Source organism: Mesorhizobium sp. NZP2077, from assembly GCF_013170805.1.
GTDB lineage: Bacteria > Pseudomonadota > Alphaproteobacteria > Rhizobiales > Rhizobiaceae > Mesorhizobium.
In genome coordinates this window covers 6,759,417-6,817,087 of the sequence record NZ_CP051293.1, presented here as the reverse complement: position 1 = coordinate 6,817,087, position 57,671 = coordinate 6,759,417, and the positions used below count along the sequence as shown (strand labels likewise).

At 61.0% G+C, this 57,671-nt stretch carries 40 protein-coding genes and 8 pseudogenes (1 of these 48 only partly in view); 38 read left to right on the top strand and 10 right to left on the bottom strand.

Going from position 1 to position 57,671, the window contains the following annotated elements:
- From HGP13_RS33515 to HGP13_RS33500, 4 genes are all read left to right on the top strand, one after another.
- Positions 1 to 623 carry the end of a DNA repair exonuclease gene (locus HGP13_RS33515; RefSeq protein WP_172234076.1) on the top strand. It extends 631 nt beyond the left edge of the window, so only the last 623 of its 1,254 coding nucleotides appear in the window; its start codon lies beyond the left edge, outside the window; it ends in the stop codon at positions 621 to 623.
- A complete protein-coding gene (locus tag HGP13_RS33510) occupies positions 620 to 4,090 on the top strand; it encodes a YhaN family protein (protein WP_172234074.1) in 3,471 nt (1,156 codons plus the stop codon). The genes HGP13_RS33515 and HGP13_RS33510 overlap by 4 nt, the downstream gene beginning before the upstream one ends.
- 426 nt (positions 4,091 to 4,516) lie before the next feature.
- Positions 4,517 to 5,350, top strand: a complete 834-nt coding sequence (locus HGP13_RS33505; RefSeq protein WP_246707214.1) for a hypothetical protein — start codon at positions 4,517 to 4,519, stop codon at positions 5,348 to 5,350.
- Positions 5,343 to 8,654 (top strand): DEAD/DEAH box helicase, encoded by a 3,312-nt coding sequence (locus HGP13_RS33500; RefSeq protein ID WP_172234072.1) that lies wholly within the window; start codon positions 5,343 to 5,345, stop codon positions 8,652 to 8,654. The genes HGP13_RS33505 and HGP13_RS33500 overlap by 8 nt, the downstream gene beginning before the upstream one ends.
- 29 nt (positions 8,655 to 8,683) lie before the next feature.
- Here HGP13_RS33500 and HGP13_RS33495 read toward each other — a convergent pair whose 3' ends face one another.
- Positions 8,684 to 9,103 (bottom strand): hypothetical protein, encoded by a 420-nt coding sequence (locus HGP13_RS33495; RefSeq protein ID WP_172234070.1) that lies wholly within the window; start codon positions 9,101 to 9,103, stop codon positions 8,684 to 8,686.
- Between the two features lie 679 nt (positions 9,104 to 9,782).
- Here HGP13_RS33495 and HGP13_RS33490 point away from each other — a divergent pair.
- The 5 genes from HGP13_RS33490 to HGP13_RS33475 all read left to right on the top strand — a co-directional run bounded on the left by HGP13_RS33490 (position 9,783) and on the right by HGP13_RS33475 (position 12,110).
- A complete protein-coding gene (locus HGP13_RS33490) occupies positions 9,783 to 10,097 on the top strand; it encodes a hypothetical protein (RefSeq protein WP_097572427.1) in 315 nt (104 codons plus the stop codon).
- A 428-nt stretch (positions 10,098 to 10,525) separates the two neighbouring features.
- The gene (locus HGP13_RS38235) at positions 10,526 to 10,717 is read left to right on the top strand and encodes a hypothetical protein (RefSeq protein WP_097572428.1); all 192 of its coding nucleotides are present in this window, start codon (positions 10,526 to 10,528) and stop codon (positions 10,715 to 10,717) included.
- 165 nt (positions 10,718 to 10,882) lie between these two features.
- Entirely contained in the window at positions 10,883 to 11,035 is a 153-nt protein-coding gene (locus tag HGP13_RS33485; protein WP_165779604.1) for a hypothetical protein, read from the top strand.
- 394 nt (positions 11,036 to 11,429) lie between these two features.
- A complete protein-coding gene (locus tag HGP13_RS33480) occupies positions 11,430 to 11,906 on the top strand; it encodes a ProQ/FinO family protein (protein WP_097572429.1) in 477 nt (158 codons plus the stop codon).
- Positions 11,907 to 11,960: 54 nt separating this feature from the next.
- Positions 11,961 to 12,110, top strand: a complete 150-nt coding sequence (locus HGP13_RS33475) for a hypothetical protein (protein ID WP_172234068.1) — start codon at positions 11,961 to 11,963, stop codon at positions 12,108 to 12,110.
- A 73-nt stretch (positions 12,111 to 12,183) separates the two neighbouring features.
- Here the strand turns inward: HGP13_RS33475 and HGP13_RS33470 are convergent.
- Positions 12,184 to 12,649 (bottom strand): annotated as a pseudogene (locus HGP13_RS33470) (Tn3 family transposase); the annotation flags it as partial.
- 660 nt (positions 12,650 to 13,309) lie between these two features.
- Here HGP13_RS33470 and HGP13_RS33465 point away from each other — a divergent pair.
- From HGP13_RS33465 to HGP13_RS33395, 16 genes and pseudogenes are all read left to right on the top strand, one after another.
- Entirely contained in the window at positions 13,310 to 14,512 is a 1,203-nt protein-coding gene (locus HGP13_RS33465; protein ID WP_172234066.1) for a cytochrome P450, read from the top strand.
- A gap of 94 nt (positions 14,513 to 14,606) precedes the next feature.
- Positions 14,607 to 15,896 carry a cytochrome P450 gene (locus HGP13_RS33460; RefSeq protein ID WP_097572432.1) on the top strand — a complete coding sequence of 430 codons (1,290 nt, stop codon included), beginning with the start codon at positions 14,607 to 14,609 and terminating at the stop codon, positions 15,894 to 15,896.
- Between the two features lies 1 nt (position 15,897).
- Positions 15,898 to 16,185 (top strand): annotated as a pseudogene (locus HGP13_RS38230) (ferredoxin); the annotation flags it as partial.
- A 6-nt stretch (positions 16,186 to 16,191) separates the two neighbouring features.
- The gene (locus HGP13_RS33455) at positions 16,192 to 17,037 is read left to right on the top strand and encodes an SDR family oxidoreductase (RefSeq protein WP_246707487.1); all 846 of its coding nucleotides are present in this window, start codon (positions 16,192 to 16,194) and stop codon (positions 17,035 to 17,037) included.
- Positions 17,037 to 18,380 carry a cytochrome P450 gene (locus tag HGP13_RS33450; protein WP_097572434.1) on the top strand — a complete coding sequence of 448 codons (1,344 nt, stop codon included), beginning with the start codon at positions 17,037 to 17,039 and terminating at the stop codon, positions 18,378 to 18,380. The genes HGP13_RS33455 and HGP13_RS33450 overlap by 1 nt, the downstream gene beginning before the upstream one ends.
- A 150-nt stretch (positions 18,381 to 18,530) precedes the next feature.
- Positions 18,531 to 19,496 (top strand): polyprenyl synthetase family protein, encoded by a 966-nt coding sequence (locus tag HGP13_RS33445; protein ID WP_097572437.1) that lies wholly within the window; start codon positions 18,531 to 18,533, stop codon positions 19,494 to 19,496.
- 309 nt (positions 19,497 to 19,805) lie between these two features.
- Positions 19,806 to 21,356: a hypothetical protein gene (locus tag HGP13_RS33440; protein ID WP_097572435.1), complete on the top strand. Its 1,551-nt coding sequence runs from the start codon at positions 19,806 to 19,808 to the stop codon at positions 21,354 to 21,356.
- Positions 21,353 to 22,255 carry a hypothetical protein gene (locus tag HGP13_RS33435; RefSeq protein ID WP_172234063.1) on the top strand — a complete coding sequence of 301 codons (903 nt, stop codon included), beginning with the start codon at positions 21,353 to 21,355 and terminating at the stop codon, positions 22,253 to 22,255. Before HGP13_RS33440 ends, HGP13_RS33435 begins: the two co-directional genes overlap by 4 nt.
- 84 nt (positions 22,256 to 22,339) lie before the next feature.
- Positions 22,340 to 23,395, top strand: coding sequence for a type 2 isopentenyl-diphosphate Delta-isomerase (gene fni, locus HGP13_RS33430; protein WP_006329110.1), 1,056 nt, complete (start codon positions 22,340 to 22,342; stop codon positions 23,393 to 23,395).
- Positions 23,396 to 23,800: 405 nt separating this feature from the next.
- The gene (locus HGP13_RS33425; protein WP_027033423.1) at positions 23,801 to 25,453 is read left to right on the top strand and encodes an MFS transporter; all 1,653 of its coding nucleotides are present in this window, start codon (positions 23,801 to 23,803) and stop codon (positions 25,451 to 25,453) included.
- Positions 25,454 to 25,809: 356 nt separating this feature from the next.
- Positions 25,810 to 26,020: pseudogene (locus HGP13_RS33420) on the top strand (cold-shock protein).
- A gap of 1,412 nt (positions 26,021 to 27,432) precedes the next feature.
- Positions 27,433 to 29,124 carry a type IV secretion system ATPase VirD4 gene (gene virD4 / locus HGP13_RS33415; protein ID WP_172234061.1) on the top strand — a complete coding sequence of 564 codons (1,692 nt, stop codon included), beginning with the start codon at positions 27,433 to 27,435 and terminating at the stop codon, positions 29,122 to 29,124.
- 353 nt (positions 29,125 to 29,477) lie between these two features.
- Positions 29,478 to 30,518, top strand: coding sequence for a type III secretion protein (locus HGP13_RS37645; protein WP_246707213.1), 1,041 nt, complete (start codon positions 29,478 to 29,480; stop codon positions 30,516 to 30,518).
- Positions 30,519 to 30,573: 55 nt separating this feature from the next.
- Positions 30,574 to 30,792 (top strand): annotated as a pseudogene (locus HGP13_RS33405) (type IV secretory system conjugative DNA transfer family protein); the annotation flags it as partial.
- A gap of 163 nt (positions 30,793 to 30,955) precedes the next feature.
- Positions 30,956 to 36,148 carry a Ulp1 family isopeptidase gene (locus HGP13_RS33400; protein ID WP_246707212.1) on the top strand — a complete coding sequence of 1,731 codons (5,193 nt, stop codon included), beginning with the start codon at positions 30,956 to 30,958 and terminating at the stop codon, positions 36,146 to 36,148.
- Positions 36,149 to 36,269: 121 nt separating this feature from the next.
- Positions 36,270 to 36,732, top strand: a pseudogene (locus HGP13_RS33395) (transposase); the annotation flags it as partial.
- A gap of 80 nt (positions 36,733 to 36,812) precedes the next feature.
- On the opposite strand, the gene HGP13_RS33390 reads toward HGP13_RS33395, so the two are convergent.
- A complete protein-coding gene (locus HGP13_RS33390; RefSeq protein ID WP_027033428.1) occupies positions 36,813 to 37,538 on the bottom strand; it encodes a response regulator in 726 nt (241 codons plus the stop codon).
- A gap of 984 nt (positions 37,539 to 38,522) precedes the next feature.
- Between HGP13_RS33390 and HGP13_RS33385 the strand changes: the two genes are divergently transcribed.
- The 12 genes from HGP13_RS33385 to virB11 all read left to right on the top strand — a co-directional run bounded on the left by HGP13_RS33385 (position 38,523) and on the right by virB11 (position 48,269).
- Positions 38,523 to 38,738, top strand: a complete 216-nt coding sequence (locus HGP13_RS33385) for a hypothetical protein (protein WP_133117143.1) — start codon at positions 38,523 to 38,525, stop codon at positions 38,736 to 38,738.
- Positions 38,739 to 38,845: 107 nt separating this feature from the next.
- Positions 38,846 to 39,628: a type IV secretion system lytic transglycosylase VirB1 gene (locus HGP13_RS33380; RefSeq protein WP_027056324.1), complete on the top strand. Its 783-nt coding sequence runs from the start codon at positions 38,846 to 38,848 to the stop codon at positions 39,626 to 39,628.
- Between the two features lie 74 nt (positions 39,629 to 39,702).
- The gene (gene virB2 / locus HGP13_RS33375) at positions 39,703 to 40,008 is read left to right on the top strand and encodes a pilin major subunit VirB2 (protein ID WP_245436993.1); all 306 of its coding nucleotides are present in this window, start codon (positions 39,703 to 39,705) and stop codon (positions 40,006 to 40,008) included.
- Positions 40,008 to 40,334, top strand: coding sequence for a type IV secretion system protein VirB3 (locus tag HGP13_RS33370; protein WP_019856520.1), 327 nt, complete (start codon positions 40,008 to 40,010; stop codon positions 40,332 to 40,334). Before virB2 ends, HGP13_RS33370 begins: the two co-directional genes overlap by 1 nt.
- The gene (locus HGP13_RS33365) at positions 40,334 to 42,703 is read left to right on the top strand and encodes a VirB4 family type IV secretion/conjugal transfer ATPase (RefSeq protein ID WP_027056322.1); all 2,370 of its coding nucleotides are present in this window, start codon (positions 40,334 to 40,336) and stop codon (positions 42,701 to 42,703) included. The genes HGP13_RS33370 and HGP13_RS33365 overlap by 1 nt, the downstream gene beginning before the upstream one ends.
- 13 nt (positions 42,704 to 42,716) lie before the next feature.
- A complete protein-coding gene (locus HGP13_RS33360) occupies positions 42,717 to 43,391 on the top strand; it encodes a type IV secretion system protein VirB5 (RefSeq protein ID WP_027056321.1) in 675 nt (224 codons plus the stop codon).
- A gap of 57 nt (positions 43,392 to 43,448) precedes the next feature.
- A complete protein-coding gene (locus HGP13_RS33355) occupies positions 43,449 to 44,336 on the top strand; it encodes a type IV secretion system protein (protein ID WP_027056320.1) in 888 nt (295 codons plus the stop codon).
- 26 nt (positions 44,337 to 44,362) lie between these two features.
- A complete protein-coding gene (locus tag HGP13_RS33350) occupies positions 44,363 to 44,521 on the top strand; it encodes a type IV secretion system lipoprotein VirB7 (protein WP_080680416.1) in 159 nt (52 codons plus the stop codon).
- Positions 44,518 to 45,231, top strand: a complete 714-nt coding sequence (locus HGP13_RS33345) for a type IV secretion system protein VirB8 (RefSeq protein ID WP_027033433.1) — start codon at positions 44,518 to 44,520, stop codon at positions 45,229 to 45,231. Before HGP13_RS33350 ends, HGP13_RS33345 begins: the two co-directional genes overlap by 4 nt.
- Positions 45,228 to 46,109, top strand: coding sequence for a TrbG/VirB9 family P-type conjugative transfer protein (locus HGP13_RS33340; RefSeq protein ID WP_027056319.1), 882 nt, complete (start codon positions 45,228 to 45,230; stop codon positions 46,107 to 46,109). The genes HGP13_RS33345 and HGP13_RS33340 overlap by 4 nt, the downstream gene beginning before the upstream one ends.
- A complete protein-coding gene (gene virB10, locus HGP13_RS33335; RefSeq protein WP_027056318.1) occupies positions 46,106 to 47,245 on the top strand; it encodes a type IV secretion system protein VirB10 in 1,140 nt (379 codons plus the stop codon). The genes HGP13_RS33340 and virB10 overlap by 4 nt, the downstream gene beginning before the upstream one ends.
- Positions 47,229 to 48,269 (top strand): P-type DNA transfer ATPase VirB11, encoded by a 1,041-nt coding sequence (gene virB11, locus HGP13_RS33330; RefSeq protein WP_027056317.1) that lies wholly within the window; start codon positions 47,229 to 47,231, stop codon positions 48,267 to 48,269. Before virB10 ends, virB11 begins: the two co-directional genes overlap by 17 nt.
- 117 nt (positions 48,270 to 48,386) lie before the next feature.
- Here the strand turns inward: virB11 and HGP13_RS33325 are convergent, their stop codons facing one another.
- From HGP13_RS33325 to HGP13_RS33295, 7 genes and pseudogenes are all read right to left on the bottom strand, one after another.
- On the bottom strand, positions 48,387 to 50,906 hold the full coding sequence (locus HGP13_RS33325; protein WP_172234057.1) for an ATP-binding protein: 2,520 nt from the start codon (positions 50,904 to 50,906) through the stop codon (positions 48,387 to 48,389).
- 983 nt (positions 50,907 to 51,889) lie between these two features.
- Positions 51,890 to 52,513: pseudogene (locus HGP13_RS33320) on the bottom strand (ISKra4 family transposase); the annotation flags it as partial.
- Positions 52,514 to 52,515: 2 nt separating this feature from the next.
- Positions 52,516 to 52,631: pseudogene (locus HGP13_RS33315) on the bottom strand (IS630 family transposase); the annotation flags it as partial.
- Between the two features lie 124 nt (positions 52,632 to 52,755).
- Complete coding sequence (locus HGP13_RS33310) at positions 52,756 to 53,643, bottom strand: dihydrodipicolinate synthase family protein (RefSeq protein WP_172234055.1); 888 nt, start codon at positions 53,641 to 53,643, stop codon at positions 52,756 to 52,758.
- 18 nt (positions 53,644 to 53,661) lie between these two features.
- Positions 53,662 to 54,300, bottom strand: coding sequence for a LysE family translocator (locus tag HGP13_RS33305; protein WP_172234053.1), 639 nt, complete (start codon positions 54,298 to 54,300; stop codon positions 53,662 to 53,664).
- Between the two features lie 84 nt (positions 54,301 to 54,384).
- Positions 54,385 to 55,075 (bottom strand): annotated as a pseudogene (locus HGP13_RS33300) (B3/4 domain-containing protein).
- Between the two features lie 400 nt (positions 55,076 to 55,475).
- A complete protein-coding gene (locus HGP13_RS33295; RefSeq protein WP_027056310.1) occupies positions 55,476 to 56,228 on the bottom strand; it encodes a carbonic anhydrase in 753 nt (250 codons plus the stop codon).
- A 681-nt stretch (positions 56,229 to 56,909) separates the two neighbouring features.
- Here HGP13_RS33295 and HGP13_RS33290 point away from each other — a divergent pair.
- On the top strand, positions 56,910 to 57,554 hold the full coding sequence (locus HGP13_RS33290; protein ID WP_172234051.1) for an acyl-homoserine-lactone synthase: 645 nt from the start codon (positions 56,910 to 56,912) through the stop codon (positions 57,552 to 57,554).
- Positions 57,555 to 57,671: the final 117 nt, after the last annotated feature.

Here is a 57,671-nt window from a genome sequence, read left to right as displayed (position 1 = left end):
TGCCTGGAATCCCTCAGGGCAGAGACATCAATGAGGCTGGTGAGAAATCGGTCACCCTGGCGACCATAAACGACGATCGGTCTGTCGACATTGAGGAGAGGCTGACCAACGTTGCGCAGTTCGAGCGCGTGAGTGTCGACCTGGCAGGAATATCAGAACTGCCCGAGGCCGTCGGCCGCATCCGGTCTGCGCTTGAACAATCCCGGACTGCGGCCAGATCGCAATACCTCATCGCCCGCCTCAGCCTGGTCGGCGCTTCCGCGCTGTCATGGATGATGATCCGCGATAAGGATTTGGTGCTTGCCGAGGCCGAACAGGCGGCAGAGCAGGTGGGCAACACCTGGGTGGAGAAGGTCGAACTCAATCTCTCTGCTCCCGGAACTGGGAAGTCCGAAGACGTCGCGGATCCGACCCTGGAGCTAGCCGAGTCAATGCGCGCAACGTCGGACGCGTTCCGTTCGGACGCTAGGGAATTGGTGTTGAAGACCATCGCGGACCTGCCGCCGGATGCGCGAGACTTCGCGGGAAAGGACGAGGCGGCGTTGGAGGCATTCCTCGATGACGTGCTTGCACGTGGCGTCGACCTGGTCACGGCTCGCCTCAAGGCAGGCGGCACGCGATGAGATTGCGGCGGCTCGATCTCACCCGTTACGGTAAGTTCACCGACAAGGCGATTGACTTCGGACCTAAACCGAGTTCAGGGCCTGATCTGCATATAGTATTTGGCTTGAACGAAGCCGGCAAATCGACCGCGCTTTCTGCCTATCTCGACCTGCTCTTCGGCATCGAAGAGCGCAGTCGCTACAATTTCCTGCACGAATATAGCTCCATGCGCATCGGCGGGTTGCTCGAATTTGAGGCGCAGACGCTTGCCGTTTCACGCACCAAGAGTCGCAGCAACTCGCTCCATGATGCGGAAGGCCGGCCACTGAGTGAAATTGCCATTTCGGCTCATCTCGCCGGATTGTCCCGCGATGCCTACAGCAGCATGTTCTCACTGGATGACGAGACGCTGGAAATAGGGGGCAAGGCGATCCTTGAATCGCGTGGTGATCTCGGCAAGCTCCTTTTCACCGCCAGCGCCGGACTTGGTCATGTGAGCGATGTCTTGGCCGCACTGGAGACGGAGGCAGATGGACTTCACCGAAAACAGGCCCAGACCACTGAAATCGCGTTGCTGAAGAAGCGGTTCGCGGAACTCAAGTCACGCAAGGAGCAGATCGACACCTTGGCCTCGACATTCGAGACGCTCGAGGCGGAACGGGTGGAAGCCCAGGACAAGTACGATCGTAGCCTCTCTGAACGTTCGGTGTTGTCGGCGCGACTGGCTACAATCGACCGATATGCGCGCGCCGCGCCGCTCCTGGCCGAAATCAAACGTAAGGCGAGCAGACTAGCTGAGCTGCCTGACATCCCGTCTCCTCCCAGGACCTGGAGTGGCAGCGTCGCGGAATTGATCGATCAGGACGCGCGGCTGAGAACCCGTATCCAGGCGAATGCCGATGAAATCGATCGGGCGAACGCAAAGATCGAAGCAATCGCTGTCGACGAAGCTTTGCTGGCGATCTCCGAACAGGTGCGAAGACTCGCCGATCGCAAGGCGCGATATGCGTCCGCGGGGATGGATCTGCCGACTCGCAAAATGGAAGTCCAGATGCTCGACCAGACGGTGGCGAACTGTCTCGCCGAGCTCGGAAAATCGGCCGAACAGGATCCATCCCGGCTCATCTTACCTGCCTTTGTGGTCGGCACGCTTCGCAACATGGTCGAACAACGCTCCGGGATCACGGCGACCCTGCGGATGGCCCGCGACGAAGCCGCTGCCGTGCTCGACGGGCTCAACGCTGCACGAGGTCGCGTTGGCGAGGAGAGGGCGGTGCCCGAGCCCGTAAGAGCCAGGCTGATTGCAGCCGTGTCGCAGGCGAAGGCCAGTAGTCACACACGGGAGATAACAGAGGCGCGCGGCTTGGAGGACGAGCGGCAAACAAGGCTGGCCGGTGCGATGCGGCGCCTCCAGCCATGGTCGGGCGATGCCGAGGCACTTTCGAAGATATCGGTTCCGCTACTGACGCAGATGGCTGCGTGGAAAACACTGGCCGCGAGCCTTCAAAAAGACAAGGCAGTCCTGTCCGAGCGCCTGACTGAGCATGAACAAAACCGAGTATCTACTTCGTCACGTCTGGCTGCTGTCCGCGCCGCGGCCGATCTCGCCGACGATGACACAGCCGCAGCCATACGACGTGAGAGAGACGAGGCCTGGCGAAATCACCGGGCGGACCTTAGGGCCGAAACGGCCGATGTCTTTGCCGCAGTACTGGCCAGGGACGATCATGTTGTCATGGCCCGTTTGTCTCGTGCAGGCGAGCTGGCCGATCTTCGAGCTATCGAACAGAAGGCAGCCGAGACGGAAGCCGCCGTAGAGCGCATCAGCTGTCAACTTGCCGGGGTGGAAAAGCGCGCAGAAATGGCATCAGCTGAAGTCAAGGAAACGGCAAATGCCTTGCTTGAGGATTGCCGGGAGCAGACACTCGACCTGCTGATCGGACTTCTCGATGAACGCATTGCCGCCCGCGCCGACGCGCTTGCCGCCTGGGACGACATCGTGCTCGCACGCGTCAAGATCGAACGCGCAACAGCCGAAGGAGAGCGGATCCATCTCGGATTGGCCTTGGCTCTTCAAAGCGTTGGAATAGCCTCGGAGGCCGGGGAGACTCTGGAAGTAATGGCGGTCGCCGCTGACCGCTTTCTGGACAGGCAGGCGAAGGTCGATGCAGAACAAGCGGAGGCGCTGAGGAGCGTGGCCGCCAAGGAAGAGGAGCTGGCCGCCAGACGGCTCGCTGTTGAAATCGCCGAGCGGCGAGAGGAGGCATGGCAGGCTGAGGTCAGGGAAACGCTGAAGGGCACTTGGCTCGAAGAAGGCATCGCCGGGACTGGGCTTGGCAGCGTGCTCGATCAGTTGTCAGAGCTGTCAAAGGCCCTGCAGGATCGTGAGGCCATGCGTATTCGCATCCGCAAGATGGAGGCGGACAGGACCGCATTTGCCGAAGAGGTTTCCCGCGTTGGCGCGCAGGCCGGCGAGCCTGCAGGCGACGTGGCGCCAGAACAGGGGAGCGTCAGGCTGACAGAACGTCTAGAGCAAGCAGAGCGCGCCCGTGAGGCGAGGGCAAACCTGCTACTCGACGTTCAGAAGTTGCAGGACGTTCGAGAGGCGCTGAACGCTGATTTCTCGGCACACGAGACGACAAAGCAGGAAGTGCTCGATGCCTTTGGGGCGAAAACTCTGCCGGAGGTCGTGGAGCGCGATGAACAGCTTCGCGAGCGAGACGGCCTGCAGAGTGCCGTGGGCGAGCTTGAAGAACGGCTAACGAGCGAGCTCACCGTCGACGACTTGATCCAGGCGCAGTCGTTGCTGGAAGGCCTGGATCTCGATGGGCTCGCAATCGAAAAGGCTGAAGTCGAGCGGCGCCTCGCCGACTTCGATGAATCACTGCAAGAGCAGCTCGTCCGGCGTACCCGGGCGACCGACAAGCTCGATGCGATCGGAGGCGACAGCGCAGTTGCCCGGATCGATGCCGATCGTCGCACCGTCCTTCTCGAAATCGAGGAGAAAGCCGTCCGCTACATCGAATTGAAGCTTGGGGTGATGTCGGCGGCGAGCGCGCTTCAGGTCTATCGCGAACGCCACCGCTCTGGGATGCTGCGCGAGGCCTCCGACGCCTTCGCACTAATGACGCGCGGCCAGTACACAGGCTTGACGACCCAGCCGGTAAAGGGCGGTGAGGTTCTCATCGCGACACAGCGGGATGGCCAATCGAAGGTCGCAGACGCTTTGTCGAAAGGCGCGCGCTTTCAACTCTACTTGGCTCTACGCCTCGCCGGATATTATGAGTTTGCCAAGCTCAGGCCCGCTGTTCCGTTCATCGCCGACGACATTATGGAAACGTTCGACCATTTGCGGTCGGAAGAGGTTTTCCGTTTGTTTGGCGAGATGGCCAGTGTGGGCCAGGTAATCTACCTGACCCATCACCAGCACTTATGCGACATCGCCAAGGCGGTCATTCCCGACGTGATGATCCATGAACTCGGGTAATTCGAACGGCATTGTTGTTGGCGCGTTCTTGAGCTAAGTCGCATCGCCAACGACGCTTCGCGCCCCATTTCGGCCGTCCAGCTTATTCGAGACTACGCCTGAAAGCTGTCGTCGTTTTGAAGCGCACGACAGATGAATTGCTGGCGCATTCGCGGCCATTACCTAGCGCTTGCTTCGGCGCTGTCGAGGCCCTGGTCGGCATATCGGGCGCGCGCTACCGAGTCGAAGCATTCTCCTTCTGGCTGCGCCGAGCGCCTCGTCTCTGCAGTAGCGTCGGCTGGACTCGCCGCTTTGGCTTTTATCCTCTCCATTCGCGCCTGATATATAGGGGCGACCTTTTCGCTAGACCGATGGACGCCTATATTGACGCAAGTAATGGGCACTCGCTTTACTTGGGGCGGGTTGGAGTTCAGGGGGATTTGAGATGTGTCGGCTTCAACAGGCTACTCGCAGGCAAATATGTCGCTTGCGCTGACGTCGGTGACGCATGGAACGCTGTGTCATGGCTCGCGTTGGGTTATAGCGGACGAGGACGACCTCGCCGCTAAGGTCGCGCAGATCGCCTTGGGTCAGTCGCGCCACGTTGCCGCGATCCTCTCCGGTATCGACAAGAAGGCGCCCGCGACCCGCGTCGCCGCGGCCAAAGGCGCGATCAAGCTCCTGACCGTCGAGGACGGCAAGGATGCCTATCACCGCGACGGCTGGATTTTTCAGGCGATTTCCTGGATCGCGGCGCACCGCGATTATTCCGGCGCCGTCGTGCGCGCGCCCCACGCCATTCTCGCGCACAAGGGTTTCGACGGAATGCAGTTGAAGCTCGATGCGGCCCGAGAGGAGATCACCGCAGTCGTGATCTTCGAGGACAAGGCAACAGTGAACCCGCGCTCGACGATCACCGGCGACGTCTGGATGGGCATTCGCGCGCTCGAACGCGGCGAGCGCATGCCCGAGCTCATTCAGGAGACCGGCGCGATCCTTGAGGCGAATCAGCTGCGCTTTCCCAAGATGGACATCGATGCGGCGGTCGAGACCATTCTCTGGGATGAAGCCCGCTATTATCGCGTCGCCATCACCGCCGATGACAGCCATGACGACGATGACGACCGCGAAGCCCTGTTTAAGGGATTCGACAAGGTGGCACCGGGCGGCCGCAAGCGGCGCCAAGCCGAAACCATGTGCATCCTTAAGCTGCGCGATTGGATGAAGGAGTTCGCGGCCAAGGCCATCAAGTACATCGAGAACTGGCGCGACGATGTTTGATCCCGTCACCATAGACCTGATCGCCGGAGCCCCGCCGCTCGAAGCGCTCGATCTGGAGGAGCTGCCGCGCCGCTTCACCAATGTCTTCGCCGAGATCGTCGCCGCGCGCGTGCGGCTGCGGGGCGCAGCCGCAGCCGAAGATCGCAGCGAGGCCTTGGTCACGCTGCTCGACGAGATGCGGCGCTTGGCGGCGACGCAAGAGCTGCTGGTCGCGACCGCGCCCGAACGCACTGACCGGGCGGCTGCCGCCTTCGTCGCCGGCACCGCGCATCAGCTTTGCCTGATGGCCGAGATCATTGCCGCGGACGACGAGAAGCGGGTATCCTATATCGACGCCATCCGCGCGGCCCCTGAAATTTGCGCTACCCTGCTCTTCTTGATCGCGGACTCACAAAGCGATGCTGCAGAAATGGCCAAGCGCCTGGTCTCCGATACCGATGACCAGGGTGCGGAAGCGCGGCTCATTCGCGCGATCGGCGATCTTGCGACAGGTCGGCTGCGCTCAATCATCGATAATGACGGCGATCTCGACTATGAACGCCCGGCCGATCGGAGCGGCGCGGGTCGGGCCGTGGACGCCTTGTTGAGGCGGCTCCACGCCGGCGTCATCCAGCTCGCGCGGGAACTGCTCACCCGCCCGGCCGACGATCCCGAGGCGATCGCGGTATCTGAGGCCCAGAGGATCTTTGCCGATGTTCGGGACCTCTGCATCGCGCCGATCGAAGGAGTGTTCGACGCCGACGGACCGCACGCCGTCAGTGTATTTCCCGGCCCGCTCCATGTCTCGAAGCTGTTGCTCGCCGTTTCCGGCGACTTGGCGGAGGCGGGCCTGTGCCGCGTGCGCGCGCCGTCGGGCATCGGCTCGAACCAATGGTGGCGCATCATCCGCCGCGCGGCGAACAAGCGCCCCTATCTCTGGCGCAACCACCGGGCCGCGCTCGACAAGGGCTATCTTGCCGCGGGTACGTCCGCCGCCGTCAGTTTCCCGACTGGCGGCGGCAAATCGACCCTCGCTGAGCTCAAGATCGCGGCCGCGCTTCTTGCCGGCGGCAAGGTCGTCGTGCTTGCTCCGACATTGGCTCTTGTTGATCAAACCACCTTCACGCTCCAGAATGCCTTCAGGGACTTCAGCGTGTTCGGCGATCTCGACGAGGAAATCACGTTCTCCGACGCGATCGTGCTGCCCGAGATCATCGTCACGACGCCCGAGCGGTGCCTGATGCTCCAATCGCTGCAGCCCGAGGCCTTTGCGGACGTCGGCCTGGTGATTTTCGACGAGTGCCATCTCCTGCATCCGCGCGAAGCGGACCGCAGCCGGCGCAGCATTGATGCGATGCTCTGCCTCTTGAACCTCACCCATTCGGCGCCGGACGCCGACCTGCTCCTGATCTCGGCGATGATGCAGAATGCCGAGGAAATCGCCGGATGGGTCGCCGAGCTAACCGACCGCCCCTGCCTGCCGCTCGATCTGGCGTGGAAGCCGACGCGCCAAGCGCGTGGCTGTGTCGCCTATAGCGCTGACCGCGTCACCGAGCTCGAGAACTTGCTCGTCACAGAGCAAGCAAAAGCCAAGACCAAGGGCGTTCCAACCAAGCTCAAGGCGCAGCTCGACGCCCAGCCGCTTGCCTTTTTCTGCCTCCGCCAGACTTGGGCGACGCGCAAGCGCAGCGACTATGCGCTGATGGCACTGCTCGATGAGCCTGTCCTGTTTGCGACGAGCACGAACAAGCGGACCAAGAACTGGTATCTGACCCCCAACGGCAACAAGGTCGCTGGGACGATTGCCGCGGCGGCGGCCGAGGATGGTCTCAAGACCTTGACCTTCGTCCAGAGCACCGTGGCCGCCGAATCCACCGTGCGGCATTTTCGCGAGCTGCTGCCCAAGCGTCGGGTGGCATTGACGGATGAGGAGCGCGCCTGGCGGAAGCTGGTCGAAGAGGAACTGGGCGGACCGGATCACTGCTATCTGAAGCTCGACGCCAAGGGACGGGTGGACGGCAGCGCCACCAGCCACCATGCACAGCTTCTAAAGCAGGAGCGCCTGCTGCACGAATCGCTGTTCAAGCGGCGCGACGGCATAGATGCGCTCTTCGCGACCTCGACGCTCGCGCAGGGCATGAACCTTCCCAGCGACATAGTGCTCATCGCCGGCGACAGCCGATGGGACGTCGAAGGCGACAAGATGAAGCAGCTCGATGCCCATGAGCTGCTCAACGCAGCGGGGCGCGCCGGCCGGGCAGGGGAGGGCGGCCAAGGCTTCGTGCTCGTCGTGCCGAGCAAGATCATCAACATCGACGATGCAAAGAACAATATCGCGGGCCACTGGATGACGCTCCAGGGCATTTTCTCGCAATCCGACCAGTGCCTGACGATCGACGATCCACTGACCGGGCTGCTCGACCGGATCCACACCGGTCTGCACGAAGGTAGTGAGGATTATCTTCTCTCCCGGCTCCCGGTCGGCGACGACGACGCGCCGGACGAGCCGGCCAAGGCAATGATCCGGCGGTCCTTCGCCGCCTATCGCAAGCGGCAGGCGGGCAAGGAGAAATGGATCGAAAGCCGGATCGAGTCAGCCTTGGTGCGCCGCAAGGAGCTCGCGCCCGAGCAGGAGCTCACCTGGCTGGAACGCGTCGCTGCATCGGCGGGACTGCCCTATGAGGTCGTTGCTAGCCTCACTGCGCTGGTAAAGGCCGACGCCTTTGCCGGCACCGCGACCGACTGCGTCGCCACCCTGTTCGCTTGGATCGAGAAGCGGCCGGAGTGGCTGCTCCAGCTGATCCGGCCCAACGATATCGAGGGGCTATTCGGCACCGACTATCGCGCTCTCGACGGCGACAGAAAGAAGGCGAAGCACGCCCTGCCCGTGATCAAGGCACTCCTCGCGGCGTGGATGGCCGGCAAGCCGCTCTGCGATCTCGAGCGTGCGATTGGAACCGCCGAGAAGGATATCAAGACCTGCGAGATCGCGCGCCACTTCGCGGTGCGCCTGGCGTCGGACTTGGCGTTCGTCGCAGGTCTTCCGGCGCGGATCCTCGCAGCCAAGGCGCTCGCCGAGGGCGAGGAACCCCTTATCCCGACAACCCTCCTCACCTTGAGCGGCGTCGTGCGCAAAGGATGCGCGAGCGCGGAGCTGCTCGCCAATGCCGTCCACTTGAGCGATCATTCGCGTCCGGCCGCGCGTGCCGCTTTCGACAAGATCGAGGCGCTCATTCCGGCGGGCGACAACCATGAAAGCTTCGAGGATACCCTGGCCCGCGTCCGGAAGGCTCACGATCTCACGCTGTTCGACGATCTAATTTAGCAAGAGGCAATTGTTGTTGTTAGCACTACCTACGCCGCTCGGAAGAAACTTCTTCCATTGTCGTAGCTTTCCGCTTGGCCGAGCCGGACCAGAGATTGAAGTACGTCGCGCACCTCGACGATGGTTTCGTCCGACGATGTGAACGTGACAGCGATTTCCTCTGCCGACAGAGGTGCTGTCGCACTCGCCATGAGGTCGAGGACGACCCGCGCTTGGTCCAGTCGCGCGGCCGGGAACGGGGTCTTCTTCGCCCTGACCTTGGTCGCCAGGATTGCCTGGACGCGATCGCCGCGATGCGCCAGCGGACCGATCTTGTCGATCTGATACCCAGGGCGCAACCATTTGATGAAGCCCCGACGCTCTTCGGCGGCCCGGACTTCGTTCAGCCGGACCAGGCTGTCGAGAATCTGTTCGGCGTCGATATCCGTTTGCCAGCCGTAGGATTTCATGACGGCGGCGTCCAGCCGATTATGAAGCTCTCGAAGGATCATATTTAAGCGGCAAGGGATCCTTCCCGAAATCGAGCTGCAGCGCGGGTTTTGCCGGCCGGCCGCATCGACTCGCCACGCCTCCGCTAGATCGAGCGGCGTAGCGCCTCCAACATTAAGTTCGCGGAGGCGCTGTCCTAGCCGGCGAAGATCGTGTTCGTCATCCCGCGGTTCGGGCGCCGGTGCACCCGCCGCTGGCCCTCATCTGATGCGCGCTTCGCCCTGCGGACAGCAGACAGCGAAGCCGCCGCGGCCGCGAAAATCTCGCAATGTCGGCTCGATTCCAGGTCCCGTCCGCCACTTTTGCGGGGTGATCCATGCAGGTGCCTGGCGTGGATCGTGCCAACCATCCCTGACCGCATCATTGCCAGCGCCCTCCTTCAGCCCGCCGAGCCTCGCGACGCCGGAATAACGATACTCTTCGAAGAACATTCTCTTTGTAGCAAGCGTGACGGTCTGCGCCGTCTTACCGAGTTTCAGCCTTTGCCATCGCCTCCTGCCCTCCCTGCCGCGCGTCACTCTAACCTGCTCTCATCGCCTCACCTCACGCGGAAAGAGTGTCGTTAACGTCATCCTGTGCGGGAAATGTCACAGCGATAAGACAGAACGCAGAAAAGCCATAATGGCGTCCTGCCAAGCAATGGGCATCGAGGATGCCGACGCCTCAGTCATCCATGAGTTCGATTCCTGCAAGCGGGCCGGCTCTTTAACCGGCCTTTCCTGGCGCTTCGCGCGCAGGCACTTCGCCACGATTACCTCCGATGTGGAGAAGTTGTCATGTCGCAATCCGCTGTCGGTCAGGGACTGGCACACAGCCAACAAGGCGCGTTCGGGGCTGACACCGTCAAGCTCGCAGGGCACCCCTAGTCAAGTCGTTGCAGCTCCCGTCGGCTTTCTGAAGTCGGTGACGGGCTTAAGAAGGTTCCTGATCGCCGTGCTGGGACATTATTCCTGACCCGCTCAATTGGATCACGCCGCCCTAACGACAGAAAAAGACTCGGCACAATCTGGGTGCCGGGTCTTTAGGGTCAAATGTGATTGGGCAGGTGCTGTGATGCTTCTTGGCTACGCCCCGCATGATTACGAGCCGCTAACTGTGGGTCATTCCTCAGCCTCTACTCGGCGACAAGAGCGTCCCGATAGGTCTCTTGGCGCCGAAAATAAACAATATGGCCCGGACAGTGCAGGGCTCGCTTGGCAACCCTATTGCAGAGTCCACCGGACCCGCCGGCGACATAATCAAGGAGCTCTCGCATAGGACAAGCCGGTGTTTGGTTTCTCCCGGATCATCTGCGATTTAAATCAAATCCGTCTGTGGATATTGACGATTGCGTGACCCTCACCTCGTAGACGGCTAACGCGGGCGGCAACTGAGAGGGTCATATGACAAGCGATTTTTCCGCCGCGCGAGTGCATCTAGATCGAGCGTATCATTACCTGCGAGGCGATGACCCGATGAGCCAGAGGGGGCGCGAAGCCTTGGATCTGCTAATTGAGGCAGTTGCCGTCGAGGAGTTCAAGCAGCCGAGCCAAAACGCGGAGGTGCTAATGTTTCCGATTGGGCGCCGCTTCTGAGGCGATCTCCATGGTGGCAACCATGAACGTGATGTGCAAACATCCTCAGAATATTGCCCGTCAAGGCATGAGCCGAGTCGGCAATCGAATGGGAGTCCGAAGCCTGTCGCCCACAACCTTCTGAATTTCGCTGCGCCTATTGTCATCGGCGGCAGCTATTCCGGAATGCCCGCCGCCCGGCAGTTCCGCCGCGCCCGCGCCAGGTTCTGGGGATCGACGCCGGGTTGCGGCGGAACGCTTTTTGCCAGCCATTCGCCTGCCTTCCTGTCCAAGGGCGGCGTCGATCCGGCCGAGATCACGGAACGGTCGCCTGAGTAGCTTTCGCGCTACGCGACGCCCTGGTACGACGGAACGGCCGAACGGGTGAGAGGAGCCGCGACGGTTTCGGGTCCTACTCGCTGACGGCCCGCCGCGGGGGCCCCTCGAGTCTTTTTCGCTGCCGGCGTTTGAGATGCACTGCCAAGGGTCAATGAGCTTGCGGAGATATGGGGGAACAGCATTCCACCGACCCTAATGTATGGCTGTGAACTCTATCGGGACGGCTCGGCGTGATTGGCGCCGATCCTGCTCGGCCCACCAGGCACTTCGCCTGTCCGAATGAGGAGGCGCCCGCTGCTTTGCCCTGCGGGGCGAATTCTCATTTTTCCAAATCATTGCATATATCAGTGCTAGGAAGGTCCGAATTGGAAACGAAAACAATGGGGCGAGGCTTATGAGCTGTAGCCGAGGCAAATCGCCTGCACAGCTTTTCCGCTATCTATCGGCCAAGTGGCCTGCGGCGTTCAATCCGAAAGCGCCCAGGCCGCTCAAGATCGGCATCCATCATGACATTCGGGTGCTCGACGGCGAACTGTCCGATGATGAATTGAGGAGAGCCCTGCTGGCGTATACCAAGATGGCCAAATACTTGGAGAGACTGGATGCCGGCGCTGCACGGGTCAATCTCGATGGCAAGCCGGCCAGCGTGGTCTCGGATGCGGACGCGGCGACCGCCAAGGCTTTGCTTTGCGCCCGCAAGGACAAACAAAAAGGCAAGCAAACGCCAGAGCCAAGGGTAGAGCCTCAATCGCCACCCAAACCAAAACCGAAGCGAACCGCCGTGTTCAAGGCGAAGAATACGGCCGACAGCCCGACCGGCCTAATCGTTGAGACGAAGCGTCGCCGGTCATTCCGAAAGCCGATGACTTGATCGCCGCTGAGCGATAGCTCGCGCCGACCGGGACAACCCTCAGGGTCGGAGCACATGGCGCCCGCGCCAATCCGAATTGCCGCGATCGCAATGGAGCTGCCGCATTCGCGCGAGAAAAACGGACTGGTCGGTCATCCCTTCTTCGGGATGAACGAAGGCCAGACGCTATTCCGATGGTCGTTCTGGCCACCGCTGCGACTGTGATATTTCGGGATGGCAGTCAGATCGAGGCCGGCCCAGATTGACTGTGGCCATACTGCTGCTCAACCTCCTCTCAGTTGATGACGTTGGAAAGAATGGGAAGCAGATTGGGCAATTCAGCGCGCAGGCCTGATGGCGCCAGCTTCTGCCGGGCGATCGCCTTCAGGCGTGGCGGCAGGTGAACCCGAGCAGGCGGCAAAAAGCGGCGCCGACGGCGCTCTGGCCATGGCCGCTGTCGAATATTGGCCCTGAATCTCCACGTTGGTGCAGTGTCGCAGCACGCCCTTGATCATCGCGGCGACCTCCGAAGACGAACAGCGCTTGAGTTGCGAGAAAATGCAGGTCGAGCCCTTTTCGACATGCCAGTAGGTCATCACGCCGCGACCGCCATAGCGGACATGCCATTCCGTCATTTCACAAGCGCCGAACTTCTTGGACTCCGACGCGCAGGCCGTGCCGGCTTCGCCCCAGATGGCGGTGTTGCGGATAGCTAGTGTTGCATTGGCAACGCGCCCGCAAGCCGCCTCGAGCGCGCCCCTTAGCAAGCAGGTGAACCCCTGAGCCAACCTCCTATGGGTCAATAGGGTCAGGTGGCCTGCCATCATTCCAGGACAGGACAACTGACAAAGAAGGTGTCGCCTATCCGACACTCTTCTGTCGTCTTTGTTGGGTCCGCGACACCGGCCTATTTCGCCAAGCTCTTGTCTGGCCTCAGGCTAATCCGCTGAAAAGTAATCACAATGTTTTTCTTCTGCTGGGTCGGCCAAATTGGCACGAGTTTTGAGACTGCTTCGTTGGGAGCCGGGAGCCGCCGACCGACCTTCATTTCGTGGATGACACCGCGATCGATGAAACGGAGAAAGAAAAGCAAAATGTCAAATCCGCATCAGATAGCATTCTATGCAAGGGGGCCTCGGCGAAACCGCCCCGTACCCAAACAGGCTGCCGCCCTTGTCGACCCTTGCGCAGGAAATCTTGATGGCCGGCTGCGACTCAAAGGCCCACCACTCGTCTTATCCTGAACTCGAAGGCGCAGGGTAAAGTTCTGCATCTCGCCGCGCGGTATGCCTAGGCAGTTACACGTTGGCCGATCTTGATAATCGAGTCGGGCTACGCCGCGCAGGACGTTCAATTGCCGTCCTACGTCATTCGCTGCCCGCAGCGCCTTCCGCCCTTCCATCGCTAGAGAGTGAAGTGCCACCATGTCCGAACAGCCCTTGCCGACGCTGCCGATGTGGCGCGTCGACCACATCGAGCCCTCGCCCGAGATGTTGGCGCTACGCGCCAACGGTCCGATCCACCGCGTGCGCTTCCCCTCCGGGCACGAAGGCTGGTGGGTGACAGGCTACGACGAGGCCAAGGCGGCGCTGTCCGACGCGGCGTTCCGGCCCGCGGGAATGCCGCCGGCGGCATTCACCCCGGATTCGGTGATTCTCGGTTCGCCGGGGTGGCTGGTCTCGCATGAGGGGGGCGAGCATGCCCGGTTACGCACGATCGTGGCGCCTGCCTTCAGCAACCGCAGGGTGAAGCTGCTCGCGCAGCAGGTCGAGGCGATCGCCGCGCAGTTGTTCGAGACGCTGGCGGCCCAGCCCCAGCCCGCCGACCTGAAGCGCCACCTCTCCTTTCCGCTGCCGGCCATGCTCATCAGCGCGCTGATGGGCGTGCCTTACGAGGATCACGCCTTTTTCGCCGGGCTGTCCGACGAGGTGATGACGCATCAGCATGAAAGCGGCCCTCGCAGCGCGTCGCGCCTGGCCTGGGAAGAACTGCGCGCCTACATTCGTGGCAAGATGTGGGACAAGCGCCAGGATCCGGGCGACAACCTGCTGACAGATCTGCTCGCGGCGGTCGAGCAGGGCAATGCGACCGAGGAAGAGGCGATCGGCCTGGCGGCGGGCATGCTGGTGGCGGGGCACGAGAGCACCGTCGCGCAGATCGAATTCGGCCTGCTGGCCATGTTCCGCCATCCGCAACAGCGCGAACGCCTAGTCGGCGATCCATCCCTGGTGGACAAGGCGGTGGAGGAAATCCTGCGCATGTACCCGCCGGGCGCGGGCTGGGACGGCATCATGCGCTATCCGAGGACCGACGTGACTATCGCGGGCGTGCATATTCCCGCGGAGAGCAAGGTGCTCGTCGGCCTGCCGGCGACGTCGTTCGATCCGCGCTATTTCGACGACCCGGAAACCTTCGACATCGGACGCGACGAAAATCCGCACCTGACGTTCTCGCACGGGCCGCACTACTGCATCGGCATGGCGCTGGCCAGGCTGGAACTCAAGGTGGTGGTCGGTTCGATCTTCCAGCGCTTTCCCGCGCTGCGCCTGGCCGTGGCGCCCGAAGAACTGAAGTTGCGCAAGGAGATCATCACTGGCGGGTTCGAGGAGTTGCCGGTGCTCTGGTGATGCACGGACGCCGCCGGGAATCGTGATCTTCTCCGCAATTTGCCGGCGCGCCTAGCGCGCGCCGGTCAGATCAGCCAGCCAACAGGTAACCAAGATGGACGTGCAAGAAACCACGGCAGCATGCCGGGACGCCTTCGCCGAACTGGCGTCGCCAGCGTGCATCCACGACCCGTATCCGTTCATGCGGTGGTTGCGCGAGCACGATCCGGTGCATCGCGCGGCGTCGGGCCTCTTTCTGTTGAGCCGCCACGCCGACATCTACTGGGCACTCAAGGCCACGGGCGATGCGTTTCGGGGACCGGCGCCGGGCGAACTGGCGCGCTATTTCCCGCGTGCGGCGACCAGCCTGTCACTCAAACTGCTGGCGTCCACGCTAGCGATGAAGGACCCACCGACGCATACGCGTCTGCGCCGGCTGATCTCGCGCGATTTCACCATGCGCCAGATCGACAACCTGCGGCCGAGCATCGCGCGCATCGTCGCAGCGCGCCTGGACGGCATGGCGCCCGCGCTGGAGCGCGGGGAGGCGGTGGACCTGCATTGGGAATTCGCGCTGGCCTTGCCCATGCTGGTCTTCGCCGAACTGTTCGGCATGCCCCAGGACGACATGTTCGGGCTTGCCGCCGGCATCGGCGCCATTCTGGAAGGCCTGAGCCCACACGCCAGCGATCCTCAGCTCGCCGCGGCGGACGCGGCCAGCGCCAGGGTGCAGGCCTACTTTAGCGACCTCATACAGCGCAAGCGCACCGGTCCCTGCAACGACATCGTGTCGATGGTGGTCGGCGTACACGACGACGATGCCGACACGCTGTCGGATGCGGAGTTGATCAGCATGCTGTGGGGCATGCTGCTGGGCGGCTTCGCCACCACTGCTGCAACCATCGACCATGCGGTCCTGGCGATGCTGGCGTATCCCGAACAGCGGCACTGGCTGCAGGGAGACGCCGTGGGGGTGAAGGCATTCGTCGAAGAAGTCCTGCGCTGCGACGCGCCTGCCATGTTCAGCTCCATTCCGCGTATCGCCCAGCGCGACATCGAACTGGGCGGCGTGGTGATCCCGAAGAACGCGGACGTGCGCGTGCTGATCGCGGCCGGCAATCGCGACCCGGACGCCTTCGCCGACCCCGACCGCTTCAATCCCGCGCGGTTCTACGGCACCACTCCTGGCATGTCGACCGACGGGAAGATCATGCTGAGCTTCGGCCACGGCATCCACTTCTGCCTCGGTGCGCAACTGGCCCGGGTGCAGTTGGCCGAGAGCCTGCCGCGGATCCAGGCGCGCTTCCCCACGCTGGCATTGGCCGAGCAGCCGACCCGGGAACCCTCCGCGTTCCTTAGGACGTTCCGCGCGCTGCCGGTGCGGCTGCATGCGCAGGGGGGCTGAGATGCGCGTCGTGATCGATCAGGATCTGTGCGGAACCACCGGGCAGTGCGTGCTGACGCTGCCGGGCACCTTTCGCCAGCGCGAACCGGACGGCGTGGCGGAAGTGTGCGTGGCGACGGTCTCGCAGGCGCTGCACGCCGCCGTGCGGCTCGCGGCCAGCCAGTGCCCGGTCGCCGCTATTCGGGTCATCGAAAGCGAGGCTGGCGATGACGAGCGCGCCAGCGCCGACCTTGCGCCTTCTCCGGCGGAGGCTGAGCGGCATGCCGCGAAAGACCAACGCAACCCAGGAGGACACGTGGGACGGTTTGAAGGCAAGGTGGCCGTGGTGACGGGCGCCGGCGCCGGCATCGGCAAGGCATGCGCCCTCGCCATCGCGCGCGAGGGCGGCAGAGTGGTGGTGGCCGACATTGATGGCTCGGCGGCCATCGCCTGCAGCGCGCAGATCGCGGCCGAAGCGGGCCACGCGCTGGCCCTGGCCATGGACATCGCCGATGCGCAGGCGGTGGCAGCGCTGTTCGAGACGGCGGAGCGGCACTTCGGTGGGGTCGACCTGCTGGTGAACAACGCGAGCGCCATGCATCTGACCCCGCGCGACCGCGCGATCCTCGAGCTGGACCTGGCGGTCTGGGATCAGACAATGGCGACCAATCTGCGCGGCACGCTGCTCTGCTGCCGGGAGGCCATCCCACGAATGATCGCCCGCGGGGGTGGCGCGATCGTCAACATGTCGTCGTGCCAGGGGCTCAGCGGTGACACCGCGCAGACGTCCTACGCCGCGTCGAAGGCGGCGATGAACATGCTGTCGGCCTCGCTCGCCACCCAGTACGGTCATGCACAGATCCGCTGCAACGCGGTTGCGCCGGGTCTCATCATGACCGAGCGTCTCCTCGCCAAGCTGGACGAGTGCATGCAACGGCATCTGAGCCGGCACCAGCTCCTGCAGCGCGTCGGCCGCCCCGAGGACGTGGCCGCGCTGGTGGCGTTCCTGCTCTCCGACGATGCTGCGTTCATCACCGGCCAGGTCCTGTGCATCGACGGTGGCATGCTGGCGCATGTGCCGACATACGCCGACGGTGGCAACAGCCGCGCCGCGCGGCCTGCTGGCGACACCACCGAAGCGGCCGCGGCGCCGCGCTGCTGATGGACATGCTGCTCAACCCGCTGGACCGTCGGCACCGGCTGCGGGACGACATCCCGGTCGTGCCCGGCGCTTTCCCCCTGGTCGGACATCTTCCCGCCATCGTATGCGACCTGCCGCGCCTGCTGCGGCGCGCGGAACGGACGCTGGGCAGCCACTTCTGGCTGGATTTCGGCCCTGCCGGACACCTGATGACCTGCGTGGATCCAGATGCGTTCGCACTGCTCCGGCACAAGGACGTGTCCTCGGCTCTGATCGAAGAGATCGCGCCCGAATTGCTTGGCGGAACGTTGGTCGCCCAGGACGGCGGCGCGCACCGGCAGGCGCGCGACGCGATCAAGGCGGCGTTCCTGCCCAAGGGGCTGACCCAGGCCGGCATCGGCAACCTGTTCGCGCCCGTCATCCAGGCGCGGGTGCAGGCGTGGCGCGACCGCGGCGACGTAACCATCCTGCGCGAAACCGGCGACCTGATGCTCAAGCTCATCTTCAGCCTCATGGGTATCCCAGCGCAGGACCTGCCGGGATGGCATCGCAAATACCGGCAACTGCTGCAGTTGATCGTCGCGCCCCCGGTCGACCTGCCCGGACTGCCCTTGCGGCGCGGCCGCGCCGCCCGCGACTGGATCGACGCGCAGTTGCGCCAGTTCGTCCGCGACGCGCGCGCGCAGGCCGCGCGCACTGGGTTGATCAATGACATGGTGAGCGCCTTCGATCGCGGCGACGATGCGCTCTCCGACGACGTCCTGGTCGCCAATATCCGCTTGCTGCTGCTTGCCGGTCACGACACCACCGCCTCGACGATGGCCTGGATGGTGATCGAGCTGGCGCGGCAGCCTGGGCTGTGGGACGCCCTGGTCGAGGAGGCGCAACGCGTGGGCGCGGTGCCGACCCGGCACGCGGACCTGGCGCAGTGTCCGGTCGCCGAGGCGCTGTTCCGCGAGACGCTGCGCGTGCATCCGGCGACCACGCTCCTGCCGCGTCGCGCGCTGCAGGAATTGCAACTCGGCCAACGGCGCATTCCTGCGGGCACCCCTCTGTGCATCCCGCTGCTGCATTTGTCGACCTCTGCGCTGCTGCACGAGGCGCCTGATCAGTTCCGCCTGGCACGGTGGCTGCAACGCACGGAGCCGATCCGGCCGGTGGACATGCTGCAGTTCGGTACCGGCCCACACGTCTGCATCGGTTACCACCTGGTATGGCTGGAAATGGTGCAGTTCTGCATCGCCTTGGCACTGACCATGCACAAGGCCGGGGTGCGGCCGCGGTTGCTGAGCGCCGTCGAAAAAGGTCGGCGCTATTTCCCGACCGCACATCCGTCCATGAAAATCCGCATCGGATTCTCATGAGCTGGCATCGCATGCCCCGTGTGGCGAGGCAACTGCGCCGGCGACGCGCGGCAATGCTGCACTCGGCGCGCGCGCTCGGTGCGACGCCGCCAACACCGCGGCGGCTCGGACGCTCGCCGTGGCCGTGCCAGGTACAAGGACATGAACGACATGCAGACCGCTTCTACGCTACACGACGACGCGCAGGCGCGCGGCGCATCCGGCAGGCTGCCGCCGGAGATCTGGATGCAGGACGGCGCAAGGCGGGTCGAACAGGCGCTGGCGCGTCTTCTCTGCGCCGAAGACGACGGTGAGACCGAGCTGATGGCGGCGATGCGCTACGCCACCTTGCATGGCGGAAAGCGCACCCGCGCCTTGCTCTGTCTGGCTACCGGCGCACTGGCCGACACGCCGGCGCACATGCTCGACGATGTCGGCGCCGCCATCGAGATGATGCACGCCTGTACCCTGGTCCACGACGACCTGCCCGCAATGGACGATGACGTGCTTCGCCGCGGCCTTCCGACCGTGCACGTCAAGTTCGGCGAAGCCACTGCGATCCTGGTCGGCGATGCGCTGCAGGCGCACGCCTTCCTGACCCTGGCGAGCCTGGATGCGCCGGGCGACAACCGTATCGCGCTCGTGCGCGAACTGGCGCAGGCGGTGTCCGCCGAGGGTGCCGCAGGCGGGCAGGCCATGGATCTGTCGCTGGTCGGAAAGCACGTCGAGCTGGACAGGATCGTGGCGATGCACCGGATGAAGAGCGGAGCACTAGTGCGCGCGTCCGTTCGCATGGGCGCGCTATGCGCCATCGCGGAAGATGCCGCCCACGCTGCGCTGTACTGTGCGCTCGATCGCTACTCCGCCTGTTTCGGCCTGGCGTTGCAGGTGGTCGACGACATTCTCGACGCGACAGCGGATACCGCGACGTTGGGCAAGACCCCCGGCAAGGACGCGGCGGCGCAGAAACCGACCTGTGCGTCGATCATGGGGCTGCAGGCAGCGCGCCAGTTGGCGCTGGATCTGTTGCGCGACGCCGGGGAGGCCATCGCCCCGCTGGGAACGCGTGCGGAACGGTTGGCGCAGATGCTGCAGCGGGCCAACGCGTATCTGTTCAAGCACGCGCCATGCGCATGAGCGCGCCCGTCCGCATGGAGTCGCCCCTGTGCCGCTGCGATCGATCGGCCGGCGTGAGCGGTGCATGCTGCACTGTGTCCAAGTCGGCGGCGGCGATCGCAGCGGTTGCCCAGCACAGCCGCGGCGCACGCGGCGCGCTGCGCCCAAGCCTATGCGGTGGACCGGCCCCAGCATGGGGCGCGTCGCCGCGCCGGAGCAGGGCGCCGTCCGGCGCTGCCCGTGCGCCGGGCCGCGACGGGCCTGCGGCGACGTGCGCGGCGTCTGCCCGATCCTGGTTCCCGTCAACTGTCTGCAGAAGGAACATACCGCGTGAACGCGCTGTCCCAACAGATCCTTTCCGAATTGCGCCACCTGCTGATCGAGATGAGCGACGGCGGCAGCGTCGGTCCGTCCGTCTACGACACGGCGCGAGCTCTGCAGTTCCACGGCAACGTCGCCGGTCGGCAGGACGCATACGCGTGGCTCATCGCGCAACAACAGGCCGATGGCGGATGGGGAAGCGCGGACTTCCCGCTGTTCCGCCATGCGCCCACCTGGGCGGCGTTGCTGACATTGCAGCGTGCCGATCCTCTTCCCGGCGCTGCCGACGCAGTCCAGGCTGCAACCCGGTTCCTCGAGCGCCAGCCCGATCCCTACGCGCATTCGGTGCCGGAAGACGCGCCGATCGGCGCGGAGCTGATCCTGCCGCAGTTGTGCGGCGAGGCCGCATCCTTGCTGGGCGGCGTGGGGTTTCCGCGCCACCCGGCGCTGTTGCCGTTGCGGCAGGCGTGCCTTGTCAAGTTGGGGGCGGTGGCGACGTTGCCGAGCGGCCATCCGTTGCTGCACTCCTGGGAAGCCTGGGGAACGTCGCCGACCACCGCATGCCCGGACGACGACGGCAGCATTGGCATCAGTCCGGCGGCCACCGCCGCGTGGCGTGCGCAAGCCGTAACACATGGGAGCACGCCGCAGGTCGGGCGCACCGACGCGTATCTGCAGGCGGCATCGCGGGCGACGCGCAGCGGCATCGAAGGTGTCGTTCCCAACGTCTGGCCGATCAATATATTCGAGCCATGCTGGTCGCTGTACACCCTGCATCTGGCCGGGCTGTTCGCGCATCCCGCGTTCGCCGATGCCGTGCGCGTGATCGTCGCGCAGCTCGACGCCCGCATGGGCGTGCGCGGTCTGGGCCCGGCCTTGCACTTCGCAGCCGATGCCGACGACACCTCCGTTGCGTTGTGCGTCCTGCGCCTTGCAGGTCGCGACCCGCCGGTCGATGCGTTGCGCGATTTCGAAATCGGCGAGCTATTCGTCACCTTCCCCGGCGAGCGCAATGCCTCGGTGTCGACCAACATCCATGCCCTGCATGCGTTGCGACTGTTGGGAAAGCCCGCCGCCGGCACCAGCTACTACGTCGAGGCCAATCGCAACCCGCACGGTCTATGGGACAACGAAAAATGGCACGTTTCGTGGCTGTATCCCACCGCGCATGCGGTCGCTGCGCTGGCGCAAGGCAAGCCCCAGTGGCGCGACGAGCGCGCGCTGGCGGCGCTGCTGCAGGCGCAGCGCGATGACGGCGGCTGGGGCGCCGGTCGCGCATCCTCATTTGAGGAAACCGCCTATGCGCTGTTCGCGTTGCACGTGATGGACGGGAGCGAAGAGCCGACAGGGCGCCGGCGCATCGCGCAGGCGGTGGCGCGTGCGCTGGAGTGGATGCTCGCTCGCCATGTGGCGCATGCATTGCCGCAGACGGCGCTGTGGATCGGCAAGGAACTGTATTGCCCCACCCGGGTCGTGCGCGTGGCCGAACTCGCCGGGTTGTGGCTGGCGCTTCGTTGGGGGCGGCGCGTCCTGGCCGAGGGAGCAGGAGCGGCGCCATGATCCAGACCGAACGCGCGCTGCAGCAGGTGCTGGAGTGGGGGCGTTCCCTGACAGGGTTCGCCGACGAGCATGCCGTGGAAGCGGTCAGGGGCGGCCAGTACATCCTGCAGCGCATCCACCCGAGCCTGCGCGACACCAGCGCCCGCACTGGCCGCGATCCGCAGGCCGAAACGCTGATCGTGGCGTTCTATCGCGAACTGGCGCTGCTGTTCTGGCTCGACGATTGCAACGACCTTGGCCTGATCGCGCCGGAGGAGCTCGCCGCGGTGGAGCAGGCGCTGGGGCAGGGCGTGCCGTGCGCGCTCCCCGGATTCGAGGGCTGCGCTGTGCTGCGCGCTTCGCTGGCCGCGCTCGCCTACGATCGTCGCGACTATGCTCGGCTGCTCGACGACACCCGGTGCTACTGCGCGGCGCTGCGCGCCGGACACGCGCAGGCGGTAGGGGCGGAACGCTGGTCTTACGCCGAGTACCTGCACAACGGCATCGATTCGATCGCCTACACGAACGTGTTCTGTTGCCTGTCGTTGCTGTGGGGGCTGGACATGGCGACCTTGCGCGCGCGTCCGGCGTTTCGCCAGGTCCTGCGGCTCATCTCCGCGATAGGGCGCCTGCAGAACGATCTGCATGGACGCGACAAGGACAGGTCGGCGGGCGAGGCCGACAACGCGGCGATCCTGCTGCGGCAGCGCTATCCGGCTATGCCTGTGGTGGAGTTCCTCAACGACGAGTTGGCCGGCCATACGCGAATGCTGCACCGGGTGATGGCGGAAGAACGCTTTCCCGCGCCGTGGGGAGCGTTGATCGAGGCAATGGCGGCCATCCGCGCGCAGTACTACCAGACCTCGACCAGCCGCTACCGCAGCGACGCTGCGGGGGGAGGCCAGCGTGCGCCCCCCTGAACGGCGGGATGCGGCTGCGTGCGTGCGCTGCCGTCGGTCCGATCCGATGCAACGCCGTCCCCCGATGCGACGGATGGAGCGAGCATGAGCGATAGCGACAACATCCCGAGCCGGCGCAAGGACGACCATCTGGACATCGTGCTGGATCGGCGAACGGCGCCGGCCACGGTCGCCGCCGGCTGGGAGTACATCCGTTTCGAACACTGCGCATTGCCCGAGTTGGACCTGACGCAGATCGACCTGCGCGCCTCGCTGCTGGGCAAGACCATGCGCGCGCCGCTGCTGATCAGCTCCATGACCGGCGGCGTGCCACGCGCCGAGGCCATCAACCGGCATCTGAGCGAGGCAGCACAAGCCTTGGGGATCGCCATGTGCGTCGGTTCGCAGCGCGTGAGCCTGCAATCCCGCAACTCCCAGGGGCTGACGCGCGCGCTGCGCCGCATGGCCCCAGACATTCCCTTGCTGGCTAATATCGGCGCCGCGCAACTGCGCGAGGCCGACGGCCTGGACCTGGCGCGCCGGGCGGTGGATGCGCTGGAGGCCGATGGACTCATCGTCCATCTCAATGCGCTGCAGGAAGCGGTACAGCCGGAGGGCGACCGCGACTGGCGCGGCGTCCTGGCGCAGATCGCTCGCGCCGCGCGCAGCGTGGACGTGCCGATTGTGGCCAAGGAAGTGGGGTCGGGCCTGTCCGCCTCGGTGGCCTGCGCGCTCGTCAAGGCGGGCGTGGCGGTCATCGATGTCGCCGGCGCCGGCGGCACCAGTTGGGCCGCGGTGGAGGGCGAGCGCGCCCGCGATGCCGCCGACCGTGCAGTGGCGATGGCGTTCGCCGACTGGGGGATTCCGACCCCGGCCAGCGTGCAGGCGGTACGTCGGGCGCTGCCAACTGTGAAGCTGATCGCGTCGGGCGGGATCCGCGACGGCGTCGACGTGGCCAAGGCCATCCGCCTGGGCGCGGACATCGCCGGGCAGGCGGCCGGCGTGCTGCGCGCGGCGACGGTGTCCACCGAGGCGGTTGTCGCGCATTTCGAGATCGTCATCCGCCAGTTGGCCGTTGCCTGCTTCTGCACCGGCTCGGCTGATCTGGCGGCGTTGCGTCAGGCGCGGTTGTTGCCCTCGGCGCATCTGCCCGCCGGTTGATGCCGGCGTCGCCCGCACGTGGCGGCGGGCGCCTAGCAGGCTGCTGAATACCTACGCCAAAGATAGACTACTGATCCACCTTGGCGAGGCGGTTCAATGCGCGGGAGCTCGTGATCACCAGAAGGGAAGTCGATGCCCAGGACGTGGCTTGGTTGGAGACGCTAAGGAACGTCAAACTGACGAAATTGTAACGTGGTCGGGGATCGACAACGACAGGATCGAACCGGTCTCGTCCCGCATAGCGGAACGATAGCTCCACCGGAAGCATTCGGTTCTGCCACAGCTTCGGCCAGGCAAAAATAACTTGCGTTGCGCAGATAAAATGCCCTGATCCTGCCATTCCTCCATGGGCACGTGGGCGGGGAGAAATCTCATACAACTGGCAGCGAAGGGAGGCTCGGCCCAATGAGCGGGGTGGCGCGTGAAGAAGTTAATCCGGTGTCATCGGCAACGTTCGCGCCGCTCGAGAATTCAACTTTCCGTCCGATCTGGATTGCCACACAGGTATCCAGTCTAGGGTGGCTGATTCAAATGGTTGCCATCAGTTGGCTGATGGCGACCATTTCGACATCGGATGTGATGGTCGCCTTGGTGCAGGCTTCGACAACCTTGCCCACATTCCTCCTGTCAATTATCGCCGGCGCCCTAGCGGACAATTACAGCCGCCGCAATCTCATGTTCGCTGGCTGGTGCGTGATAGCATTGTCCTCGACGATGCTGACTGTTCTTGCAGGTCTCGGAATTTTCAATCCATGGATGGTTCTTGCATTCAGCTGTTTGGCCGGAGTAGGCGCCGCTTTCACCGACCCCGCCTGGCACGCGTCGGTTGGCGATATCCTGCGAAAGCGCGATGTTCCGGCCGCCGTCACACTTATCTCGGTCGGATATAACGCCGTCCGAAGCATCGGCCCCGCTCTCGGTGGCGTCGTCGTTGCTTCCTTTGGCCCTTTGACGGCTTTCGCAGTGGCGACACTTACATATCTGATGCTGCTGTGGACCATAGGGCGCTGCAAATGGCATGTTCGCTCGTCACCGCTGCCGAGTGAACCATTGACCACGGCGATCCATGACGGAGCGCGCTTCACTGCCCTGTCATCCGAAATCAAGGCAGCAATTGCCCGCGGTGCCCTCTTTGGGCTGACGAGCATCTCTATACTAGCGCTCTTGCCTCTCGTCGCCCGCGATCAGCTGGGGGGAGGGCCAGTCGTTTACGGCATCCTGATGGCCGGCTTCGGGACCGGCGCCTTGTTCGCCGGCATCTGCAACAACATTCTGAGACGGAGGCTGTCCCAGGAACGTTTGACGACACTGTCGTGCATCGCCTGTGCGGCTTGTTGTCTATCGCTTGCTTTCACCCCCTCGGTGGCGGTGGCGGCTATCGCGCTGGCGCTCGGCGGCGCGGGCTGGGTCGTGACCTGGACCGGGCTGGACGTAAGCGTCCAGTTGGCGAGTCCAAGGTGGGTCGTTGGTCGCACGCTCTCGATCTATTATGCCCTTTCATCCGGCGGCATCGCGGCTGGCAGCTGGCTGTGGGGTACGGTGGCCGAGAGCTATTCGCTGAGCTCGGCTCTGGAGCTTTCAGGTGGCGCGCTGCTGCTGGTCGCTGGCACCGGCTTCCTGCTGCCCATCCGTCAATGGAAAGATTCCGATCAGGCTCCTCTTGGCTTCGAAACGCCTCAGGTTGCCCTGGATTTGAAGCCCCGAAGCGGGCCGATCGTCGCCAAGATCGAATATTCAATACCCGAAGCAAATGTCGAAGCGTTCCTGGAGCAGATGCGGGAACGGCGGCGAGTACAAAGCGGCGTTGGTGCGCGACACTGGAATCTCCAGCGCGACCTCCAGCAGCCTTCGCGTTGGACAGAAACCTTCCGCACCCCGACCTGGATGGACTACCTTCGCCTGAACCACCGCCTTACGGCAGCCGACAAGGAGTTGGACCAGCGTCTCCTCGCATTGCACCTGGGAGAGCTTCCTCCTCGAACCACGCTTGCGATCGAGCGGCCGACTGGAGCTGGCCGCAAGCGGGACCAATCGATGCGGTTCTTTTTCCGGCGTTGACATCCGTCCAGGCGTCCGCGCTGGTGAGACAGGATGGGTTGGAAACGAGCCAACGCTCTCACCATCCGTTTTGCAGATCGGCTTCGATCCATTCGGGTGGTTGCCGAGCCGGCATACTGGGCGGCTCAGACGTATCCTTGTCGGAGAGATTCCTCGGCACTCGAGCGTCTTGCAGCGCGTTGCGCTCAAGCTCACCGGCACCTGTTCGGTGCGTTCCCAAACAGAGCAATGGCTTTTCGCGCCGCAACCCCGAGGTGGGTAATTCTGGTTTTTGCTGGGTTTAACTCTACGAAATATGAACAGGATCGGCTTCACGGCCCGTCTGGTTCGCACTGGCCACAAAGGAATACACAGATATGGCGACCGGAACAGTGAAGTGGTTACAGCACCAAAGGTTTTGGCTTCATCCAGCCCGATGACGGCGGTCAGGACGTTTTCGTCCATATTTCAGCTGTAGAACGGGCTGGACTTTCAAACCTCGTTGACGGGCAGAAGATCAAGTACGAGATCGAGCAGGACCGCCGTAGCGGCAAGTCCTCCGCAGGTAGTCTCAGCAAGGTAGGCTGATTTTCTCGTCGGACCCGCAGAGCGCGAAGGATAAGTCAAGCCGAAGGTACCATCGTCATTCGCGGGGCGTATCGCGACGGACTCTCTTATACGAGACGATCCTGATGCGTCACGCAAACGGTGAATCACGAACGCTCTCGCCGCAAACCCCTTCCGCCCGGAAATCTGCCCCGGTTACGGCTCTCGGCGTATCCCAGAGTTGGGAGAAGCTTCTGCCAGACTACAACTGTAACCTCATATCGGTTTAGCAGGTCAAGCGTCGGTGGTACCCTGATTGGGTAACTTAACCACTTTGGAGGCCGAGCAATGGATCGCGATAACAAACGGGCACGCGCAGCTGCAAGTTCATCCCAAGACGTGGGGAATCGCAGTACCCTCCGTGACCTTCCATACGGACCATTGACCGATGTTGCAGAACGGCTGGTAAGCGCTAACCCGCGCGATACAGCGCGAAATCTTGGGACCTTCAAAGAACTCGGGAGGCGAGAGCGCATAGCCGTTCGGGGCACTCGAACCGAGCCAGAAACTGACCTCGCGAGATTTGAAACGCGGACCAATCAGCTTGGACGATCAGCCGTCGATCTGGGGGATAAATTGACTGCCGGGTTGGGACACACCTCGGATGAAGTAGCATTGGAGCAATTCAGAGCAGTCAGTAATGTGTCTCATTACCTTCGGCCAGAGACACAAGATAGTATTGTTAATCGCATTGGCAACATGGACCCACCTTCGCAAGCTATCGGAGCGCTTTACGCTGCGCAAAACTTCAGCAAGTTTAACGCTGAAAATAAAGCTCGCATTTTTGATCAGGCCGCTGAATTGGCTACCGATCCGGATGGCCACGTCAGGTCGACAGCATCCAATGCTATGTACGCGATGTATCACCAGTTAGATCCAAATCAACAGGCCCAAGCTCACTCAATTCCCGGCATGCAAGACATCTTGCCGCAGATGCCTCCTCCGCGGCATGCAGCAGAGGAACGCAGTGCGGATCTGGACGCCCACATAGCAGGTATTGGGGCTGCAGTCCGTGATACAGTTGGCCCTCAAACCTCCCACGAACAGCTGCAGCGGGGTGGTCAAGTCGGCCGGGACATAAGCCACTCCTACAATCACGCCCGAGAGGATCTAATGGAGGCTAGGAGAAGCAGAGATCGCACCGGCCGTTGAGGTCTCGGCCATGGCAGTAACGCTTCCTCTCCCGAATTCCGTTCACGGCCTTGCTGTTTCCAATTCCCTGGCCGTCGACGTATCCGCTTAGTGAAACTTTCAAAATCCACGTCTGCCGGGTGGCGCGATGCAAGCATCGCACCACCCGCTGCGGCATCGATCTGTCGAGCGTCGGCATCGCGACCTCGGTTCGGTGTCAAAAGCAAGCGCAGCATCAGCACGGCTAATTCGGCCATGGAACAATGTCTTCTACAAAAACGACGTCCCCCAACATAGCCATTAGCATCGCGTGCTCACTCGCCTTGGGGTTCTGTGCGGCGAGTCTGTACGCAACCTTCCGCCACGGGGGTAGCGGCGAGGCTCTGATGGCGTTTGATGTCCGTGCCTTTTGGTTTGAGACGCCCTTCTATTTGGGTTTCGCAACCCCCGTTTTCTATCAGGGCGCGGCTATCGTGCTCTCGACATCCGCGGTTGTCTTGCTGATTCAGCAGTTCGTATTGCGCCGCAAGCTCGAACACCACGGGACCGCTCGTTGGGCTCGAGTGGATGAAATGCGACGCACGGGATATCTGCGACGATACCGTGGCGTGACAGGGCCGGTCTTCGGGAAGACGAGTGGTCCTTTCTGGCCTGGCTATTACCTGACCAATGGCGAGCAGCCTCACAGCCTCATCGTTGCGCCGACCCGCGCTGGCAAGGGCGTCGGCATAGTCATTCCAACGCTCCTTACATTCAAAGGCTCAGTGATAGCTCTGGACGTCAAGGGGGAGCTCTTTGAGCTCACCTCTAGGGCGCGCAAAGCCGCAGGCCACGAAGTGTTCAAATTCGCGCCGCTGGATTCGGAGCGGCGCACCAACTGCTACAATCCGCTGTTGGACCTTATAGCGCTGCCTCCGCAGCTGCAATTCACCGAAGCCCGCCGCTTGGCCGCAAACCTGATCACGGCCAAGGGGGAGGGGGCGGAAGGTTTCGTCAGCGGCGCGCGAGATATCTTTGTCGCGGGGATCCTTGCCTGCATCGAGCGGGGCACGCCAACAATCGGCGCCGTCTATGATCTGTTCGCTCAGCCGGGGGAGAAGTTTAAGCTCTTCGCGCAGCTCGCCATGGAGACCCGGAACAAAGAGGCACAACGCATCTTCGACGACATGGCGGGGAACGATACAAAAATCCTAACCTCCTACACGTCCGTGCTCGGCGATGGCGGGCTCAACTTGTGGGCGGATCCGGCTGTCAAGGCGGCTACAAGTCGCTCGGACTTTTCGGTCTATGATCTTCGCCGTCGCAGAACGTGCATCTATCTTTGCGTTGGTCCGAACGACCTTGAGGTGATCGCGCCTTTGATACGCTTATTTTTTCAGCAAACCGTTTCAATTCTACAGCGGTCGCTGCCCCGCCAGGACGAAAAGCACGAGGTTCTCTTTCTGCTCGATGAGTTCAAGCACTTGGGGAAGCTGGAGGCGATCGAGACCGCAATTACGACTATCGCGGGCTACAAGGGGCGTTTCATGCTCATCATCCAAAGCCTTTCGGCACTAACGGGGGCTTATGGAGAGGCTGGTAAGCAGAATTTTCTCAGCAATACCGGACTGCAAGTGTTCATGGCCACGGCCGATGACGAGACTCCAACCTACATTTCCAAAGCCATCGGTGAATACACGTTTGAAGCCAAATCGATTTCCTACAGCCAGTCGCGAGCGTTCGACCGGAACATTCAGAATTCGTTTCAAGGTGCGCCGCTGCTGCGTCCCGAACAGGTTCGGCTGCTCAATGACGAGTACGAGATTGTTCTCATCAAAGGTCTGCCGCCATTGCAACTGAGGAAGGTGCGATATTTTTCGGACCGCATCCTTAAACGCATCTTTGAAAGCCAGACAGGCGCCCTCCCGGAGCCGGCACCCTTGATGGAAGCTCATCCAGATGACACTAACGGTTAAGCGCCCGTCTCGCGTATCCGTCCCTCGGCGATCAGAAACTCCACTACAGGTGAACGGCTATGGGAATTTGCATCTCCAAATCCTCCGGATCGACTCGACATGCCACATATGACACGGAAGAGTCGCCGCGAGAATCCACGGCAGCGCTGAGGGTCTCCGTGGGCACGCCTGCCGACAGGTTGCGACGGGGCGGAGATGCGCCTCTGGAGCCACATCAGATCCAGCAGGCCGCCTATCATATGGGAGCGTGTGTCGTCGGTGACGACGTCACCAGCCCGATAAGACTCGCGACAGCGGGGCAAACAGTTCACGACGTTCGCCTGCTGCTCAAGCATGGCCGGGGAAACGTTAAGGTGGACGACATTCCCTCTCACGGCCACAACAGCATCGGATCGTCGGTTGCAATGATGGGAGCAGACGACAACATTAAGGTTGCAGTGGCCGTAGTCATGGGAGCGGCGTGCTGCAATCAGACCGCTCCCCTTTCCGCTATCGTCCACGCCCCACACATGGCGGCCGACGAGCGGAGTACGACCTCTAGTGCTTCCGTGTCAATGAAAGAGATAACCGACGAAAGTGATGAGATCCCAGTCAAGACGGGTCACATTTGGAACGAACTGCGGCGCGGAAGCCGCGACCCGAGGTCGACCGTGGTTATGGATGCCTGGGCCAACGGTCCCGCTGTTCGGTTGAAAGACAGCGCATGGAGCGGAGTGCCGGTCAAGGAAGGTCATTGGTCGATGGACAAAAGCACCGCCGAATTCCTGAAAAACCGTGTTGAGGGGTTGATTCCGTTCGTGCATCCGGACACAAATGAACAGACTGCCAACGATTTGCGCCGGAAGCAAAACGCACCCGTATCGTGGAAAAAATATGCAGAAGTACAAGTGATCTCACTCGAGTTCGCTGATAGTGTACGCAACGCATTGTCCCGTATTCCTGAAGACCAACAAAAGGAAATCGCATCACTGATGATTCAGGGAGCCTACGGAATGGATCCTTCCTCGCGCACGCACCAAGACGCAGTGGAATCAGTTCTGGTGGCCGCCAACCAACTGGACTCGCTGCCCCGGCCTCCTGTCGAGCCGCCGGAATTGGCGGTGTATCACCAGTTCGACGCAAATCAACAGGCCCAAGCTCACGCAGTTCCCGGCATGCAAGATATCTTGCCGCACATGCCTCCGCCGCAGCATGCAGTAGAGGAACGGAATGCGAATTTGGACGACCACATAGCAGGTATTGCGGCTTCAGTCCGTGATACAGTAGGCCCGCAAACCTCCCGTCAACAGCTGCGGCGGGGTGGTGAAATCGGGCAGTCCCTAAGTCACCCCTATAATCACGCCCGCGAGGATCTAATGGCTGCCTCCAGAAGCAGAGATCGCCCCGGCCGTTGAGGTCTCGGCCATGGTAAGTGACGGTTTCTCCTCGAATCCCGTTCACGGCCTTGCCAGCCAGGCGCGAACGTTCGATTGGAACATTCAGAATTCGCATCAAGGTGCACCGCTGCTGCGTCCCGAACAGGTTCGGCTGCTCGATGAAGACTACGAGATTGTTCTCATCAAAGGCCTGCCACCATTGCAATTGAGGAAGGTGCGATATTTTTCGGACCGCATCCTTAAACGCATCTTCGAAAGCCAGACAGGCGCCCTCCCGGAGCCGGTACCCTAGACGATAGCGGACGAGGGGCTCTCGGCAGAATCTCAACTCGATGACCCGCTGCGTGAATTGGCGCAGGATTTTTGACGATACAGTTTGATGTGAGGCTAGTGTGGACCCGCGAAATAGTAATCCATCCCGTGTAACAGCTTTGCCGCAGGTGCAGGACGCCGGCTTGGAAGAGGATCAAGCGGTCCAGGCCAGGCAAGTGGGCGTTGAGCAGCACCTTGCCGAGGCCCGGAGGCTGTTCGATCAAGCTGACGAGTCGCCAACCAATCCAGAGGAGCTTCAGCGACTGGACCAGGGGCTCCGCGAAGTGCTTCAGCAATGGCAGGATGAGCAAGCCGCCTCGCCTTCTTTCAGCGCTGAGGTTCCCGAGGCGCTCCGGCCGCTGTTCGATGATCGAGCTCACCAGCCGCCAACCAATGCAGAGGAGCTTCTGCGACTGGAACAGGGGTTCCGCGAAGTGCTTCAGCAGCGGCAGGATGATCAAGCCGCCTCGTCTTCGCTCAGCAACCCAGGGATGCGTGCTGGACCGGAGGACCCCAATAGAAGCGTGTCGGAGGCTTTCGCAACATCTGGGCACGCCGGAGTTCAGGCCGCCGCCCCGCCAGTCTTGGCTGCCAGCCAACAGCAGATCCGGCCCTCGCCGGATGCGCTCGACCAGGGCAACCACCTGCCACCCCAGGGGGGCATCATCAACAATGAACATTCCACACCGCTGTTGCGGCCAGCGGAGAGGCAGAGGGCCGTGGATAGGCCGCAAGCCGTCGCCATTCAGCAGCAGCCGAGCGAAATCGGCAATTCAGGCGGCCGCATGCCGATGCAGCCCCCCATGCAGCAATTGGGTGAATTGCCATTGCAAGGGGTACCGGTTCAAGGGACAGGGTCCGAACACATCGGAAGGCTGCATGCGGGAGCCGCGCCCTCAGCAAGGTCCGAGGCGCCCCCGGCTGCGATCGAGGACTCCATAAACGTTTCGTTCGCCGTCCCCAAAGACTTCTCCCATGGGACTCAACGCGTCCCAGACGCAATGCTCTCTTTCTTGGACCGCCCTGGCCCCTTGCCGGATGCTAGCCAAGCGCGGCAAGCGGGCTTTGAGCAGCACGTGGCCGAGCCGCGCCGAGCCGACCCTTTTGCGAGTGGCGCCCGTGCTTCCCGCTATCACCATCTGTCCGACGAACACCGGGACCTTATTGATAGAGCGATCGCCCACTCCCAGGAAAAATATGGCGAGACCACGGCCCGAAAATACACGTTTGCACTTCGCCGGTTGGCGAATGATCTCAGCGCTCGTGGCCAAGCGACCGATCTAAGAAATCACAAATCCCTGGTCGATCACGTCGGTGCCTTCTTTCCGAAAGACGTTGATATGAAGAGCGCGTTGAAGGCCCTGCGTGCGTATCATGAGCCGGGCTATTCAGCGACTGCTGGCGGCCCTGCTGCCAGCTATCCCCATCTGTCCGCCGAACACCGGGATGTTATTGATAAGGCGATCGACCGCGCTGCGGCTCAGCAAAACCAGAGCGCGGACACGCTGCGAATATACTCGAATGCGCTTCGCCGATTGGCGAATGATCTCGGCGCTCGTGGCCAAGCGACTGATCTAAAAAATCACCAATCCCTGGTCGATCACCTCGATACTTTCTTTCCGAATGACCAGAGCATTAAAACGGCGTTGAACGTCCTACGTGCGTATCATGATCCGGGCTATGCAGCGACTGGCTGGTGGCCAGCGGCGGTGCCTTCAAAGCCAGATGCGCGTATCTTGGAAAAATTAAGCAGTGACAGCGAGTTGGCCTTAAGCACCCGTGTCGTCTATGGTCGTCTTCTTCGCAGATTTTCTGAGCAGCTTGAGAGTCGGGGCCAGACGATCTCTGGGCTGGATCACAATTCGCGGACCGAACTCGCCGAGGCGTTGTTTCCAGGCAACAAGAAACTCCGCTTGGCGCTGCAGCGGGTTCACAATGCGGAGATTCCCGAGGCCTTGCGGCCGCTGTTCGATAATCGAGCTCACAAGCCGCCAACCAATCCAGAGGAGCTTCTGCGACTGGAACAGGAGTTCCGCGAAGTGCTTCAGCAGCGGCAGGATGATCAAGCCGCCTCGTCTTCGCTCAGCAACCCAGGGATGCGTGCTGGACCGGAGGACCCCAATAGAAGCGTGTCGGACGCTTTCGCAACATCTGGGCACGCCGGAGTTCAGGCCGCCGCTCCGCCAGTCTTGGCTGCCAGCCAACAGCAGATCCGGCCCTCGCCGGATGCGCTTGACCAGGGCAACCACCTGCCACCCCAGGGGGGCATCATCAACAACGAACATTCCACAGCGCTGTTCCGGCCAGCGAAGAGGCAGAGGGCCCTGAATACGCCGCAAGCCGCCGCCATTCAGCAGCAGCCGCGCGAAATCGGCAATTCAGGCGGCCGCGTGCCGATGCAGCCCCCCATGCGGCAATTGGGTGAATTGCCATTGCAAGGGGTACCGGTTCAAGGGACAGGGTCCGAACACATCGGAAGGCTGCATGCGGAGGCCGCGCCCTCCGCAAGGGCTGAGGCACCCCCCGCTGCCATCGAGAACTCCATAAACGTCTCATTCGCCGTCCCCCAAGGCTTCTCCCATGGGACCCAACGCGTCCCAGACGCGATGCTCTCTTCCTTGAACCGCCCTGGCCCCTTGCCGGATGCTGGCCAAGCGCGGCAAGCGGGTTTTGAGCAGCACGTGGCCGAGCCGCGCCGAGCCGAACCTGTCGCGAGTGGCGCCCGTGCCACCGGCTATCCCCATTTGTCCGACGAACACCGGGACCTTATCGATAAGGCGATCGCCCACGCTGCGGCTCAGCAAAAATATAGCGAGAGCACGGTCCTAAAATACAGGTATGCACTTCGCCGGTTGGCAAATGATCTCGGCGCTCGTGGCCAAGCGACCGATCTAAAAAATCACCAATCCCTGGTCGATCACCTCGATGCTTTCTTTCCGAAAAGCGATGATATGAAGAGCGCGTTGCACGTCCTGCGTGCGTATCATGAGCCGGGCTATTCAGCGTCTGTTGGTGCCCCGGCTAACCGCTATCCCCACTTGTCCGACGAACACCGGGACGTGATTGATAAGGCGATCGCCCATGCTGAGGCTCAGCAACACCATAGCGCGCCGACGCTCCGAATATACTCGTATGCGCTTCGCCGATTGGCGAATGATCTCGGCGCTCGTGGCCAAGCGACTGATCTAAAAAATCACCAATCCCTGGTCGATCACCTCGATACCTTCTTTCCAAAAAACACTGACATAAAGGATATAAGGCCGGCGTTGAACGTCCTGCGTGCGTATCATGAGCCGGGCTATTCAGCGACTGGCCGGTGGCCAGTGGCGGTGCCTTCAAAGGCAGATGCGCATGTCTTAGAACAAGTGACCAGTGACAGCAGCTTGGCCCCAAGCACCCGTGTTGCCTATGGTCGTAGTCTTCGCAGATTTTCTGAGGCGCTTGAGAGGCGGGGCCAGACGATCTCTGGGCTGGATCATGATTCACGGATCAAATTCGCCGAGGCGTTGTTTCCAGGCAACGATTTTCTCCGCTTGGCGCTTGAACGGGTTCGCGATGCGAAGCCTGCGTCAGACAGGATCGTGGCGGACGCTTTGGCAGCGGCCGGCTCTGGGCACGCCGGAGTTGAGGCCGCCGCCCCGCCAGTCTTGGCTGCCAGCCAACAGCAGATCCGGCCCTGGCCGGATGCGCTTGACCAGGGCAACCTCCTGCCACCCGAGCGGTTCATCATCAACAATGAACATTCGACGGCGCCGTTGCGGCCGGCGGAGAGGCAGGGGACTGATAATCCGCAAAGCATCGCCATTCAGCAGCCGCCGAGCGAAGGCGGCCGCGTGCCGATGCAGCCCCCCATGCGGCAGTTGGGTGAATTGCCATTGCAAGGGGTACCGGTTCAAGGGACAGGGTCCGAACACATTGGAAGCCTGCATGCGGGAGCCGCGCCCTCAGCAAGGTCCGAGGCGCCCCCGGCTGCGATCGAGGACTCCATAAACGTTTCGTTCGCCGTCCCCAAAGACTTCTCCCATGGGACTCAACGCGTCCCAGACGCAATGCTCTCTTTCTTGGACCGCCATGGCCTCTTGCCAGATGCGGAAAAGCCGGAATGGCACTTCGATATTAATGGTCACGGCTACACCGCCCGGAGGCCGGAGGGGGGCAACGACGTTTGGCTCCTCCATCGCGGAGCGATAAGGGAAGCTGGAGCGGCAGCAGTACCGGCAAGGGCTCCGGGACCCGCCTTGCCAGCGACCGCCAGGCTCTCAGACACCCATCTCGGGGTTCCGTTGGTCGATCTGACCACCTCCTCCGATGCACACATCGAAGCCCTTCCGTCAGGCTCGTCCAATCTCCCCCGGGGGGCGGTGCTCGGGGCCACCCAACTGCTGGGCGACGAACATATCCAGAGGGATTACGAATTCCTCGAGCAGCAGCTGCAGCAGGCCGATCCAGCGCTCGCCGCCCGGACGCGGCTGGTCGATCCGTCGGTCTCCCATCTGCTGCGCCACATGGAGCAGCAAGACGCGCGAGGCACATTGCAGTCGATTTATAATCGAAACGCCGGCCCATCCGACTTCCTGTTCGTGCCAGTGAACGATGGGGTGGGTATTGACCGCGGCACCCATTGGTCGCTGCTCCTCGTAGATCGCCGCGATCCGGAAAGAGCGGTCGCCTATCACTACGACTCCATCCAGCAAAATGAACAGCGATACAACGACGCGCCTGCACGAAAGCTCGCTACAAGACTGGACGCGACCCTGGTAACACCCGACATGGCGCAGCAGAAAAACGCTGTTGACTGCGGCGTCTTCGTGGTGGACGGCACGCGCGAGCTGGTTCGTCGATTGGCGAACGAAGAGCGGCCAGACCAGCAGCTGCCGCTGCACCTCAACTACCTCGTCGCCGATCGGCAGGCGCTGCAAAACCGACTGAGAGAGGGCCGCTTGCCGCACGAGCTTGCCGCAAGCCCCGCCGAAGCTTTGGCAGCAGCCGGGTCGCAGGTGCAACACGCCGCGTTGCAAGAGCAGCAAGCCAGACAGGTCGCGCCAGCGCCGTTGGAACGGCACTTGGGCCAGACGCGCGAGGCCGAGGACAAGCTGACGAGTACATTGCACAGGAGCAACCGCGTGAACAGCGGGGGCGTCATCATCAACACTGAACGTTACACAGCGCCGTTGAGACCGGCGAAAAGGCAGAGGACTGACAATTCGCAAAGCCTCGCCATCGGGCGGCAGCCGAGCGACGCAAACACAACGTCCATCGGCCAAGCCTCCGATCAAGCCCGAGCGGACCTCATGGCTTCCTTCAGGAGCAGAGAGCGCTCCGACGCTGGGCGTTGAGCTCGACGGCTAAGCAGAACAGCTCTTTTGGCGACGGAGAGGCTGATGCGATCTCCGGACCGGTAGCTCTCGCCGCAATTGATCAGACTGGCACTGTTGGAAGGCGATGTAGGCCTGGAACTCGCCGATCGCCAGCGAGGCGCTGAGACGATCGCCCACCTCAATAAGATCGAGGACGATATCCGCGGCCGACCGGCCGATGAACGCCGTGCGACGCGTCGGGAAAATAGCCGCGCTATTGTCGCCATCTTGAACCTTGGCTGCGTGAAAGCTCGGCCTGATCGGTCAGAAGACCAAGGTCGCCAAGGCAATCCGCTACACGCTCTCACGCTGCGAAGGCCTCTCGCGCTTCGTTGACGACGGTCGCACCGAGATCGACAACAACACCGTCGAGCGCTCAATCCGTCCGCAAGAACGCGCTCTTCGCCGGCTCGAACGGCGGTGCCGAACACTGGGCGGTCATTGCGTCGTTGATCGAAAGCTGCAGGCTCGATGGTGTCGAGTCACTCGGTTATCTCGCCGACGTCCTCACCACCAGGATCGTCAACAGCCATCCCAGCCAGATCGACGAGATGCTGCCTTGGGTCAGACATCCAGGCGCCGAGCTAAGGGCCGCCAGAAAACACCGCCACGCTTCATCAGCCAATCTCCAGAATAGCTCCTGTCACGCGGCCAAGGTGCCTCCGTAGCTAACGTCTACGTCAGCGTTGAAGAAATACCCTGCACCACGGCATGTCTTGACTAGCCTTGGATTGGCCGCATCAGCCTCCAGCTTTCGGCGCAAGCGCAAGATTAGGACATCGATACTTCGATCGTAGACCTCTTCTCCACGCACACGGCTCGCGAGCAAAAGCCGTTCTCTGGATAGGACATTGCGGGGGTTCTCCAGGAACGCGATCAGCAGGTTGAACTCACATGCGGTAAGCTTGACTTCGCCACGCTCCGCACAGATCAGTCGCCGCTGCTTGACGCTGAGCTTCCAGGCTCCGAACCGAAATGAGCGATGATCTTTCGTTCGCGGACTGGAAATGCGCTGGCGTAGCCCTACTCGAATGCGGGCCAAGAACTCGCGCAGCCCGAAAGGCTTGGGAATGAAATCGGTTGCGCCGAGCTCCAGCGCAACGACTTTTTCCGCCTCATCAAGCCGGTCGCCGCTGATCACTATGATGGGTAAATCCGATTTCGTCGCGAGGTTGCGGACGATGGCAAGCCCATCCTCCCGGCCGAGGTTGAGGTCAACAACCACGAGATCGACTGGCTCATGCGATAGAACGTAGTTAAACTGCTTGCTATCGTTGACTGCGGTCACCTTCAAGGCATGCATCATGAGATACTGGGAGATGAGGCGTCGCATTGCGGCATCATCGTCAATGACAAGAACATGTTTCAACGGCTCACCTTCAATCTTGAATCCCCTTGTCTAAAGCTGTTGCCGAGCAACCCTTGGGGCACCGACGCAGGACAGCTGCCCCTTGCTACCACTCGCCGGTGCGTGCGGCCAATGTGAGGCCGTTGCTCGGCCTGGTCTTTTCATCCACAGCGAATTGACCGCATCCAGGCAGCCGGTGGCCACCACACAGCTGCAAGCGCCGGTATGACCCTGCCGAGTGGTCCTTCGCTTATTCGCGAGCTCCGCCGTTGGTGTAGGCCTGCCAACACCACTTGATTACGACGGCACGGACGCCCGGTCGCTTGCCATGTCCTTGCATCTTCTTCGCGTTTCTGGCGCTTGCGGACCTGGATCACCTCGAAATCCTCCCGCTCGTGCGTGCGGCTCCGACGCGGTGGAGCACCGCGGCGGTTGACTGATCGCAGAGGCGGTTGGCCGAAGAACGGCCGTGATTCGCTATAGTGGCCTTGTGCCACCGGTATGTCTCCTGCCCAAGGCAGGTCATTGGGAGGTGGCCGGCGGCGCCAATCCTGTTCCCGGCGATCGGCAGGTCCGGTTACGGTTACGGTTACCTTGCGAGCTAACATTTCTCAGTTGATGCAATACCTTCCTTTTGAGCCTGTCACTGTACTTGTCGAGAGCGCTGTCGGACTGCGTCAATCCGCCTGCGGTTTCTGCCGATGGGACTGTGCGTGACCCACCAGTTCGCGGCGCGGCCGAACAGCTGAACCAGGTCTCGCACCAGGCCGGCTGCGCCGCCACGTCTTCCCAGTTGACCCTCGTCCCCGCGTATTTTGCGCCTCCGACGAGCTTCGCGGACGAACTCGCGGTTTCAACCAATGCCTGAGTATGCAGGGCGCATGGCTGTCTCTTGCAACAACGGCAGCATGCCGCAACATTGGGCAGCTCGGCGCCCTAGTCGGTTCTCGCGTTCGATCGACCCAAGCTTCCGCAGCCTGAGATGAACCCGCCAAGCTCCCCATTTTGTCCTTCGGCCAGGCGCTGACACAAGATTCCATCACCGCCCATGCCAAGTCGCAGTTGACGCTGCAGGAGCAACGGACGGCCGGGGCGGGCAATCCCGCGCAGGAATGGTCCACCACGATGGTCGAGATGTGCCGGCTGATCGCGCCCGCGCAACCCGCGCATGCGCAAGGTGCCCATGCACCCGGACATGAACAAGCTCTTTGCTTCAGTTGAAACCGAAAAGCTGAACTTGAACATCACTCAGTAACAAACCTGCCCGATAAGCGCGTGCCGGACAGGGCCAGAACCGGTCCGGACGCTTGGAAAGGTAGGGGATAGGAATGTTTATTGCAGCTTGGCCGCTGGCCATCGCCCTGTTGACATCCATGTCATTCCCCGCCGAGCCCGCGCCACTTTCGCCCCGTGAATTCCACCGCCTGTCGCGCAAATGCGCTCCCTGGGTTGCGCCGTCCACGCTCGCCGCGATTGCCAAAATTGAAAGTGGCTTTGAAACGCTGGTGGCTCATGACAACACCACAGGTGAGCAGCTTCGCTGGATAGACCGCCTGGAAGCGACGCGGGGCATCAAGAACCGCCTCGAAGCACAACATTCTGTCGATGTCGGATTGATGCAGATAAACAGCAAGAACTTTTCCTTCCTCAATCTCACGCCGGAAAAGGCTTTCGAGCCCTGCGCCTCGCTATCGGCCGCCGCCCACTTGCTTGAAAGCCGGTATGCCGGCGGCACGACTGCTCCGGCGCAGCAACTGGCGCTTCGCCGTGCCATCTCGGCCTACAACACGGGCGACGTCACGCGTGGCTTCACCAACGGTTATGTACGCAAGGTCGAGTCAGCCGCAAAGGACATCTCGAGTCACCCCGAGCCAACCCTGGAGCCGACCGCTCAAGATGCGCCACACCTTGAGGCACCCGGTCGGAAAGCCGTGCCGCCTCTGCTCCAACAGAGCCAACAGGCCAATGGAAAGCAGCCCAAACGAAATTCTTGGGACATCTGGGGCTCGTATGAGTCAAACCGCTCCGGGGCCGATCCCTCCGGTCCGACAGGCAGCCAGGCTGCGGAAGAGCGGGAATCCTCGAACCCGAACAAACTCGTATTCGATTGAACCATGGAGATACAATGATGACGCCACTCAAAATACTTCGTGCGCTTAAAACGCGTGTTCCTTCGCCTTTTTCCATGCTGCGCACGGCGGCTGAATATGTACCGGCCGCTGCTGCAGGCGCCGCGTGGACGGTCTTCTCCATCGGGCCAGCCTCGGCTCAGGTGACCGGAGGGACGGATCCCGCCAAGATGGTCCAGAATATCTGCACCTTCATACTTGGCCCCTTCGGACAATCACTGGCCGTGCTCGGACTCGTGGCCATCGGCATCTCTTGGATGTTCGGTCGTGCTTCACTTGGCTTGGTTGCGGGTGTCGTTGGAGGGATCGTCATCATGTTCGGCGCCAGCTTCCTGGGCAAGGCGCTCATAGGCGGTGGCTGATGAGCGACCGGTTGGAAGTGAGCACCCTCTATGTGGCGGCGACACGCCCCGCACTGTTTCTGGGGGTGCCGCTGACGCTGGCCGGATTGCTGATGATGTTGGCTGGTCTCGTCATCATTGTCCTTCAAAACCCACTTTATGAAATCGTGCTCGTGCCACTCTGGTTCGGGGCACGGCTGGTGGTTGAGCGTGACTATAACGCCGCAAGCGTCGCGCTCCTCTATTTGCAGACTGCCGGCAGAAGCGTGGACGGGCCGGTCTGGGGTGGCGCGAGCGTCAGCGCCAATCCGATCAGAGTGCCGAAACGCGGAAGAGGAATGGTGTAATGTTTGGCGCCAGTGGCCGGACCGAGAGATCTGGCGAGATCTATCTTCCGTATGTCGGTCATCTCAGCGATCAGGTTGTCCTGCTGGAAGACGGATCGATCATGGCCATGGCACACGTGAACGGCCTGCCCTTTGATTTGGAAGACGCAGAGATGCGCAATTCGCGCTGCCGCGCGTTCAACACTCTCTTGCGCAACATCGCGGATGACAATGTCACGCTATACGCTCATCTTGTGCGCAATAACGATGTGCCGGAGCCGGCATCGCGCCAGTTTCAAAGTGCATTTGCTGGCAGTCTGAGCGAGGCCTATGAGCGCCATGTGCTGTCGGGCAAGCTCTTTCGCAACGATCACTTCCTCACTATCGTCGTGTCCCCCCGCACCGCAATCGGCAAGATAGGCTGGCGCATTGCCAAATCCCCCAGACGGAATGACAACGATCTGGCCACACAAATGCGAAGCCTGGAGGACCTCTGGCAGATCATTGCTGGCTCACTCGGCGGTTACGGTCTGCGCCGGTTGGGTATTCGCGAGAAAGGCAACGTGCTCTTCACGGAAATTGGTGAGGCGCTTCGGTTGATAATGACTTGCCGGTTTCTTCCGGTTCCGATGGTTACCGGCTCGCTTGGCGCCTCGATCTACACTGATCGGGTCATCTGCGGGAAGCGGGCGCTTGAGATTCGAAGACCCGGGGATAGCTCCGTGGGATCATTGTTTTCGTTCCGTGAATATCCGGCGACGACGCGGCCAGGCATGCTAAATCCCTTACTGTCCGCCAACTTCCCGCTTGTCCTGAGCCAGAGCTTTTCCTTCCTCACTCGGCCACAAGCTCATGCGAAGCTTAGCCTTAAATCCAGCCAGATGACGAGCGCCGGCGACAAGGCTCTCACCCAGATCAATGAACTTGCCGAGGCAGAGGACGCACTGGCAAGCAACGAGTTCGTCATGGGTTCGCATCATCTGAGCCTGTGCGTCTATGGCGACAGCCTCAATAGCCTTGCAGATCGCGCAGCAAATGCGCGCGCAAGGCTGGCCGACACAGGCGCCGTTATCGTCCAAGAGGGTATCGGCATGGAGGCCGCGTACTGGTCCCAACTCCCGGGGAACAACAGGTGGCGCACGCGCCCCGGGGCGATCACCTCGTACAATTTTGCCGGGCTTGTCTCATTTGAGAACTTCCCCAGCGGTTCCAGCTCCGGCCACTGGGGCAAAGCTGTTGCGCGCTTTCGCACAAACGGTGGAACGTCTTTCGACTACATCCCCCATGAGAATGACGTCGGCATGACGGCGATATTCGGACCCGTCGGCAAAGGCAAGACGACGCTGATGACCTTTATCCTCGCGATGCTTGAGCAAAGCGTGGTCGATCGCAATGGTGCCATCGTCTTTTTCGATAAAGACCGGGGTGGTGAACTGCTGGTGCGAGCCACGGGAGGGACATACCTTGCGTTGCGCAGAGGCGCTCCGAGCGGCTTGGCCCCTCTGCGCGGACTGGACAACACCTCCGCCTCGTTGGACTTTCTGCGCGAATGGCTGATGGCCCTCATCGAGAGTGACGGCCGTGGTCCGATCTCGCCGGAGGAAAGCCGTCGACTGGAACGTGGCATTCTTCGTCAACTTTCGTTCGAACCCGCCATGCGCTCACTTGCGGGCCTGCGCGAATTCCTGCTGCACAGCCCCTCGGAGGGCGCGGGAGCACGGCTGCAGCGGTGGTGTAGAGGGAATGCGCTTGGATGGGCCTTTGACGGCGATGAGGACGAAGTCAGGCTGGATGCCTCCATTACCGGCTTCGACATGACGCAGCTCCTGGAATTTGAGGAGGTTTGTGCGCCGGCCGCCGCATATCTTCTTCACCGCGTGGGCGCTGTTGTCGATGGCCGTCGGTTCGTCATGAGCTGCGACGAATTTCGCTTCTATCTGCTCAACCCGCAGTTCTCGGCTGTTATCGACAAGTTCCTGCTCACCGTCCGCAAGAACAACGGCATGTTGATACTCGCAACGCAGCAGCCTGAACACGTGCTTGAATCGCCCCTCGGAGCCAGTCTCGTTGCACAATGCATGACCAAGATCTTCTACCCATCACCGACGGCCGACCGGGCCGCGTATGTCGATGGCTTGAAGTGCACCACGCAGGAGTTCGAGGCAATCCGCCAGGGAATGGCAATTGGCAGCCGCAAGTTTTTGCTCAAGCGCGAGAGCGGGAGTGTTGTTTGCGAATTCGATCTTGGCCAGATGCGCGAGTATGTAGCCGTACTCTCGGGGCGGGCCAACACCGTGCGCTTTGTCGACCAGCTTCGTGACCAGCACGGAGATGCCCCAAGTGCGTGGCTCAACAAGTTCATGACTCGTTACCACGAAATTCAAGACTGACGGAGGAATATTCATGAGATTTCCCACGCTTGCAGCAACGACGCTTGCCGCTTCCTTTCTACTTAGCGGACAGGCCCGGTCGCAATTTGTCGTCATCGACCCGGCGGTAGTAACACAAGCGGGCTTAACAGCGGTTTCCACCGCGCAGATCCTGATAAAGTCAGCCCAGACGCTCGCTTCCACGATGGAAATGGTGGAGATACTAAGTTCGTCATTCGGTGTCACGGGGCTGCTAAGTTCACTGAACCAAGGAAATCACTACCCGTCGGGCAATCAGCTTGAGAGGCAGATGTTTGAGGGTCAGGCGCCAACTTCGATTAAAGCGCGTGCAATTGCGGACAACCCAAACCGGAAAGTCGACGGCACGGATTCGGAAGCGAAACTGTTACAGGGACAAATCGCTGGTGCCATCAATGCCGCAGCTCTTGCAGCCGACACTCTGGGCGTAATGGACAAGCGCCTTAAGGCCAATGACAACACGCTTGGTCAGCTTTCCCGCTCGGGAAATATTGTGCAGGCCACCGTCACCAACGGTCTGGTCCTCAAGCAGATTCATGATGCGATTATCCAAAATGTCCAGGCCACGAGTCTGCTGACGATGGCCACTGCACAAGCGAGCCTTCACGCCGCAGAGGAGGCCGCGATGCAGCGTCGCGAACGCCAGGACACCGCCAGAATGTTTGAGTAGCGACGCTTAGTTCATCCGGCTCATCTGCGCTGATCAGGGGCAAATAAGGTTCACGCAATGGTTTTCAGAATTCCTGCGCCATTCACGGCCATACACGCGATCTTTCATGGGGCCTTTACGGTGGGGCTGCACAAAGTGATTGGAAACGTCCAAGAGGCGGTCAGTGCGCCTCTGGTTGCGTGCGTCACGCTCTGGATCATAATCCAAGGCTTTCTGGTCATGCGCGGTCAAGTCGACGCGCGCGGAGGTATCTCGCGCGTAGTCACGGTATCGATTGTCGTCGCCCTCATCTTAGGGCAGGCCAACTATCAGCTGTACATTGAATCGGTCTTCGACGACACGATTCCAAAGCTTGCCCACCAGATCAGCGGAAGCACCTTGCCCTTCATCGGTATCCCCCAGAAGCTCGACGTAATGTTCGCTGCAAGTCAGAGTGCCTTTCAGCGGATTGCTTCCGAAATTGGGCCAATGAATCAGCAGGACATACTTGCCTTCCAGGGAGCGCAATGGATTTTGTACGGCTCGCTCTGGACAGCGTTCGAGATCTATGATGCCGTTGGAATTCTGACGAAGGTGCTCCTGGCGATCGGCCCCCTCGTTCTTGTAGGCTATCTTTTTGATCACACTCGAGACATGGCTACCAGATGGATCGGCCAACTGCTCTCATACGGGCTGCTGCTTGTCCTCCTCAACATCGTTGCAACGATAGTTATCGCGGCCGAATCAGTCGCGCTGGGAGTCATGCTTGCGGTGATCAAATACAAGGGTACGACAGCAGCCAAGATCATCGGGCTTTACGAGCTCGATATGCTTTTCCTAGCTGGTGACGCTTTGATCGTCGCGCTTCCGACGATCGCCAGCAGCATAGCCGGCGGTTCTTGGGCAGGTGCGAACCAATCTCTTAGCAGCCTCAATCGCCGCATTGCCAAAACGGCAGGTGGTTAATCAATCGACAAGCGCGGTACCTCAACATGAAATACTATCTACTTTTGTCAATACTGGCTTTGGCGGCCTGCAAGACAACCGATAAGCTTGCGACCTGCACGGGTTCGCCATTCCAACTGAACGTGGGACAATGGGAAACCTCCCCTGAAGATCTTCAAGTCGAATGTGCGAAAGAGCCCAAGTGAAATTTCCTGAACATGCCCTTCTGGTGGAGAGAGAAACGCTAGCCGCCCACTATAAGAAGGTGGAAGCGTTTCAAACTTCACGAGCGAAGTCTGCGCGGCGCCTGTCAAAGGCCCTCATAGCCTTTGCGGCAGCGGCGGTCCTAGGAAATGTTGCGCAGGCATTTACCATCGCTGCCATGGTCCCGTTGGCCAAGCTCGTACCTGTGTTCCTCTGGGTACGCCCGGATGGAACAGTTGACAGCGAAGTGTCAGTCTCTCGACTGCCGGCAACCCAAGAGCGAGCCGTCATAAATGCTTCGCTGTGGGAATATGTACGCCTGCGCGAGAGCTACACAGCCGATTCCGCCCAATACGGCTATGACCTCGTATCCAGTTTCAGCGCACCGGCTGTGCGGCAGCAATATCAAGATTTCTTCAATTATCCGAATCCCACCTCGCCGCAAGTCACAGTCGGCAAGCTCGGCAAGCTCGAAGTCGGGCATATTTCCTCAAACGACATCAGTCCGGACGTTCAACAGATCCGATACAAACGCACCCTTTCCATCGATGGGCAGATGCCGTTGGTGACCACCTGGACAGCAACCATCCGCTACGAGCGCCTGACAGATCTGCCTGCCCAATCAAGGCTCACCAATCCGGGAGGTCTACTCGTCACTTCCTATCAAACCTCGGAAGATAGCGTGTCGAACCTGGGTGACGTGCAGCCATGACAAAAAGAGCGTTTCTCGCACTGGCCTGTTCACTACTCTTAACGCTGGAGGCTTCCGCGGAAGACACCCCGCTTGCCGGCAAGCATGATGCGCGGATGCGCTACTTGGCTTACCGTCCCGACGAAGTGGTGCGCCTGTCGACCGCGGTGGGGGCAACGCTGGTCGTCACATTCGCGGCCAACGAGACCGTCGCAGCCGTGGCCGTTTCCAATAGCAAAGACCTGGCTGCGCTCCCACGCGCCAACTACCTGTTCTTTAAGGCCAGCCGGATCCTGCCGCCGCAGCCGGTCGTCGTTCTGGCCGACAGTGAGTCCGGTACCCGCAGATATGTCTTCAGCATTTCAACGAGAGCGATGCCAAAATTAGATGAGCAGCAACCTGACTTATACTACAGTGTGCAGTTCACCTATCCCGGTGATGAGGCCGCTGCTTTGAGACAGGCAGCAGAAAAGCGCTCGATTCTTGGTCAGGCCCGGGCAAAGGTGCTGCAGGAACAGAGGGTTCAGGATTTGTTGAATCGGCCCGGTACAACTGCCAGTTCCGACGAAAGCAATTTTCACTACGTCGCAAAGGGCGATCGATCGCTGGCGCCGCTGCAGGTTTTCGACAATGGCTTTACCACCGTATTTGGCTTCGCAAGCAATTCCCGTATACCCTCCCTCTACATTATCAATCCCGACGGCAAGGAAGCCGCTGCCAACTTCACAGTCAAAGGCGACTATGTTGAAGTATCCGCAGTCGCCCGGGAATGGCGTCTGAGAGATGGCAATACGGTATTGTCGATTTTCAACAGGGCATATGATCCTGTTGGACAAGCGCCGGGGACCGGTACAGTGAGACCCGACGTGTGGCGCGTTTTGAAAGGCTCGGGCCGATGAATGAAACCGGCCCACAGTCGGGACACGATGTAAATGCATCCGGATCGTTGGTCTCGGAGCCGGCCCGCCGGCATGTTTCGGGATCACAGAAATTGGCCGTCGCCGGTCTTGTTCTCATCTCATCTCTGTCGCTCATCTGGCTCGGAAGTCGTCCCAGCACACAAGACGAACCATCTCAGCCAAACCCGCCAATTTCCCCGAACGCCGAGCCGTTCCGCCCCGTGCCTATTGAGCTTGCTCCCGAACCTCCAGCACCTGCAAAGGCGGCGCAGGCGGCAGATCCTGCGCCATCCACGCCGCAACCCGCGGCAGCTGAACCGCCGCCCGAGGAGTCACCAATTTTCGCCTACAGCAGCAGCAGTCAAAAGCCCGACGTGGCTCAGCGGAGCGAAGACGACCACAAGGATGCTCCCGCGACCGCGGATGAGATTTCGATCGGTGGCGACCTGTCGGGCCGATTGAAGCCAGACATACAGGAGCCGAGCCGGGCCACGCTTTTGCCGCACCCTGATCTCGTGATTACTCAGGGAACGATCATTCCTTGCCTTTTGCAAACGGCAGTCGACACAAATTTACCCGGTTATGTGAAGTGCGTCTTACCTAAAGACGTCCGCGGCGCCACCAACAATGTCGTGCTCTTGGATCGTGGGACGACCGTGATTGGCGAGATCCAGCATGGTCTCGAACAGGGGGATGCGCGTGTCTTCGTGCTGTGGACGCGCATCGAAACACCTGACCATGCCCTCGTTTCGATAGCATCGCCGGGCGCTGACGAGCTCGGCCGCTCCGGAGTGCCTGGCACGGTGGATAATCACTTCCGGGAACGCTTTGGCGGAGCAATGCTGATGAGCGTCCTTCAAGGCGCGTTCCAGGCGGCCGGTCAATACGCGGCGAGCTCTGGCGGAGGAAGCGGCATCAACAGCTTCCAGAGCAATGGCGGACAAGCCGTCGAGACGACACTGAGAGCGACGGTCAACATCCCGCCAACCCTGAAGAAAAACCAGGGAGATGCTGTATCCATCTTTGTGGCGCGCGACCTCGATTTCTCGGATGTATACGGTCTCACGGCAACCGTCGTGGCGCCAGCCCCCCAACATCGCCAACGCCGGAGAGACAACAATGCGATCGGAGGCTGACCCTCAATTGCGTTTGCTTCTCGACCCCGTTCTGAAATGGCTTGAGGAGCCGAGGACCGAAGAGGTCGCTATCAACCGGCCTGGGGAAGCGTTTGTGCGACAAGCCGGCGTCTTCACGAAACATCCGCTACCACTAGGTTATAACGATCTGGAGGACATCGCGATTCTCGCTGGAGCGCTGCGCAAGCAAGATGTCGGACCGCAAAGCCCCCTCTGTGCGACTGAGCTGCCGAACGGAGAGCGGCTGCAGATCTGTTTGCCGCCCGCTGTTCCCTCAGGAACAGTAAGCCTGACGATACGGCGTCCTTCAAGTCGTGTGACCGAACTGAAGGAAGTTTCTTCTCGCTACGAATACTCACGTTGGAATCAATGGCGGTCACGAAAACAGCGCCAAGAGCGGCAGGACCAAACTATTCTTCAGCAATACGACGATGGTGACTTGGAGAAGTTTTTGCAAGCGTGTGTTTCGGGACGGCTCACGATGCTGCTTTGCGGACCTACTGGAAGCGGCAAAACGACAATGAGCAAGACTTTGATCAACGCTATACCCCCGCAAGAGAGACTGATAAGTATCGAGGACACGCTGGAGCTTGTAATCCCGCACGAGAACCATGTCCGGTTACTCTATCCGAAGGACCGAGCCGGCGTAGGTGCGGTGACAGCCGAGCAACTGCTGCAAGCGAGCTTGCGCATGCGCCCTGACCGAATATTGCTCGGCGAGATGCGCGATGATGCTGCATGGGCCTACCTTAGCGAAGTCGTCTCCGGCCACGCGGGATCAATATCAACGATCCATGGGGCTGATCCGGTCCAGGGCTTCAAAAAGCTCTTTTCCCTCGTCAAGAGCAGCCCGCAAGGAGCCGCTGTGGAAGATCGAACGCTTCTTGACATGCTGTCGGCTGCCGTTGACGTCATTGTGCCGTTCCACACCCAAGGTGACCTGTACGAGGTGGGAGAGGTATGGCTCGCCGCCGATGCCCGGCGACGGGGAGAGACAGTAGCCGACCTCCTTAACAAGCACTAAGGCTAGAACAACGTCTCGGGATCGAAGTCCATTGTGATGCGACGCGTCGTTTTGTTCTGCTTCGATGTCTTTTGCCAGGCCTTCTCACACTTGCATAGAATGAGCGAGTCGGCGGCATCACGCCATCATCATTATACGAATCGCATGCTCTATTGTCCTGGACGAGACCGGTCTCGCTAGCCGAAGGACGAAGGCCTGATTGTCAGATGTGACCGGCATGGGGTCGATGTCACCGATGACTATGAAAGGCACCGCCATGATGGTGGGGCATACGGACTCGGCCCGTCCTCGCTCGAGGAAAGGCGTCTTCGCCAAAATCAGCAGGTCAGCTGCCTTCCCGCTCTCGATCCAGCCGCAAAGACTTTCGAAGGTCGCGAAGCCGATCGGCTCATAACCCAGCGCGGCGATATTGTCCTTGTGAATCTCCAACTCTGCTGGATCGGGCTCCACGACTGCAATGATTCCGCCGTTGGCCGGTGATCCGTTGTATGGGCCGAAAGTGACGTCAGCGCTGACTGGCTCCTCCTCGGAGGCTGGCAAGTAAATATCAAAGCGCGTACCTCGGCCAACAACCGAGCTGACGTCTAGGCATCCTGCGAGCACGCACACCTGCCTGTCCACTGCAGCAAGACCCAGCCCGGTCCCGCCGACGCGAGAGCGTGTGGTAAAAAAAGGCTCAAAGACATGCGGAAGTACCGAACCTGCGATTCCTGGGCCATCGTCGCTGATGGAGAGCAGAACGTAATCTCCAGGTCTCAAGGTGCCCTGAGCCAACCGCTTTGTTTCGCAGATGCGGGTCCGTGAAACGCCAACCTCGACACGGCCGTCGTTCAAGACAGCCTCCGATGCGTTCTTGCACAGATTCATAAGGATCTGCTGTATCTCGGTTGGGCTGCCCTCGACAACCGTTTGCCACTCGTTGATCTTGAAATGCAACTGAACATCTGCACGAACTGTAATGCGCAGCAGTGGCGCAAGGTCCATTACAATTTCGGAGATATTGAAAGGCACTGCCACGCGCTTGCGTTTTTGGCTGAGTGCCAAAATCTGGTCAACGATCAGCTTGGCTCGGTGTCCAGCTAAGAGGATTTGGTTGATGGAGTTTTGAATTCTCGAGGGCCGACGCACAAGACCTAGTGCGATCTCTGAAAATCCAATTATTGATCCTAAAATATTATTGAATTCATGTGTAGCGCCGCTTGCGATTGTGCCGACAGTCCTCAGCCTTTCCACATGCTCCCATCGATTCACCAGAAGGTCGCGTTCCGCATTTATACGCTGCATTTCAAGATGGTTGCTTAGACGCGCAATAGCACTGGCAAGAACCCGGAGGTCGTCGGCTGAAGGGAGTGAGCGATCTCCTTCAAAGACGAGGATGCAAACGGCAACCTGCTGACCGGAGGCGCTGCAACCAACAATTTGACAAACACCGGAAGAGCCTCTGGCGGTCCGAACCATTTCCGCCGCCGGGATGACGCGAAACAATGGCCGTCCGGCGCGGACAAGTGAAACGACTTCATCAATAAGCGCGACGTTCCAGACGCGCATGCACGTGTTCACCACAAAGTACTCGGTATGCCTGATGAGACTCGGATCCACCAGAGTAAGCGCGCATTGGTCCGCATCGAAAACGCGTTGAATGAGTCTAAGGGCTGCTTCGGTGGAACAGCGCGCCGAGGCATTCTTTGCTATACTATCGTTGAAGCGAGCTTCGATCGCGCTCAATTCCTCTTCAAGCTCCAACCTTTTTTCTAACCGGTTGGTCCGCAGATGCTGCCTGAACGCCCTAATGATCGCTGCCAAGCAAAGGCATATGGACACAGAGCCAAAGAAAAGCCACGTACGCTGCGCCTGCGCGCCGGCCAAACTGTAGCCTTTCAGATGCTCTCGCTCCAGTTCGGCAGCCTTGGAGAACGTGTCGAGGGATGCGATCTGATCGGCAGCTTGCTCCAACCTCCATAAAGAAGACAGGACAGGGCGGAACCTGGCCACGACATCCGCGACAGCTCGGGCCTGGCCCGGAGTAAATCTTTCGAGAAGCTCCATCTGTGAGGCGAGGGTAAGCCCCGGTTCGACTGAAAACACGATCAGTTCGGAGAGTTCAAGCTTGCCGCCCTCAAGGCGGTCAATTGAACGAGCAAGATCTGCGAGAGAGCTATGCATACGCTGATTATGCTTGACCAAGGCTGAGATGGCAGCCTGCGTGTTTTCGATCGAGTTTACGAGCTGCGCGAGCAATCTGGATTGCCCGGAGGCCTCATCGGGCGAAATCTCGAAATCGCGCTGCAAGTCTTCAAGATTCCTTTGCAATGCCTGTCCGGTAGAAGCAACCGAGTGGTCCACTTCCATGTCGGTCCGAGCACGGGCGACGTCGCGTTGGAGCAATGCATCGTTGATCTGAATCGTTCGCAGCTCGCTTATGACCGCGTCGTTGATCTTGGGGGCCTGCCTCTGCGTCCCGACCAAGAGCGCAATCGAGGCGGCTAAGGCGAGGACAAATGCTTTGTCGCCACTGAGCCATGTTTCCCAAGGGAACGGCGTTCGACCCGCAGCGCATGGGTTGCGAAAGTCTGACCTGAATTCTAGCTCCGCATCGGTTCGGTATGCGGCCGGATGCTGCTGGAACAGGAAAGCCATGTGTACCTCTCCCCTCATAAAGACGGCTTAGACACCGTCGCACTTTGCCCCCTTGGCCCCGCTGACCCTCCGTTGAATTTCGCGGCGATTAGACTTCGACCGTTCTGTTCCGAACTCTGGCCACTCGCGAGCTCGACGCGAACGTGGAAACTGAAGGCACGGCGTTACGGCACGTGAGAACGATAACTGGGCTATCGTGAATGCTGATTTGATAGTTGTTGAGAAGGGAAGGCACCAATGCCAGGCTGACACCGCGTGACGGATTCAATCGAGATTTGCCTGTTTTCGCGCGGCGAGTCGAACCACGCCGATGTTGAAGGTACCGTTGAGTCTCGTCATAATGACGGCAGGAACCGAATACTCGTGAGCCTTCGTTGCGTCAGTCCGCTCAAGCCATCACGCACGCGGCAGAGCTAACTTCCGGCAAGAGTTTCATAGCTGGGCCAACAAATTGCGCCCTATGCCTGACCAGAGTAAGCAGGACGTACGTACGATCGGCATGATCCCCGAGAGCGTTCGCACTTCATCTCTTATCCGGCGAAGGATAGCCCATTGAGCAGCTCACCATCGGTTATGAGATCGAGGCGACACACAAGGCGGGCAACCGGTCGCAGTATTCGGAACTGTCTTCCGAGAGATCATGGAGGGACAGACAAGCCGCACGCTGCGGCAGCCTGGGGATGACACCGGTCGGCCAGCCATTATGCCGCTACCCGGTTGCGATCTCTGTGCATTGTATCTCCTGCGTGCAGCCCCTGCATTAAGCCAGCGTCGACGACCAGAGCCCATGTTCCACCAAACAAGGGTTAGCTTTCAAGAAGCTGATTGAACAAATTGATTGTTTGGATCGCACGCATCCGAACAATGGATGCAGCTAAATGCAGCGGCGGTTTTCGTTAGATGCGAGCGAGCGTCTCTTGGCAAGAACCACCGCGGGGCGCGGGCGAGGTGAGCGGCTGCACGCCAAGCGCGTCGGGACGGTCATCGAGGATCTGCGTGCGGGTTTGCAGCAGAAGATGTGCGCCGATCCTGCTCCACTGCATCTGCCATTTGTTGGCGACCCGCTTGGAACGGCGTTGACGGTGGCCTTGACGAGGGCCGAAGAGATGCGATCTCCGGACCGCTAACGCTCGCCGTAATTAATCAGGCTGGCACTGTTGGAGGCGATGTAGGCCTGGTGAGCTCGCCGATGGCGGTCAGGAACTTGCGCATGTTCGGCTAGCCTGTTTCGAGACCTTCCGCGTCGAATTGCAGGTCGGCGATTTCGTGACGGGCCCGATAGACGTCAACATGCCAGAGATGCCATTTGATCCTGCGCAGAGTTTCGAGCAGGTCCTGTCCGGTCTGCTCGTCCTGGTTTTCGAGCCCTTGCACGAACTGCCGAAGGACCCTGATGCGCACGGTGATATGGAACCAGTCGGCGATTCTTCCCCACCGTCGGTAACGAAGGTGATATCCTGATTGGCTTGGACGGGCTGCTTCTTGAGATGGTCGAGAATGCGCCGTTGCGGCTCGCGATCATAGCCATAGACGAAACCGATGTAGCGCGGAGCACCCTCTTCAGGCAGCGAGCGGCCTACGATCAGCTCGAAATTCTACTTCCGGTCCTTTGGTCGCGGATGAAAGTTCGATGCGGCTGCAGAACGCGTTTGCGATGGCCGCCCATCTTCCCGGCGCTACCGGAGCACGATAACGTTGCGACCATTTCACCACCGAAGAGACCGCAAAGCCAACGCGCGACCAACCCGATCCAATTCTGCGCCGCCCAACTTCCATCTCGAACGGTGCGCGGAACGCCCGCGCGCCGGGTGCCTAACTAGCAGTGGCACTGGGCATGCCCTGTGCTCGGCTATTCGAGCTTCTCCAATGCCTGCCTAATGTCATCTCCGGCGTCCTCCGGCAACGGCAAAATAGGGCGCGGTGGCTGGACGTGCGCCAGACCGAGGTAGTCGGCGATGACGAACATAACGCGGAAGCTGCCGTAGTGTTTGAACAAGGTCCAGAGCGGCCCGAAAGCGCGGTTCAACCGAGTGGACTCCACCGCGTCGCCGGACTGCGCTGCACGCGTCAGCGCAAGCGCCGGGACCGGCAGCAGACCTGCCGCAACGCTGTACCAGGTGTCACATCCGGCAAGCAGGGCATCCGCCGCGCCCCAATCGCCGCTGTATCCGATTGTGAACGTGTCAGGCGTCATCGACCGCAAACGTGCCAGTTCCCCCGCGTAATCGTCATTCGCCGCCAGAGGCATTTTCACCGCGACGATGTTGGACACCTCTGACAGCCGGGCGATCAATGCGTCGCTGAATGTGAAGCGCGTGGTGCTTGGATTGTTATATATGCACAAAGGCAATTCCCCCGCCTCGGCCACGGCGACGAAGTGCTGGAAGACTTCGTCCTCGTTCAGGGGAACGTAGGACATCGGTGCCAGGAGCAGGCCGTCAGCGCCAGCGGATTTGGCATCGCGCGCCAGAGCCTGAGCTTCATCGGTACGCAATGCACCCACACCCACGACAAGAGGCGTTTTGCCGCCGATGCATTCCACGGCAGCCTGAACGGCACGCTTGCGTTCTTCCCTGGTGAGGTAAGCATAACCGCCCGTGCTCCCCAGAAGGCCGATGGAGTCCGCTCCCGCGTGTTGAATACGCTCGAGAAAACGAGCCAGACCCTCGGTGTCGACATGCCCTTCCGCATCGGTTGGCGTAAGGGGGAACGCCGACAGGCCGCGAAACAAAGTCATCATCCATTCCTTTCGAAACTACATACGGGAAAGCAGCATACGCAGCCCGGCGAACGCGAAGAACATCGCCAACAGACTTTCGATCCAGCGGCGGCAGCGGCGATACAGAGCCACCATAGGCGGTGTGGAGAAGACAATGGCGTAGCCGCAGAATATCGTGACACTTAGGATGGCGCAGCCACCCAATATCGCCGCGATGCGCTGCCACGATGAATTCGGGCCGATCCCCAGCGTGACGAGCGCGATCCATGCCAGCACGGATTTTGGGTTCGCCAAATGCATCAAGAGGCCCTTCCTATAGAGCTCACCCCGCGAAAGAGCGACTTGGTCGGTCGATGCGCGCACCGCCAGCTTCTCGTTCGACGTAAGCGCCGACCGTCCCGCTCTGAAGGCGAGGAACAGCAGGTAAAGCCCCCCGAAAACCTGCAGAACGAGAAGTGCCTGGGCGTACCTGGCCAACAGGGCGGAGATGCCGGTGGAGGCCATAAAACCCCAAAAGATCGAGCCGCTGACGACGCCGGAGGCGAGCATGAGCGCTGCACCTCTGCCGCGCGCCATCGCAACCCCCATAATGCGCATGTTGCTCGGGCCGGGGCTCCCCGCGGCAATGACATATGCAGCAAAGACGATGAGCAACTGATGGAGATCGACATTCATTCTCTCAGCCCTTGATAATCTCGATCGGATCGATCGCGCCGGATGCCCCGGGCGGCCATGGATCCACTCGCTCGACCGGAAACCTCATCCGGCGATGGCAATTTCTTGGCTCGCGATTTTGCAGCCAGGCATCAAGGCATTCAGCCCTCCGACCATGGCATCCGTCGCCTCTGCCAATGCATCGTCCGGCATGGTCTCCAACGCCTCCAGTACGAACCACATCCGGCCTGTTAGGGTCTTCAGGCGGGTTCGAGTGCCCTGTCGCCAGTTCCAGCGTCGGCAGGTGACGCCAATGTCGTCGCGCCAGATGACCTCACCGGGCAAGGGAGGATCGTTGACCGCCTCTCCATTCATCATGGTGTCGAACGTCTCACTCCCGTCAGCGATCGTCAGGTGGGGTCTTCCGACATAGGCGTCAAAATTCTCTCCACCCACCGGGACTGCGTATTTCAGGCTGATGGCGTTGTAGAGATCGACGATCGGGTTGATCGTCGAAAGAGTGCCGTCTTTCAGAACCCGCTTTCTGAGGGCCCTGGGCTGAGCACGGCGTACGGTTAGGCTTCGCGCCAAAGACGACGTAGGCGTCGGACCAACTCGCCAGATGAGCTTCTGCCCAAGCCGGGCCATCCGCCAACGCGCAATCGCAGGCATCACCAAGCAATCGGGGATCGAAACGTCCTTCTCCAGCTGAAGTGGCATCGACGTAGACGCTCACGGCTCTAAACCCCGATGCAATATTCTTAATTCGACCGTCGATGATGGGACCCTCAAACATCCAGGCAACTCCATCAGTTCGAGCGCAAGCAATCCATGACCGGCGCGACCCAGTCACGATCGCTTCCCTGACTGCAAGCCAATATTGCAGTTCACTGGTCCAAACTAAACTGCCACTTTTGGAGATTTTAATTGGTCCAGTATGAGGAGGGTTCTCGCAGCGCGGGAGCGACGCGTCGAATTTATCAATCCCTGATCAAGCAGATCCAGGCCGGAGTGTACGGGTGTCGGTGACGCCACCCAGTTCTCCGCAAGCAAGCGGCCCACAAGTTCCCCATGATCCGGTCATGCTGTTGTGAACCCTAGGGCATTATGGTCGATGCCAGCGCCACCAAGGTGGCGTCGTACTGTTCGACCCCCCCCGATTGTTAACGCGATTTTGCTTGACGCGCGCGATGACCTTAGCTGAGGCCTAGGATGAAGCGCCGATTGGAGGGACGGATCGACCGCGCGTTAGATGCGTAAAGCGTCGTAAACCGCTTGATGTCTGCGGTGTCGACCTCGACCGGTTCCATTGCAACCATCCACTCCACGTTTTCGGTGCAGGGCGGAGTCGTTAATGATCCCTCATAGGTCCAGTAGCCGAGCGAGGCCGGCAAAAGCCCGTTGGGATCGAACTCGTCAACTGCCATCTCCTCGCCGGGCCGGGCCGGAAAGACCTTGGCGAGACCGGCAAAGCTGATATTTGTCGCGCCAGGCGTAAGAAGGGCGCTCAGCACACCCAGAGTATCGCTCTTTGTGTCTTTATGGACAAAATGCGCTTCCATCGGGAAGCTCATGCCCGCCACGTGATGCTCGCTCGGCGCGTGGAAATGCAACTGTGCCAGTTGGTAGACGCGATCCCCGCGGGTCAAGGTGCTGCCTTCCGGCATGTTGATTTGAATGGTGTGGCCGTTGTTCACCATCCTGCCGCCGCCCTTGAGCCAACTGATGTCGATGCGCGGTATATCCGCCTTTACCGTGCCGGCGATGTCGATGGGTGACTGCTGCCTGCCCGCCGAACAGGCGAAATTTCTCGTGTCCAGATCGGCCCAATGCTCCGGCCCGACCGAGCCGCCATATCCCCAATGGGCGCTGGCCGCACGCGCGGTCTGGGCGCAGATCGGGCACACGCCCAGCGCGATGAATGCTCTAATCAGGTTACGACGATGCATATTGCCTCGCTCCTTGATGCGAACCTAATGTCCTTGCTTCCAATTGGTGCAGTCAAGGCACAGCCGCAAGGGCGGGCGTAGGTTGAGCCGCGCCACCAGCGTACACGCCAGCCAGTCCTCGTCGAACTGGTAAACTGGAAGAAGCGTCGCCGCCGGCGATCGTTGGAGGCTACGCTCGCCGGTCTGTGGAAATGGCTGGCGACGTGGCTCAGATTCACCGTGCCGCCGCTGATCAGGCCAACAACCAGCACAGCCGGCGTCGCCGGTCCGGCTGTTACTCGGCGGTATGTGGCGCGTAACGTTGAAGCGGGAATGTCGGGCAGGCAGTGCATTGCAAAGGATCCCCTCTTTGGCGAGACGAATTCCTCCATTCCAACTGATTCCCGACCTCTCGGCCACCCACTGTGTAGCCTGCCCGCCACGCTCTCCAAGACCATAAAGGCATGGATAAAACGCGCGAATACGCCTTGGAAAGCAGGTCTCAAAGGGCAAGGGGGCCTTCCATCTGGAAAATGCCAAGCAAAGCTCGCGTTCGGACGATCCATGCGGTTGCCAGGCTGGCTGCCTCCGGTCAGGCGAGATCCGGATCCTTCCGCGAGGATAGCTGTAAACGTCCACAGGCTGCATCGCTGTGCGCTTTGCCCTTCGATGGCGGGAACACAACCCGCACGGAGGCGACGAATGATTCAGCTGATCACACCTGGCCTCTACAGCGAATTCGCAGGCGAGCTCAAAGAGATGCACGGGCTCAGATATCGGGTTTTCAAGGAGAGGCTCGATTGGGAAGTTCAGACCGGAGGCGAAATGGAAACAGACACCTTTGACGACTTGAAGCCTGTCTATCTGCTGCTCAAGGGATCCGATTGGCGAATTCGTGGCTGCGTGCGCCTCTTGCCAACCACTGGGCCGACCATGTTGCGCGACACATTCCCGGCGCTGCTGGGTGAAGCTGTGGCGCCCGCGAGTCCCGACATATGGGAAAGCAGCCGTTTCGCGCTCGATTTGCCCCCATCAACGCCCAAGGCGGCAGGCGGCCTTGCCCAAGCAACCTACGAGCTCTTCGCCGGCATGATCGAATTCGGCTTGGCTAACAATCTCACCCGGATCGTGACGGTGACCGATACGCGTGTGGAACGGATCCTTCGCCTCGCAACGTGGCCATTGTCGCGTATCGGAAAGCCGCAGCCCGTCGGCAAAACGGAGGCGGTGGCCGGGTTTCTCGAGATCTCTCACGCCAGCCTGTTGCGCATCCGCTGGAGGGGACGTCTGAATGGGCCGGTACTGTGGCGACCGATTCTCGGCCTGCCGCACGGCCCATGCGGATAGCTAAGACGTGGTGCGTGGCCCCAGGGATCGGAAGAGGGTTTGCTTCTCGTCGCCGAAAGGAGTCATTGCGTCCGGCCTGGAGAAGCAAACCGAGGAATGATGCATGAAGCAGCGTCC

Coding starts and splice junctions, on each gene's coding strand:
- HGP13_RS33510 (WP_172234074.1), top strand. CDS start 620: ATGAGATTGCGGCGGCTCGATCTCACCCGTTACGGTAAGTTCACCGAC.
- HGP13_RS33500 (WP_172234072.1), top strand. CDS start 5,343: ATGTTTGATCCCGTCACCATAGACCTGATCGCCGGAGCCCCGCCGCTC.
- HGP13_RS33495 (WP_172234070.1), bottom strand. CDS start 9,103: ATGAAATCCTACGGCTGGCAAACGGATATCGACGCCGAACAGATTCTC.
- HGP13_RS33490 (WP_097572427.1), top strand. CDS start 9,783: ATGGGCATCGAGGATGCCGACGCCTCAGTCATCCATGAGTTCGATTCC.
- HGP13_RS38235 (WP_097572428.1), top strand. CDS start 10,526: ATGACAAGCGATTTTTCCGCCGCGCGAGTGCATCTAGATCGAGCGTAT.
- HGP13_RS33485 (WP_165779604.1), top strand. CDS start 10,883: ATGCCCGCCGCCCGGCAGTTCCGCCGCGCCCGCGCCAGGTTCTGGGGA.
- HGP13_RS33480 (WP_097572429.1), top strand. CDS start 11,430: ATGAGCTGTAGCCGAGGCAAATCGCCTGCACAGCTTTTCCGCTATCTA.
- HGP13_RS33475 (WP_172234068.1), top strand. CDS start 11,961: ATGGCGCCCGCGCCAATCCGAATTGCCGCGATCGCAATGGAGCTGCCG.
- HGP13_RS33465 (WP_172234066.1), top strand. CDS start 13,310: ATGTCCGAACAGCCCTTGCCGACGCTGCCGATGTGGCGCGTCGACCAC.
- HGP13_RS33460 (WP_097572432.1), top strand. CDS start 14,607: ATGGACGTGCAAGAAACCACGGCAGCATGCCGGGACGCCTTCGCCGAA.
- HGP13_RS33450 (WP_097572434.1), top strand. CDS start 17,037: ATGGACATGCTGCTCAACCCGCTGGACCGTCGGCACCGGCTGCGGGAC.
- HGP13_RS33445 (WP_097572437.1), top strand. CDS start 18,531: ATGCAGACCGCTTCTACGCTACACGACGACGCGCAGGCGCGCGGCGCA.
- HGP13_RS33435 (WP_172234063.1), top strand. CDS start 21,353: ATGATCCAGACCGAACGCGCGCTGCAGCAGGTGCTGGAGTGGGGGCGT.
- fni (WP_006329110.1), top strand. CDS start 22,340: ATGAGCGATAGCGACAACATCCCGAGCCGGCGCAAGGACGACCATCTG.
- HGP13_RS33425 (WP_027033423.1), top strand. CDS start 23,801: ATGAGCGGGGTGGCGCGTGAAGAAGTTAATCCGGTGTCATCGGCAACG.
- virD4 (WP_172234061.1), top strand. CDS start 27,433: ATGTCTTCTACAAAAACGACGTCCCCCAACATAGCCATTAGCATCGCG.
- HGP13_RS33380 (WP_027056324.1), top strand. CDS start 38,846: ATGTTTATTGCAGCTTGGCCGCTGGCCATCGCCCTGTTGACATCCATG.
- virB2 (WP_245436993.1), top strand. CDS start 39,703: ATGCTGCGCACGGCGGCTGAATATGTACCGGCCGCTGCTGCAGGCGCC.
- HGP13_RS33370 (WP_019856520.1), top strand. CDS start 40,008: ATGAGCGACCGGTTGGAAGTGAGCACCCTCTATGTGGCGGCGACACGC.
- HGP13_RS33365 (WP_027056322.1), top strand. CDS start 40,334: ATGTTTGGCGCCAGTGGCCGGACCGAGAGATCTGGCGAGATCTATCTT.
- HGP13_RS33360 (WP_027056321.1), top strand. CDS start 42,717: ATGAGATTTCCCACGCTTGCAGCAACGACGCTTGCCGCTTCCTTTCTA.
- HGP13_RS33355 (WP_027056320.1), top strand. CDS start 43,449: ATGGTTTTCAGAATTCCTGCGCCATTCACGGCCATACACGCGATCTTT.
- HGP13_RS33350 (WP_080680416.1), top strand. CDS start 44,363: ATGAAATACTATCTACTTTTGTCAATACTGGCTTTGGCGGCCTGCAAG.
- HGP13_RS33340 (WP_027056319.1), top strand. CDS start 45,228: ATGACAAAAAGAGCGTTTCTCGCACTGGCCTGTTCACTACTCTTAACG.
- virB10 (WP_027056318.1), top strand. CDS start 46,106: ATGAATGAAACCGGCCCACAGTCGGGACACGATGTAAATGCATCCGGA.
- virB11 (WP_027056317.1), top strand. CDS start 47,229: ATGCGATCGGAGGCTGACCCTCAATTGCGTTTGCTTCTCGACCCCGTT.
- HGP13_RS33325 (WP_172234057.1), bottom strand. CDS start 50,906: ATGGCTTTCCTGTTCCAGCAGCATCCGGCCGCATACCGAACCGATGCG.
- HGP13_RS33310 (WP_172234055.1), bottom strand. CDS start 53,643: ATGACTTTGTTTCGCGGCCTGTCGGCGTTCCCCCTTACGCCAACCGAT.
- HGP13_RS33305 (WP_172234053.1), bottom strand. CDS start 54,300: ATGAATGTCGATCTCCATCAGTTGCTCATCGTCTTTGCTGCATATGTC.
- HGP13_RS33295 (WP_027056310.1), bottom strand. CDS start 56,228: ATGCATCGTCGTAACCTGATTAGAGCATTCATCGCGCTGGGCGTGTGC.
- HGP13_RS33290 (WP_172234051.1), top strand. CDS start 56,910: ATGATTCAGCTGATCACACCTGGCCTCTACAGCGAATTCGCAGGCGAG.